General features: G+C 59.1%; 52 protein-coding genes (2 of these 52 only partly in view). 17 read left to right on the top strand and 35 right to left on the bottom strand.

The features are described from left to right. The 7 genes from ACFQY0_RS03940 to ACFQY0_RS03910 all read left to right on the top strand — a co-directional run. Positions 1-843, top strand: the 3' portion of a protein-coding gene (locus tag ACFQY0_RS03940) for a type II secretion system minor pseudopilin (protein WP_379709307.1). 78 nt of this gene lie to the left of the window's left edge; only the last 843 of its 921 coding nucleotides appear in the window; its start codon lies beyond the left edge, outside the window; the stop codon is at positions 841-843. Between the two features lie 104 nt (positions 844-947). After that, positions 948-2072 (top strand): hypothetical protein, encoded by a 1125-nt coding sequence (locus ACFQY0_RS03935; protein ID WP_379709305.1) that lies wholly within the window; start codon positions 948-950, stop codon positions 2070-2072. Between the two features lie 63 nt (positions 2073-2135). Further along, positions 2136-2675: a hypothetical protein gene (locus ACFQY0_RS03930; protein WP_379709302.1), complete on the top strand. Its 540-nt coding sequence runs from the start codon at positions 2136-2138 to the stop codon at positions 2673-2675. After that, the gene (locus ACFQY0_RS03925) at positions 2672-3193 is read left to right on the top strand and encodes a tudor domain-containing protein (RefSeq protein ID WP_379709300.1); all 522 of its coding nucleotides are present in this window, start codon (positions 2672-2674) and stop codon (positions 3191-3193) included. The genes ACFQY0_RS03930 and ACFQY0_RS03925 overlap by 4 nt, the downstream gene beginning before the upstream one ends. A 3-nt stretch (positions 3194-3196) precedes the next feature. Then, positions 3197-3640: a hypothetical protein gene (locus ACFQY0_RS03920; RefSeq protein ID WP_379709297.1), complete on the top strand. Its 444-nt coding sequence runs from the start codon at positions 3197-3199 to the stop codon at positions 3638-3640. 89 nt (positions 3641-3729) lie between these two features. Continuing rightward, positions 3730-6213 (top strand): secretin N-terminal domain-containing protein, encoded by a 2484-nt coding sequence (locus ACFQY0_RS03915; protein WP_379709295.1) that lies wholly within the window; start codon positions 3730-3732, stop codon positions 6211-6213. A gap of 124 nt (positions 6214-6337) precedes the next feature. After that, the gene (locus ACFQY0_RS03910; protein WP_379709293.1) at positions 6338-7729 is read left to right on the top strand and encodes a tetratricopeptide repeat protein; all 1392 of its coding nucleotides are present in this window, start codon (positions 6338-6340) and stop codon (positions 7727-7729) included. Positions 7730-7976: 247 nt separating this feature from the next. On the opposite strand, the gene ACFQY0_RS03905 is transcribed toward ACFQY0_RS03910, so the two are convergent. Further along, positions 7977-8471 (bottom strand): hypothetical protein, encoded by a 495-nt coding sequence (locus tag ACFQY0_RS03905; RefSeq protein WP_379709291.1) that lies wholly within the window; start codon positions 8469-8471, stop codon positions 7977-7979. A 173-nt stretch (positions 8472-8644) separates the two neighbouring features. Between ACFQY0_RS03905 and ACFQY0_RS03900 the strand changes: the two genes are divergently transcribed. From ACFQY0_RS03900 to ACFQY0_RS03890, 3 genes are read left to right on the top strand one after another with little or no spacing between them, the layout of a single operon-like run. Further along, complete coding sequence (locus ACFQY0_RS03900) at positions 8645-9118, top strand: PTS sugar transporter subunit IIA (RefSeq protein WP_379709289.1); 474 nt, start codon at positions 8645-8647, stop codon at positions 9116-9118. 9 nt (positions 9119-9127) lie between these two features. After that, a complete protein-coding gene (gene argS / locus ACFQY0_RS03895) occupies positions 9128-10873 on the top strand; it encodes an arginine--tRNA ligase (protein ID WP_379709287.1) in 1746 nt (581 codons plus the stop codon). A 5-nt stretch (positions 10874-10878) separates the two neighbouring features. Further along, positions 10879-12579, top strand: coding sequence for a putative manganese-dependent inorganic diphosphatase (locus ACFQY0_RS03890; protein ID WP_379709285.1), 1701 nt, complete (start codon positions 10879-10881; stop codon positions 12577-12579). Positions 12580-12612: 33 nt separating this feature from the next. On the opposite strand, the gene ACFQY0_RS03885 is transcribed toward ACFQY0_RS03890, so the two are convergent. The 9 genes from ACFQY0_RS03885 to ACFQY0_RS03845 form a co-directional block, all read right to left on the bottom strand. After that, complete coding sequence (locus ACFQY0_RS03885; protein WP_379709283.1) at positions 12613-15309, bottom strand: VWA domain-containing protein; 2697 nt, start codon at positions 15307-15309, stop codon at positions 12613-12615. 6 nt (positions 15310-15315) lie between these two features. Then, on the bottom strand, positions 15316-17145 hold the full coding sequence (locus tag ACFQY0_RS03880; RefSeq protein ID WP_379709281.1) for a BatA domain-containing protein: 1830 nt from the start codon (positions 17143-17145) through the stop codon (positions 15316-15318). A gap of 6 nt (positions 17146-17151) precedes the next feature. Next, entirely contained in the window at positions 17152-18033 is an 882-nt protein-coding gene (locus tag ACFQY0_RS03875) for a DUF58 domain-containing protein (protein WP_379709279.1), read from the bottom strand. After that, positions 18030-19514, bottom strand: coding sequence for a hypothetical protein (locus ACFQY0_RS03870; protein ID WP_379709277.1), 1485 nt, complete (start codon positions 19512-19514; stop codon positions 18030-18032). The genes ACFQY0_RS03875 and ACFQY0_RS03870 overlap by 4 nt, the downstream gene beginning before the upstream one ends. A gap of 160 nt (positions 19515-19674) precedes the next feature. After that, complete coding sequence (locus ACFQY0_RS03865) at positions 19675-20685, bottom strand: ABC transporter ATP-binding protein (protein WP_379709275.1); 1011 nt, start codon at positions 20683-20685, stop codon at positions 19675-19677. Between the two features lie 64 nt (positions 20686-20749). Beyond that, the gene (locus ACFQY0_RS03860; RefSeq protein WP_379709273.1) at positions 20750-20986 is read right to left on the bottom strand and encodes a four helix bundle protein; all 237 of its coding nucleotides are present in this window, start codon (positions 20984-20986) and stop codon (positions 20750-20752) included. Positions 20987-21013: 27 nt separating this feature from the next. Further along, positions 21014-22780 (bottom strand): hypothetical protein, encoded by a 1767-nt coding sequence (locus ACFQY0_RS03855; RefSeq protein WP_379709271.1) that lies wholly within the window; start codon positions 22778-22780, stop codon positions 21014-21016. 13 nt (positions 22781-22793) lie between these two features. Then, positions 22794-23804: an AAA family ATPase gene (locus tag ACFQY0_RS03850; protein WP_379709269.1), complete on the bottom strand. Its 1011-nt coding sequence runs from the start codon at positions 23802-23804 to the stop codon at positions 22794-22796. 135 nt (positions 23805-23939) lie between these two features. Beyond that, positions 23940-24926, bottom strand: coding sequence for a hypothetical protein (locus ACFQY0_RS03845; RefSeq protein WP_379709267.1), 987 nt, complete (start codon positions 24924-24926; stop codon positions 23940-23942). A 171-nt stretch (positions 24927-25097) separates the two neighbouring features. On the opposite strand from ACFQY0_RS03845, the gene ACFQY0_RS03840 reads away from it, so the two are divergent. Together ACFQY0_RS03840 and ACFQY0_RS03835 are read left to right on the top strand one after the other, a co-directional pair. Further along, positions 25098-25802, top strand: coding sequence for an outer membrane lipoprotein-sorting protein (locus tag ACFQY0_RS03840; RefSeq protein WP_379709265.1), 705 nt, complete (start codon positions 25098-25100; stop codon positions 25800-25802). 321 nt (positions 25803-26123) lie between these two features. Next, a complete protein-coding gene (locus ACFQY0_RS03835) occupies positions 26124-26309 on the top strand; it encodes a hypothetical protein (protein WP_379709263.1) in 186 nt (61 codons plus the stop codon). On the opposite strand, the gene tnpB is transcribed toward ACFQY0_RS03835, so the two are convergent. The 16 genes from tnpB to ACFQY0_RS03755 all read right to left on the bottom strand — a co-directional run bounded on the left by tnpB (position 26297) and on the right by ACFQY0_RS03755 (position 42351). Further along, the gene (tnpB, locus tag ACFQY0_RS03830) at positions 26297-26734 is read right to left on the bottom strand and encodes an IS66 family insertion sequence element accessory protein TnpB (protein WP_379709409.1); all 438 of its coding nucleotides are present in this window, start codon (positions 26732-26734) and stop codon (positions 26297-26299) included. The two genes, ACFQY0_RS03835 and tnpB, sit on opposite strands and share 13 nt — an antisense overlap. Positions 26735-27650: 916 nt before the next feature. Further along, positions 27651-27965, bottom strand: a complete 315-nt coding sequence (locus ACFQY0_RS03825) for a transposase (protein ID WP_379709261.1) — start codon at positions 27963-27965, stop codon at positions 27651-27653. 63 nt (positions 27966-28028) lie between these two features. Continuing rightward, complete coding sequence (locus ACFQY0_RS03820) at positions 28029-28652, bottom strand: YqaA family protein (protein ID WP_379709258.1); 624 nt, start codon at positions 28650-28652, stop codon at positions 28029-28031. A gap of 193 nt (positions 28653-28845) precedes the next feature. Continuing rightward, positions 28846-29337, bottom strand: a complete 492-nt coding sequence (locus ACFQY0_RS03815) for a hypothetical protein (protein WP_379709256.1) — start codon at positions 29335-29337, stop codon at positions 28846-28848. Positions 29338-29388: 51 nt separating this feature from the next. Next, a complete protein-coding gene (locus ACFQY0_RS03810) occupies positions 29389-30387 on the bottom strand; it encodes an NAD(P)H-dependent glycerol-3-phosphate dehydrogenase (RefSeq protein ID WP_379709254.1) in 999 nt (332 codons plus the stop codon). A 45-nt stretch (positions 30388-30432) separates the two neighbouring features. Then, a complete protein-coding gene (gene plsY, locus ACFQY0_RS03805; RefSeq protein ID WP_379709252.1) occupies positions 30433-31188 on the bottom strand; it encodes a glycerol-3-phosphate 1-O-acyltransferase PlsY in 756 nt (251 codons plus the stop codon). Between the two features lie 51 nt (positions 31189-31239). Then, the gene (locus ACFQY0_RS03800) at positions 31240-31905 is read right to left on the bottom strand and encodes a peptidylprolyl isomerase (protein ID WP_379709250.1); all 666 of its coding nucleotides are present in this window, start codon (positions 31903-31905) and stop codon (positions 31240-31242) included. A gap of 16 nt (positions 31906-31921) precedes the next feature. Beyond that, the gene (locus ACFQY0_RS03795) at positions 31922-32428 is read right to left on the bottom strand and encodes a peptidylprolyl isomerase (protein ID WP_379709406.1); all 507 of its coding nucleotides are present in this window, start codon (positions 32426-32428) and stop codon (positions 31922-31924) included. Positions 32429-32521: 93 nt separating this feature from the next. Then, positions 32522-34948, bottom strand: coding sequence for a BatD family protein (locus ACFQY0_RS03790; RefSeq protein WP_379709248.1), 2427 nt, complete (start codon positions 34946-34948; stop codon positions 32522-32524). A gap of 5 nt (positions 34949-34953) precedes the next feature. Continuing rightward, complete coding sequence (locus tag ACFQY0_RS03785; RefSeq protein WP_379709246.1) at positions 34954-36972, bottom strand: VWA domain-containing protein; 2019 nt, start codon at positions 36970-36972, stop codon at positions 34954-34956. Then, positions 36969-37970, bottom strand: coding sequence for a VWA domain-containing protein (locus ACFQY0_RS03780; RefSeq protein ID WP_379709244.1), 1002 nt, complete (start codon positions 37968-37970; stop codon positions 36969-36971). Before ACFQY0_RS03780 ends, ACFQY0_RS03785 begins: the two co-directional genes overlap by 4 nt. Continuing rightward, positions 37967-38479 carry a hypothetical protein gene (locus ACFQY0_RS03775; protein WP_379709242.1) on the bottom strand — a complete coding sequence of 171 codons (513 nt, stop codon included), beginning with the start codon at positions 38477-38479 and terminating at the stop codon, positions 37967-37969. Before ACFQY0_RS03775 ends, ACFQY0_RS03780 begins: the two co-directional genes overlap by 4 nt. 3 nt (positions 38480-38482) lie before the next feature. Then, a complete protein-coding gene (locus ACFQY0_RS03770; protein ID WP_379709240.1) occupies positions 38483-39382 on the bottom strand; it encodes a DUF58 domain-containing protein in 900 nt (299 codons plus the stop codon). Between the two features lie 104 nt (positions 39383-39486). Next, the gene (locus tag ACFQY0_RS03765) at positions 39487-40470 is read right to left on the bottom strand and encodes an AAA family ATPase (protein WP_379709238.1); all 984 of its coding nucleotides are present in this window, start codon (positions 40468-40470) and stop codon (positions 39487-39489) included. A gap of 132 nt (positions 40471-40602) precedes the next feature. Then, positions 40603-41112 (bottom strand): DUF5069 domain-containing protein, encoded by a 510-nt coding sequence (locus tag ACFQY0_RS03760; RefSeq protein WP_379709236.1) that lies wholly within the window; start codon positions 41110-41112, stop codon positions 40603-40605. 48 nt (positions 41113-41160) lie between these two features. Further along, positions 41161-42351, bottom strand: a complete 1191-nt coding sequence (locus ACFQY0_RS03755; RefSeq protein WP_379709234.1) for a KamA family radical SAM protein — start codon at positions 42349-42351, stop codon at positions 41161-41163. A 132-nt stretch (positions 42352-42483) separates the two neighbouring features. On the opposite strand from ACFQY0_RS03755, the gene ACFQY0_RS03750 reads away from it, so the two are divergent. Beyond that, complete coding sequence (locus ACFQY0_RS03750; RefSeq protein ID WP_379709232.1) at positions 42484-43062, top strand: superoxide dismutase family protein; 579 nt, start codon at positions 42484-42486, stop codon at positions 43060-43062. A 2-nt stretch (positions 43063-43064) separates the two neighbouring features. Here the strand turns inward: ACFQY0_RS03750 and ACFQY0_RS03745 are convergent, their stop codons facing one another. From ACFQY0_RS03745 to ACFQY0_RS03735, 3 genes are all read right to left on the bottom strand, one after another. After that, on the bottom strand, positions 43065-44291 hold the full coding sequence (locus ACFQY0_RS03745) for a type II toxin-antitoxin system HipA family toxin (protein ID WP_379709230.1): 1227 nt from the start codon (positions 44289-44291) through the stop codon (positions 43065-43067). After that, entirely contained in the window at positions 44288-44605 is a 318-nt protein-coding gene (locus tag ACFQY0_RS03740; protein ID WP_379709228.1) for a helix-turn-helix domain-containing protein, read from the bottom strand. Before ACFQY0_RS03740 ends, ACFQY0_RS03745 begins: the two co-directional genes overlap by 4 nt. Before the next feature lie 64 nt (positions 44606-44669). Next, complete coding sequence (locus ACFQY0_RS03735) at positions 44670-46040, bottom strand: replication-associated recombination protein A (protein ID WP_379709226.1); 1371 nt, start codon at positions 46038-46040, stop codon at positions 44670-44672. A gap of 92 nt (positions 46041-46132) precedes the next feature. Here ACFQY0_RS03735 and can point away from each other — a divergent pair, with 92 nt between their 5' ends. From can to ACFQY0_RS03715, 4 genes are read left to right on the top strand one after another with little or no spacing between them, the layout of a single operon-like run. Continuing rightward, positions 46133-46732, top strand: coding sequence for a carbonate dehydratase (can, locus tag ACFQY0_RS03730; protein ID WP_379709224.1), 600 nt, complete (start codon positions 46133-46135; stop codon positions 46730-46732). A gap of 25 nt (positions 46733-46757) precedes the next feature. Further along, on the top strand, positions 46758-46964 hold the full coding sequence (locus ACFQY0_RS03725; protein WP_379709222.1) for a hypothetical protein: 207 nt from the start codon (positions 46758-46760) through the stop codon (positions 46962-46964). A gap of 44 nt (positions 46965-47008) precedes the next feature. Continuing rightward, positions 47009-48670, top strand: a complete 1662-nt coding sequence (locus ACFQY0_RS03720) for a GspE/PulE family protein (RefSeq protein WP_379709220.1) — start codon at positions 47009-47011, stop codon at positions 48668-48670. A 20-nt stretch (positions 48671-48690) separates the two neighbouring features. Then, positions 48691-50001, top strand: coding sequence for a type II secretion system F family protein (locus ACFQY0_RS03715; RefSeq protein ID WP_379709218.1), 1311 nt, complete (start codon positions 48691-48693; stop codon positions 49999-50001). Between the two features lie 118 nt (positions 50002-50119). Here the strand turns inward: ACFQY0_RS03715 and ACFQY0_RS03710 are convergent, their stop codons facing one another. The 6 genes from ACFQY0_RS03710 to ACFQY0_RS03685 form a co-directional block, all read right to left on the bottom strand. After that, positions 50120-50767, bottom strand: a complete 648-nt coding sequence (locus ACFQY0_RS03710) for an HAD family hydrolase (RefSeq protein WP_379709216.1) — start codon at positions 50765-50767, stop codon at positions 50120-50122. Between the two features lie 152 nt (positions 50768-50919). After that, the gene (locus ACFQY0_RS03705) at positions 50920-53022 is read right to left on the bottom strand and encodes a protein-disulfide reductase DsbD family protein (protein ID WP_379709214.1); all 2103 of its coding nucleotides are present in this window, start codon (positions 53020-53022) and stop codon (positions 50920-50922) included. Between the two features lie 62 nt (positions 53023-53084). Further along, positions 53085-54122 carry a quinone-dependent dihydroorotate dehydrogenase gene (locus ACFQY0_RS03700; protein WP_379709212.1) on the bottom strand — a complete coding sequence of 346 codons (1038 nt, stop codon included), beginning with the start codon at positions 54120-54122 and terminating at the stop codon, positions 53085-53087. A gap of 189 nt (positions 54123-54311) precedes the next feature. Continuing rightward, positions 54312-55388, bottom strand: coding sequence for a radical SAM family heme chaperone HemW (hemW, locus tag ACFQY0_RS03695; protein WP_379709210.1), 1077 nt, complete (start codon positions 55386-55388; stop codon positions 54312-54314). Positions 55389-55390: 2 nt separating this feature from the next. Beyond that, positions 55391-56164: a hypothetical protein gene (locus tag ACFQY0_RS03690; protein WP_379709208.1), complete on the bottom strand. Its 774-nt coding sequence runs from the start codon at positions 56162-56164 to the stop codon at positions 55391-55393. Continuing rightward, on the bottom strand, positions 56154-57671 hold the 3' portion of the coding sequence (locus ACFQY0_RS03685; RefSeq protein ID WP_379709206.1) for a S8 family peptidase. Its footprint extends 75 nt past the window's final position; 1518 of the gene's 1593 nt are visible here — the last part of the coding sequence; its start codon lies off the right edge, out of view — the gene reads right to left on this strand; it ends in the stop codon at positions 56154-56156. The genes ACFQY0_RS03690 and ACFQY0_RS03685 overlap by 11 nt, the downstream gene beginning before the upstream one ends.

Below are 57671 nucleotides of genomic sequence, written 5' to 3'. Positions count from 1 at the left end.
GCGCTCAAGGTTGTGGCTTTCGACCTCGATGTCGCGTCGGCAAAAATCAATGGCTTCCGCGCCCAGCAATTGGCTGAGATGGGGATCGCGCTTGGTGCCAATCCCTCGATCGAGCGTGGAGATCCGATTCTCAGTCAGTGGTCCGAAGAAAACTACGAGGGCTTCGATGTGAAACTGGTTTCCGAAGCGGGGAAATTCAACATCAACGTGCTTGTGGCCAATGAAGACAAGAACCTGCTCAAGAGCATGTTCATTGATTGGGGACTCGATATTGATCAATCGGCGGCGGTGGCGGATGCCCTGGCCGACTGGGTGGATCCGGATGATGAAGAGTCGCTCAATGGTGCCGAGGTGGCCAGCTACGAAGAGGCGGGTCGCATCAATCAGCCGTTCAACCGGCCCTTCTACAACCTCGAGGAGATGCGTCTCGTGCGGGGGATGGATTTGGTCGAAGCCTATCGCCCGGACTGGCGGAACTGGTTTACGATTTGGAGTGCCGGTGGACTGGATGTGAACGAAGCGAGTGCGGAATTGATTGCCGTGGCGGCGGAAATTCACCCTGAAGCAGCGACGATCATTCCTGAGACGGTGAGGGGTCCCGACGGCATTCGCGACACCGATGATGACACGCCCTTTAGCTCGTTGCAGGAAGCACTTGCACTTCTCGGCGTAGACTCCAATCTGCGCCCCGATATCGCGGCCCGCTTTACGATAAATGATACCACAACTCGAATTGAAAGCGTCGGCAGAGCCACTGGCTCCCGACGTAAGATCACGCTTGTGGTACGAAACCGGACCGGACAGCCGGCAATCCTTGAACGAACTGAGGAGGTAATCCCTTGAGTAAGCAGCCAGAAATATCATTACTAGTCCCCGGTCCTGCCGGATGGGAGTTGTGGAAGCATAACCCGGATGGCGGGTTTGAGAGGCTTTCCGAGGGTGGGCCGATGAAAGTCGGAGAAATGGGAGATTTGCCGAACGGCCATCTCGCGATGCTCTTTCCGGTCAAGGCGATCCACACGCTGCCATTCAAGGCACCGAGCACCGATCCCGCCTTGTTTGAGGACCTGTCGGTGATGCATGCCGAGCGACTGGGCATCCGCCCGGACCCGATGGCGGGCCAGCTGAGCGACCACTTCGTGGTCAGCGAAGGTGAGGAGTCCACGGTGCTGCTGCATGCGGTGCTGAAGAGCCCGGGCGATGGCGAACTGCCGCTTCGGACTCCCAAGGACTTTGATCTTTCAGCGCGGGCGTTTCAGGCGGAGGGAGATGCCGTAACCGCCTGGAAAGAACTCGGTCGATGGGTCTTCGCGATTCATTCCGGTGGGAAGCTTCTTTACGCGCAGGCAACGTCATTCGACGGCAAAGTGCCGGATAACAACTTCCTGCGGGAAATCCATCTGGCGCTCGGTCAGTTGGGGCTTCAAGGACTGAAGGTGACTCCTCAGCACGTCCATGTCTGGCCGCCTGAGGGAGAACTGGGCGACGCCGGATCATTGGCGGACGGGCTTGGAGTCCGAGCCGTGGTGGAAGCTCGACCGGATCCGGTGATCCCCGTGCCAGAGAGCCGCCTGCTGCCGGCCGACGTTCGTGCCGCGCGCCGTGAGCGCCAGCAAAGAAACCGCATCTATGCGGGGGTGGCCGCCGTGGCGCTGCTCTATCTTGGCGCGGTAGTCTGGGTATTCCTGGGTTTGTGGCAGGATATCCAAAAGCGCGATCGGCTCGCCAAGAGCGCCGATTCGGTCAAGGACATTGCCAGCGAGTATCAGACGCAGATGGCCAAATGGGACGAACTTGAACCGGTGGTTTCCGCGGCCCAGAGCCCGCTGGAAATCATGCTGAACATCGCAAACTCGATTCCCCCCAACAGCGGCGTGCGTCTGACGATTGCTGATATCGGACCTGATGGCGTGAAGCTGACGGGGGCGGCACCGCAGTCCGCTCCAGTCAATGCATTCTCCCTGGCACTGAAGAGGACGGCCGACCTCACTTGGTTGAACTGGGAGAACGAAGCTCCCAGGAAGACGGCAAAAGGCTGGGAGTTCCGCTTCACTGGCACTCCTCAGAGATAGCAGCCCTGGTGATTTAACCGACAAGTCCAAGCGTGACTGGCATTTATTGATCAAACCCACTCCATGAGTTCCCGAGAAAAAAAGCTCCTGATCTTCTTCCTCACTGCGATTTTCGCCGTGGTGAACATGTTCGGGTTTCAGTGGCTGCAGAAAAAGCGGCTCAGCGTCCAGCAGGAGATTGTCGCCCAAGAAAGCATTTTGAACGCTGCTGATACGGCGGAATCCTCAAAGGAGATCTTCATTCAGGAGATCGATTGGCTGGAAGACAACACCCCAGATCCCAAGGAAGGGGAGTTGGTCCCCTCGCAGCTCGAGAACCTGGTGACGACCGAGGCGACCCGCGCGGGCCTCACCGTGGTGCGCCCGAAGATTCTCGATAACGACGAGAGCGGACTCTACTACAACCGGGCCCGCTTCGAGATCGCCGTGAGCGGCAACGAAGCCGCGCTCTACCGTTGGCTGGTCCGGCTTCACAGCCCGAGAGATTTTCGCGCGATCACCGCTCTTCGACTCAGCCCTAACCGGGAGGATGACACGCTGATCGACGCCAATGTGCAGGTCGAACAGTGGTTCGTCCCCGCCATCGCAGAACTATCGGAATGAAAATTTTTACCCTCATCTCACTTTGGCTTGGAGCTGCCTCGATCCTGTCGGCGGGCGCGCCCACTCAGCCGACTCTTACCCGTTATTCGAAGTTGTGGATCAACTCGGTTTTCACGACCAAGCCGGACCCCGTTACCATCGAAGCCCAGAATCCCCTTGAGGACTATGCTCTCGGCGGGATTTCGAAGCTCGAGGATGGCTACTATGCCATCCTGTTGAACAAGAAAAAGCCGGAAGACAAGGTGGTCATTTACCCCGGCCAGAAGAACGAGTTCGAAGTGCTCGATGTCAAATGGCCGTCAGGATCATGGCGCGATGCGGTGGTGACCGTGAGGTCCGGATCGACGACTGGAACCGTCGAGTTCGATGACAAGCTGCTGACGGTGAAGCCGACTCAGGTCGCCACTCCCAAAGGTCCGAGCAAGTCCGCACCGAAGCCCACCGTCAACGGAGCCAAGCCGACAAGCTCCTCCTCGAATCGGACGCCTCGTCCACGCGTCGTGGTCCCGAAAAAATAGATCATGACTCGGGTGTTTCTTATTCTCTGCTCAGTGGTGACTGGCGCCGGCGCCGAGCTTTCGAGCTCGGAAGTTCCGGCCAGGCGTTATCAGGAGCTCTGGGAGAATTCGCCTTTCACGTCACCGCGTGAAGTCGCGGCTCCTCCGCGGAATGATTTCGACAAGTTCGCCCTGGGAGGCGTTTCGATGGTCGATAAGGGCTACTTCGTGGTCCTGATCGACAAGCAGAACGCCATGAAGCGCATCGTCCTCAAGCCCGGGGAGCCATCCGAACTTCAAGTGCTGCGAGTCAATTGGTCGAATCAGGATTGGAGAAAAACCGCCGTCGTCATCAGTGACGGAGAGTTTTCCTCATCCATCGGATTCGACTCATCATCCTTCAAACTCTCAAAAAATCCTGAGCACGGCGGAGCGCTTCGTTCTCGAGCTGTCCGGAGATCCAAATGAATCGACTTTCCAAAACCATGTTTCGGACACCAAAAACTCACCGCAACCTTTCTACCGTCCGCCCGATTTCTCTCAAGCGACCCGCGTCCATGTATCGACATCTTTTCACCATCCTTGCCAGCACTGCAGTTCTCACTGCTCAGGAGCCACAGAGAATTCCGATCACTCCACCGTCACCGGACGCTCCCGCGCCGATTGAGAGTGTGGTCCCGGGTGCCAATGCCGAAGCGGCTCCGAATGCCGCCAATCTCCAGGTGCCCAATCCTGCCCTGAGTGCCGTGGCCTTGCCTGACCCGAATCAGGTGATTCGTGAAAACATCATCTATCCCAAGTTGACGGGGGATGAGCTGGCGGATCTCTATTTCAAGTATACGGGACGCCGGGTGACAGTCAGCGTGGAAGCGTCGACCGCTGAAATTCGCTTCATCCAACAGGCGCCGTTGACCTATGGTCTGGCAGCCCAGTTGCTCAAGAAGGCTGCCCTCCTTCAGGGCTTCATTTTTGTGCCGGACGTCAATCTGGCAAATCATGACGTTCTGGTGCTGGCAACGTCCGGTTCCAACCACCTGGGGCAGGGACCCGAGGTGATCATCGATCCAGCGGACCTTCCGGAGGACGACCGGGTGGTCTCATTCGTGATGAATCTCCAGCACATCAAACCGGATGAAATCGTTCGGACCTTCACGACCATTGTGGGGCAGCTGGGTGCTTATGGCGCCATCACGCCGGTTCCGAATGCGGGTTCGGTCGTGATCACGGAAAAGACGTCGCTGATCCGCCGCCTGATCCAGCTCAAGGAGGAAATCGACGTCACCGGGCAGGTGGCAACTCGATTCATCGAGGTGCAGTTCGCCGATGTTGAAGAGTTGGCGGAGACCTTGAATGAGGTCCTCGGCACCCAGCAGCAAAGCCAGCGCTCGGCCGGCTTGCAACGGGTCGGCAACAATGCCAATCCAGCACCTAACGCCGCAGGCTTGCCCGGCTCCGCCCCGGCAACGGCAACGGGAACGGGTGGGGGAAATGCGGCCGAAGACGTGCCGATCCAAATCGTTCCGGACACCCGGACGAACCGAATTTTTGTCATGGGCCGTCCCGTTGACATCGTCTTTATCGAAGGTCTGGTGGCGGAGTTTGATACCCGCACGGATGCCCGGAACTACCTGCGTCGCAAGCTGAGCTTTATTCCCGTGGCGGAATTCCTCGATGTGGCGGAGCCCGCGCTCTTGAGGGCCTTCTCGGGAACCGGTGACGGGACTTCGGGCGCTGGTGGTGGTCGATCGACCGGTGCCAACTTCGGTGGGAATACGGGTTCGACACGGAATTCAGGGGGCAATACCCGGACCAACAACACCAGCTTTGGCAACAACAGCAGCACTGGTGGCGGCGCTGGCTTCGGGAGCGCGAGCAGCGGTGTGGGAGTCTCGCTGGGTGACCCTCAGGTCAACAGTGCGCCAGAAGCTCGCTTGGTCGGACGGACCTTGCTGGTTGCTGACAACATCACCAACTCGCTGGTGGTCCAGGGACCTCCGGCCAGTGTTGAAATCATCACCAACCTTCTCGACCAGATCGACGTGAAAGCCGATCAGGTCATGATCTCGGCGGTCTTCGGTCAGCTGGCACTCGGCAATGATTTCGCGTTTGGCGTGGATTATCTCAGGACGCTTGATTCGAGCGACAATGGAGCGACGGCGGGTCGTGGCGGTAGCGGAGGATTCCCGGTGCTCCCGATCGACGGCACGGCCTTCGATCCGGGTAGTTTGGCGTCGGCCGCCGGTCTGGGTCTTTATGGACGCATCGGCGACAACTTCAACGTGCTGGTGACGGCTCTGCAGGCCGACAGCAATTTCAAGGTGCTTTCCAGACCGACGATTTTCACGGCGAACAACCAGAAGGGCACCATCTCTGCAGGTCAGAGAATTGCGGTCCCGACTTCGAGCAACAACTTCGGTGTGGGCAATGGTGGCATCAGCACCAACATTGAGTATCAGGATGTGCTTCTGAGCCTTGAGGTGATTCCACTGGTGAATTCCGATGATGAGGTGACCCTCCAGATTGCTTTGCTCAATGACGAGGTGATCGGCAGTCAGTTCATCGAAGGTGTTGGTGAAATTCCGACGATTGGTCGGCGAGAGGTCCTGACAACAGTGACGATTCCAAACGGGGCGACGATCGCTCTTGGGGGGCTGATCACCAGCAAGACGACGAATTCCGTCTCCGGGATTCCTCTGCTCAGTGATATCCCGGGACTAGGCAAGCTTTTCTCAACGACCTCAACTGAGGACGAGCGTGCTGAACTGATGATCTTCATTCAGCCAAAGATCGTGAAGAGTGCTGCCAGCCTTTATGACGCACAGACGGATTTCGACAGCCGATATGATGTTGCTCAGGAAGCTCACGAGTTCTCCAACGGACCGGCCCTCCTTCCCGATGCAGGTGCTGTGAGCCAACAAGTGATTGATGGCGAAGGTGGTGGCTACAATGAGCCCATCCCCGCGGTGATCGAAGAGGATTCGCGGAAGAGCACCCGGAGATTCGTCGGCGGTCGCCCAGGATCGACCTTCCGAGGCCGCTGAAGCACGCAGTTGATTTCAAGCGGTCGCAGCGGGAGCTTGCCAAGTGGCAAGCTCCAACGCACTTTTTGGCAGTCGCCTCCTGCTCTGTGGCAGGAGGTCCCTAAAACCTAGATTTTCGATTACCATGCCCGAGATTACCGAAGCGGAACTTGCCCCAAACGTCAAAGCCCTGTGGCTGAAAGCTCTGACCGCGGCCCAGACCAAAAACCACGGTTACGCGATCAAGCTGATTCAATCTGTGCTCAAGGATGCCCCTGGCTTTCTTGATGGACGCAAGGTGCTGAGAAAGTGCGCGGGGAACCTGACGGGTGGTCCCAAGAAGAAGTCCAAGATTTTCGGCATGAAGACCGGTGGCGGTCTGGGAACCATGAAGCTTGCCGGCCAGGTGAAAAAGGATCCAGCAGGTGCTCTCGCCGCCATCGAGGCCGAGCTTGAGAAGGACCCCTACAGCCCCGAGCTCAATGACGTGCTTTTCGATGCCTTCATCGCCCTCGATATGAAGGCGAGTGCAGCGTTTGCTCTGGAAACCGTCCGCCAGAGCCATCCTGAAGAGATCAAGCTGATGCACAAGCTGGCTGAGTTCTACCTCGCAGAAGAGGAGAGCATGAAGGCTGCCGAGGTTTATCAGGACATCATCAAAGTCGATCACACCGACTCCGCCGCGATTAAGGGCGAGAAGGACGCGACGGCGCGCGCCTCGATGCAGAAGCAAAAGTGGGGTGAAAATGCGAGCATGAAGGACATGCTGGCCGACAGTGCTGCGAGTGAGGAGATGGAGAAGGCATCCCGCACCGGTTTGACGCGCGAACAGCTCGAAGAGCGCCGCGATCAACTTGCCGCGAAGTATGCCGAGGACCAGAACAACCTCGGCGTGGTGAAGGATCTCGCCGCCATTTTTGAACGTCTCGAAGACTGGCAAAGCGCCCAGGCTTACTACGACTGGGGATTCCAGCTCAGTGCGGGAGACGTTGCCCTGCGCTCGAAGGCCGAAAAGATGGGTGATAAGGTGAAGGAAAGCGCCATGAAGGAACTGGAAGCCAGAGCGGCAGCCAATCCTGATGACCCGGAAGTCAAGGCGATGCTCGAAGAACAACGCAAGGCGAACATCGCGTCTGCAGTCGAGGACGCCAATCGCCGGGTCGAGCAGAATCCGACCGATCCCGTTCTTCGCTACGAGCTTGGCAAGGCGCTCTTCGATGCGGGGGATTTCAGCGGCGCGATTCCGCACCTCCAGCAGGCCAAGCGGAACCCACACATTCAATCCAAGGTGCTGCTCCTTCTCGGCCGGACTTTCAAGGCGAAGAACATGCTCGATATGGGCGTGAAGCAGCTGGAAGCCGCACTCGAAGACCTCGTGGCGATGGACACCGTCAAGAAGGAGATCCTCTACGAGAAAGGTCTCATGCATGACGAGATGGGAGCCAAGGACGATGCCATTTCCTGCTTCAAGGAGATCTACGAAGTCGACTACGGCTACCGCGACGTCGCCCAGCGCGTGGAGGCCTCCTACGGTTGATCCTCAAAGCCTGATGGAACTTATTCTGGCAGATCGAAGTCCGACTTCGATCTGCTTTTTGTGCCTGGACGCCTGTCGCCCAGCGGGAGGCAGGTCAATAAGGGGCCTTCCTTCCTTACGCCTCGATTCGCTTGAGGGCGGGGTGGGGTGGGGAAGGGCCTGAGAATGACCGGTTACTCCGCCAGCCAGCAGTGGTTCCCAGAATCGCAGCGCCTCGAGACCAGAGCGGGGGAGGAAAGGGAAACCCTCAAGGGTAGAGGGTGATTCTCAGCGGATCGTAGCGATCGCTTTCCTTGAAGAGCCATCCCGGGTTGCGGTCCACGACCTCATAACCGGTGAGCATGAATTCAGGAAGAATCTGGTTGCTGTTGGGATCGTATGCCGAGTTCCCGGTGTAGTACCCCTGGATCTTGTATTCGTAGTTCTGGTCGAATCCGTATCGTTGGCCCTGAGCTCCGCTTTCGGGAAGGCGATCCGGGGTCTTCTTCTTATCCTCACGGAAGATGACGAGTTTTGCGCGGCTCCATGGCTGGCGCGGCTTCCTCAAATAGCCCCAGAAGCGCGTCTTCTTCACGTAATAACGTCGACCATAGAAAAAGTCTCCTGTCGGCTCCGAGGCGATCTTCGCCTTTCGCTCGGCAGTGGTCGGTCCGCCCATGGTTCCTCCGCCAATCGGTCCACCACACTGGCAGAGAAGAACGGTCACAAGGGAGAGAATGATGAGGCGACTGGGAGCTTGCATGAGGTGCGGGCAAGGTAGGAAGGAGGGCGGGGGCGCGGCAAGCGCCAATCGATGCGACATGGCGGCGACTTGTTCGTTTCTTACCCATTGAAAACTCGCTTGCAAATAGGGGGAGGCACGGCTAACCACTCCGCCCCTCCCGGCTTTTATGGCCTTCGGGGGTGCACGACTGCATGAAACTGGCATCACTTCTTTCGCCCGATCAAATCGTTCTCGACATGCGTTCCGAGGAACACATGCCTGCGATTTTTGAGCTGGTGGAGCATTTGATCGAGACCGGGAAATTGCCCGAAACTCTGCGCGAAGAAGTGGTCGCTTCCCTGAAAGCCCGCGAAGAGCAGGTCAGCACCGGCATTGGTTACGGGGTGGCCATCCCCCACGCGTTTTCTGAGAACCTTGAAAGCGTCGCTGCCATCTTCGGGCGCTCCGTGAAGGGGATTGACTTCGAGGCGCTGGACAATTCCCCGGTGCATTTCGTGGTGCTTTTCATCGTTCCCAAGAAGGACTACCACCTTCATCTCCAGACACTCGCGGCGATCGCGAAGATGTTTACCAATTGCGAGATCCGTCGACAGCTCAGCGAAGCGGAATGCCGGACGGCGATTCTGGACATCCTGGCTGGCAAGGCTTCACGGAACGTCGCCTGACTTTCCGACATGAGTCTTCTACAGGATATCGAAAATCGTTTGGCTGCCGCGCTTGAGTCGGTGGTCGGAGAAAAGCTTGCCGCACCGGTGGTGCCAGCTGCCGACTTGCGTTTCGGCGACTATCAAAGCAACGCTGCCATGGCGCTCGCCAAGCAGCGCAAGACGAACCCCCGCGCTTTGGCCGAGCAGATCATTGCGGCGATGGATATGGATGGGATCGGTTCGGCTGAAATCGCCGGTCCGGGTTTCATCAACTTCCGCATCGATGCAAGCACCTTCGCTTCCCGCGCCGCCGCGCAGCTTGCCGACGAACGTCTCGGGGTGCCGCTTGCTGCGGAGAGGAAGACCATCGTCATTGATTTCTCGGCGCCGAATGTCGCGAAGCCGATGCATGTCGGTCACATTCGCTCGACCATCCTTGGCGACTCGCTGGCGCGGATTGCCCGCTTCCTTGGCCACCATGTCATCACCGACAACCACATCGGAGACTGGGGCACGCAGTTCGGGATGATCCTCCACGGCTGGAAGACCATTCTCGATGAAGACAAGCTGGAGGGCGATCCGATCCCCGAGTTGGTCCGCGTGTATCGTGAGATCAATGCCGCGGCGAAGGACGATCCGGCGGTGATGGAAACCTGCAAGGCAGAGCTCGTGAAACTGCAGGCGGGCGATGAGGAGAACCTCAAAATCTGGTCTCGTTGCGTGGAGCTTTCGAAGATGGGGCTTCAGAAAATCTATGATCGCCTCGATGTGACCTTCGATCACTGGCTTGGTGAGAGCTTTTACAACGACCGTCTTGCGGGACTCGTCGATGAGTTCATTGAAAAGGACCTGGGACGAATCAGCGATGGGGCGGTTTGTGTTTTCTCGGGCGGCGAACTGCCCGACGACAAGGATCCGTTTCGGATTCATCGGGAAGAAGGTTGGACCGACAACCCGGCGATCATCCGGAAGGCCGATGGAGGTTTCCTTTATGCGACGACCGACTTCGCGACCGTGGAGTACCGGATCGATGAGTGGAAAGCCGACGAGATCTGGTATGTCGTCGGTGCCCCGCAGCAGATGCACTTCCGTCAGATCTTCGATGCCAGCAAGCGCTGGGGCAAGGATGCGGGATTCCAGCACATCGCCTTCGGTTCGATCCTCGGTGAGGACCGCAAGTTGATGAAGACGCGCTCCGGCGACAACGTTCAGCTCGTCGATGTGCTCGATGAAGCGGTCGAGCGGGCCGCTGCGGCGATTGCCGGAAAGAACCCTGACCTGCCGGCTGATGAGGCCAAAGAAATTGCGGAGATTGTTGGTCTCGGCTCGGTGAAGTTCGCGGAACTCTCGCAGAACCGGATGACGGATTACGTTTTCTCCTGGGATCGGATGCTGGCCCTGCAAGGCGACACCGCGCCCTACCTCCAGTACAGCCACGTGCGGATTCGTTCGATCTTCCGGAAACTCGATGAGCCATTTGATTCGGCGGGGGTGGAGCTGACGCTGGACTCGGAGGCGGAAGTCCATCTGGCCCGACTCCTGATTCGCTACGCCGAAACGGTTCCCGCGATTCTCGATGAGCACCGTCCGAACCTCTTGGCAAACTATCTGCTGGAGTTGGCTCGTGCATTCCACTCGTTCTTCGAAGCCTGTCCGGTTCTGAAATCCGACGGTCCTCTTCGTTCCAGTCGACTCGCGCTTTGCGAGCTGACTTCCAAGGTGCTTGCTCACGGTTTGGGGCTGTTGGGAATCCGCTGCCCCGAAAGAATGTAATTTTCATGACCACCGAATCTCCCCGCCGTCGAGACCTTCCATTCTATGTGATAGGTCATAAGAATCCGGACACCGATGCCATTTGCTCGGCCATTGGAAATGCGGCTCTTCTCCGACTGAGAGGCCATCCCGATGCGGTCGCCGCACGCTGCGGAGAGACACCGGCTCGGACCGCGTGGGTTCTGGAAAAGGCAGGGGTGCCCGAACCGGAGTTGGTCATAGACGTGCGCGCGACAGCCGGAATGATCTGTCGCCGCGACGTTGTACAGGTTTGTGAAGGTGACACCTTCCTTGCCGCCTACCGCAGAATGCTCGCCAGTGGCGTCCGCTGCGTCCCGGTGGTCAGCAGTGACGGCGACACCCAGGGGATGCTCCGCTACCTCGACTTGCTGGAATTGCTTGTTCCGGGCGATGGAAGTGGCCTGGCTGTTAGAACGATCCATGTTTCGATCGGGAAGATTGCGACAACCCTTCAAGCCGACAGCGTCGGCGCCGATCTTCCGGACAACGAGGACGACGAAGATCTGATCATGCTGGTGGGCGCTTCATCGCAGAACACCGTGGATCGCCGACTGAAGTCCGCCGCCAAGGAGGGCAATGTGGGACGCTACCTCGTGGTCTGTGGTGATCGCCCGGTGGTGCATCACTATGCGATCGAAAATGGCGCCCGGGCCTTGCTCGTCACCGGTGGCAACGGCGTGGAGCCCGAGATGCGTCGACTGGCGAAAGAGCGGGGTGTGATCATTCTGCTCTGCACTCAGGACACGGCCAGCAGCACCACGCTGATTCGCTGCTCGCGCACGGTGAAGCACGTGATGGATACGGATTTCCAATGCGTGTCGCAGAATGAACCCGTCTCGCGACTCAGGAAATCCCTGGCGCACCTTGAACAGGATCTCTTTCCCGTTGTCGATCCCGTCGACCAGAAGATGATCGGGGTGATCTCGAAGTCAGACCTGGTCGACCCCCCGAAGATCCGCATCGCCCTGGTCGATCACAACGAATACGCGCAGGCGGTCCAGGGAATCGAAGAAGCGCACATTCTTGAAGTCATCGATCACCACCGACTGGCGGGCGATCTGGTCTCTCGCGAGCCGATTCGGTTCCTCAATGAACCGGTGGGTTCGACGTCGACGCTCGTGGCGCGAAAGTTTGCCCACCGCGATCTGGTGCCGGAGCCGGGAATCGCGCTCTGCCTCTGTGCGGGAATTATCTCCGACACCCTCTGCCTGAGTTCGCCAACGACCACCAGCCTCGATCGAGAGATGCTCGAGTGGCTCAGCGGGGTTGCCGGTATCGATCCCGAAAAGTTCAAATCCGACTTCTTCGCGGTGGGCTCCTTGCTGACCAATGGCACCGTCGACGAGATTCTCAACGCCGACCGGAAGGAATTCGATGACGAAGGGGTTCGGGTGACTATTGCTCAGGTTGAAGAACTTGGGCTCCATTCCTTTGACGGCCGGAGGGAAGAACTTCAAGCGGGCCTCGAGGCGCTGGCTCAGGAGAACGGCTACGAGCTGGCAGTGCTGGCCGTGACCGACATCGCGAAGCATCACAGTCTTGTCATGGCCGCCGGCAACCCCCGGATGATCAGCGGACTGCCATTTCAGAAGGTCAATGGCTCGCACTTCGAGGCACCCGGAGTGGTCAGCCGGAAGAAGCAGATTTTCCCTGCGGTCTGCAAGGCGATCCGAACCTTGAGCTAGCAGATTGACCCCGCCGCCGAACACCGCGGAGCGCTACTTCCGATCCTTGGCGCGCTGATATCGCGATCGTCGCTCCGTGTCCTCTTTCGGCGTGGAAATGGGGGCTTCTTCTTCTTTCTTAACGACTGGCGTGGCTTGAGCTCGGGGCGCTTTGACGCGTTTGACTTTGGGAGTCTTGGCCTGGCGCCCGAAGCGCGGAATGCCGGGGAGAGGGAGCTTCCAGCCGGTTCGGGTCATCAAGGCATCGGCGATCACCAGTCCGAGAATGGCAATGACAAGCCAGATCCTGAGAGTGACTTCGTGCTCGAAAGGCGGCCGTTTCCAAGCATCCGCGAGATCGAGGAGTTCACGGCCTCCGGTCTGAGCTGCGACGCTGCGGAGTTCGCCCAGGCGCTCCGGTTCGAAGGCCCACTCGATCGAAGAGCCGATGGTGATGGGGCCGAAGGGCAGGGCGTGGGGGCCAACCTGGATAACCCCACGAATCACGGCGCCCTCATCGAGATCCCGACTCACGGAAAAGTGGCCGGGCTGGATCCGCTTCCACGGGACGTCGTAGGGAGTGCTGCCGGCTTCGCTTTCGAGGAGGCGGAGCCGCGGCGGGCTCGTGCTCAGGGAGTCGCCCCACATTTCCGGATCGTAGAGGAGGTCGAGGGTCAGACGCGTGCCATCGAGTTTGTGACGCAGGCCGATGCCCGGAGGAAGATCGAGCCCCATCAGCCAACGGGTCATCGTTTGGACAAAGTCCGCATAACCGGCCCACTCGCGGGCGGGATCAGAGAACTCACCACCGAGTGGGAAGGAAACGGCGGCGGTGCGACCGAGGCCGCGTCGGGCGTGGGCGACCAGCGGGGCGACATATTCGTCGGTGGTGACCAGCGAGGTCGTGGCATCCTCGCGGGCGTAGGAAAGATTGTAGCCGCCGGCTTGCGGGAGCCATTCGAGCATCTTCGGCGAAACCTCGGCCCAGCGCCCGGTCGGTTGAGCTCCGACTGGTTCCTCGACGAATGCTGAGCGGGCGATGGTGACGGTTTCCTGAGCGAAGATCATCGGGATGTCGACCGGGCGATCGGTGAAGAAAATCCGGCCATCGCCCAGCATCGCGATTTCTTCCAGCAGCTTCGCGTCCGAGTCGGCCTTGGTGCCGAGGCCGATGACGGAGACCGTCGCGCCTTCCTTTTTCATTTCTGCCAGCAAGCGCTTGTAATCGCCGGGTTCCTCGGAGTCGCGGGCGTCGGAAAAGAGAATGATGTGCCGGGTGCCCACATCGACATCCTTGAGTTGGTCCCATGCGGCTTTAAGTCCTTCATAAACGAAGATCCCGCCCCCCTGGGATTGGATCTTCATGACCCGATCGATGATCTTCTTCTTGTCGTTCTTGATCTGGGTCATCTCGACGATTTCGTGCGGCGCGCTGTCGACTGCGAGCACGGCGACGCGGTCCATCTGACCGAGCAGGTTGATCGCCTCGGCGGACCCGCTGTTGGCGAGATCCATCTTGGTGACATTTTTCCCTCCGGCATTGACGTTGACCGACATCGAGCCCGAGCGGTCGAGAACGATGGCGAGGGCCACGGCAAGCTTGCGGTGCTCGGTTTTCAGCTCCATTGAGATCGGCAGGAGCGGATCGATCGACGACTGGAAATAGCCGCCGGATCCAAAGGAGTGCTTGCCTCCCACCATCAGGAAACCGCCGGCCTGCTCACGAACGAAAAAGTCGAGGGCATCGAGGAAGTCCTGCGGAACCTCGTGGGCCGGGACATTGTTGAAGATGACGGCTTTCGCCCCCGAGAGACGCCCGGCCTGGAGGGCTTGGGATTCGGTTTCGACGTCGACGGTGAAGTCGAGTGACGAGAGAACCTTGGCAACGGGATCATCGACGTAATTCGTGACTAACAGCACGCGCGGCCCGCCCGCGATTTCGATCCAGCGCGTCGCACGGTTGTTGCCGGGGTGGGCGTCGACCTCGGGGATCACTTCGGCTTCGTATTTGAATGATCCGCCAATAGGGATGCGGTCGGTGAACTCGGCGCGTCCCACTCCATTGATGAGCTCGACGGTCGTTTCAGTGAGCTTCTGCCCGCCACGACGAACCACCAACGGAACCTCGCCATCGAGGGAGCCGCGGACGGTTACCGAGAAAAGGTAGGGTTCGCCCGCCTGAACACGCTCCGGAAGCTCAATGTGGGAAACACGGAAGTCGTCGAGGGTTTCATCGCGGATCAAGCGAAAATCGATCGGGATCCCACGCGCTTCGAGCTGAGCCGCGGCTTCTGTTAGAGGCTCGGTGGAAAAGCCATCGCTGAAGAGCAGCACTCGTGCGGGCCTGCCTTCTTCCGCGAGTGCTGCCACATGGGCGAGCGCCAGGCCGGTTCGGGTCAGCTTGCGGGATCCCGTGAAGGTCGCCCCGTCCTTGCCGTGTTCGACGATCTCGGCAGCGTAGTCGTGGACGATCAGGCGATCACGGCGGGATGGCCTCGATCTCTCGAGGAGCCGCTGCCATTCGGGCAGTCCCTGATCGACGAGGTCCTCGGTCGAGTCCGAGCGATCGAGCAGCACCCACAGATCAAGCGAGTCCTCGCGAAGCACCAGTCGCGGGTCCGCCAAGGTGACGGCAGCGAGGACGATCAGCAGGAATCGCAGTGGCGAGAAAAGCTGCAAGTCCTTCCAAAACCAAGCGATGAAAAGTGCGGCCGGAATCAGGAGAAACCACTCTGGAGCGTGAAAGGTCATGGATGACTAGGGAGCGTGTGCTTGAGGGGTTAACGCAGCGCCGCGCTCCTTGCTGAAACGCCAGGAGACGATCAACGCTGCGATGAGAAGAAGCACCCAGGCACGCCACCAGTGATCCTCGACCGTGTGACGTTCCACCGCTTCGGCGGTACTGGTATCGAGGGTGTCCAGGCTTGCACAGTGGGTGAAATCGGCTTCGCGGGTATCGCCAAAATGAAGCGAGGCATCGAGCAACTCGGTCTCTCCCTGGGTGACCTTGAGGAAGCCGGGTTCAAGCGGGGCGGGGAAGCGGAGCAGAGGAGTGGCAGGATAGTCCATTTGTCCGATGGCCTTCCCCGAGACATCGAACTGAGCTGCTGTGATCACCGCTGCCGGAATATCTCCAGTGTCTGTTAGAGCGGCGAGTTGTATCGGTTGACCGGTCTCGAGGTTCTCGCTGAAGCCGGAAATCTTCGAGTCACGAATGCTTTCGATGAAACGATGGAGACAAACGATGAATGCCGGTTGACTGGCGGCATTGGATAGCCGGAGATCGAAATTGAAGCAGAGTTGGAGCTTTACGGGCTCGCCGGGTCCAGCTGCCAGCTGGCGGAGGAAGATCAGCGGTCGCGCGTCCTGCCAGAGAAGCACGTCGTCGCTCGCAAGCCGTTCAAGCTGGATCGTCTCGCGGACCAGCAGGGCCTGCCAGTTCAGTCCGTTTACCAGCGGATGCTCTTCCGCGACGATGCCTCCTTTGAGGTAGGAACCGGCCGAGGTGGAATCCTGAACGAAGACCACCGCATTTCCATCAGGAAGCATGGGGTCGAGGGCGTCGTAGGCGATCAGTGAGAGATCGGCGGTGGCGGCATCGTTGCTCGGCGTGATGGCATCCAGTGAGCTGATCATGCGGTCCGAGAGCTTCGAAAACTCGGGAGTGGTCGCTGCATGGAGACTCAGCGCCTTCGGTCTCGGTGCGACCATTGGGAAAACATCGTCGAGAGCGAACTTGTCTTCGGAGAGGACGAGGCGGGCCCGTTCCGTCTGGTCAGGATAGGCCGCCTGCAGCGAAATCAGTGAGCCTGGATCGATGTCGAACGATTGGGGTTCGCTCGATGTCCCATCCGGAAATTCAAGCCGCCAACTGCGCGTCGCCTTCTGCTGCGAGTAGTTTCTAACAATGGCGCTCCAGACCAGCGCGCCTTCCTTGTTTTCAAAATTCAGCCCGGTGATGCCGACATTCTCGATCTTTTCACCCAGCGAGACCAGCTGCGCATCAAAGGGCAGGGCATCCGGCGGTGTGTCGGTGAAATAAACGACGATGCCCTCGCGAGCGACAATCGATCGGGCGAGACGGATGGCCTGCGATGGATCGGTGAGGCCGTCGCGGGGGCTCCAGGCATCGAAGGCCAGTGCAAGTTCCTCGATGGATGAGCCGGTGTAGATGCGTTCCCTGCCGGGGGCGCTTTGGAGAACGGTGAGTTCGAGGGCGGAGGCAGGACCTTGAAGGTCGGGAAGGGCCTCGATGAGACGTTCCTTGACTTGATCCTTGATGACCGACATCGAGGCAGAGGAGTCGAGGACAATGGCAACCCGTTGGGTGCTGCGGGCTTTCTGATAGCGGGGCTCTGCCAGCAGCCAGGTGAGAAGCAGCACGGCGAGCAACTGCATCCACAGCGGAACGGAGTTCATCAAGCGGTCGAAGCGTCTGCCGCTCGCGGATTCGCGCTGGGTCTTTTCGAGAAGGAAGAGCGTCGTGATTGGCAGGACAACGGCTTGCCGTTGGAGAAAGTGAATCGCCAGCACAGCAGGAATGCCGAGCAGTGCCCAGAGACCGAGAGGGTTAGCGAGGGTGATCATGGCGACTTAGTTCGCGATTTCGAGGGCACCCAAGGGCAGGGCCTCCGCGAAAAGTGAAGATTCGAGGTCCGCATCGCATTCGACCCGGGCGAGCGCGCTTTGATGCCGGTTGGCCGCGTTCTTCCAGAGCGCGAAATGGTTGACGTAGGCTTCCTTGTAACGGCGGAGCGTCGAGGGTTCGATACGGTGTTGGTGGCGGGTGCTCTTTTCGGCTTCGACGAATTCGTAGTTTCCCGTCCATTCGGGAGTCGCCTCAGATTTGAGAAAGGGGGCGAGAATGATCGGGGCGCCTTGGCGTGCGGATAGCAGACGGAGAATCGGTGTGGGATCACCGGCAAAAAGAAGATCGGAAACGAAGACACGAATCGCATTCTGGCGAAACTGAATGCGCGAGACGTCGGGAGGGGCGGCCGCGTCGGCGACGGGCATGGCGCGGATGTCATCGAGCCAGCGGTGCACGCCGATGACATCGCTCGGCACGGGTCGAATGACATCCCCGCGCACGAGATGCACGCTGGTGGCCGCGCCGGAACGTCGCGCCGACTCGACGGCGAAGTAGAACAACTCGGCACTGCGTTTGGCCTTGATCGGGTCGAACCACATCGACTCGGAAGCATCGAGCACCACGTCAACGACCGGGCGGACTTCCTCCCGGTAGAGTTTCATCGTGTAGGTGCCGGTGCGTGCGTAAGCCTGCCAGTTGATATGTCGGGGATCATCGCCGGGGACGTAGGTCCGGTGGTCCTGAAAGTCGAGCGATGAGCCGACGCCTGCTCCGGCAAACTCGCCGGCTTGTCCTTTCCAGACCTTTGAACGCAGCGGCAGACGCAGGCGGCCGGCGGCGGCCAGGGCTCTGGAGTGACAGTGACTGAGTTCTTCGCGGGTCATGTCTTGAGGTGTTCGAGATATTCCATCTCCACATCACGAATCGAGCGGAGCCGGATGACGGCATTGATGAGAAGGACGATTCCGTAGAAAAGCGAGATTCCAAGGGCGACCTGAAAAATGGACTTGGGGTCAAAAGTCCGTGGCATTTCGATCATGCTGAAGAAATTCATCGGAATCCAACAGAAGAACCACAGGAAGCCACGTTGTTCGTCGGAAAGTGCGTCGGCGATGTAATGAAGCACCAATGTTAGAACGAACTGCGACACGAGGATCAGCAGGTAGAAGGTGAAGCGATTGGCGATCTTCTTGTCGAAAAAGGACATGATGGCCGCAGGCATCAGAAGGGAGCCTAGCATGCCGGTGAGTCTCGTCAGGTCATCAAGAGTCAGAGAGGTGTCGCCACCAAACACGAGAATTCCTGAAGAGAATGCGATGAGCAGGGCACTGAACATCACGCCGCTGGGCCAGCCCGGATAGAGGAAACGCCCGGCGATGATCCCCGCAGTGCCTTTTTTGAGAAACGGAGCGCAAACAGGCGGGAGGAGGTTGATGGGCTCAGTTAGCGCCATTACGAGGGCCGGGATGGCGAGAATCATCACCAGCGCCAGCAGATAGTAAACTCCAGGTTGGGTGAAGAGCGAGATGATGAGGATGAGGCTCAACAGGACCAGGCAGGCCAAACGCTTGGGGGAACTGTGATTTTCCGCGACAGGGGCAATCTGGGAAGCTCCGATGCCGAGCGCGGTCCAGCCGATGTAGCAGCCTGAAAAAACGAATGCCAGGACGCTCATGAAATCCTTAGGACTCTGCATCGAACAGGTTTCGACAAGCTCGTCGAAGTTGCCGTCGAAGCAGAAACCAGGGATCGCGACCACGCCGATCGCTCCAAAGATGAGCGGCAACAAGCCACGGATGATGACGGACGGCAGGCAGGAGACGCCAATCACGACGGCGGTCGCGAAGGCAGATGTTAGAAAAACGAGCAGGAGCAGGATCAGTTCGCCGAAGAGGTTCATGTCGCCAAACCAGTAGCGGAGAATCAGATAGGGAATGACGGCGGCCAGCAGCAGGGCAGACTGCGCGACGAGTGAGATCCACTTTCCGAGAACGATCTTCCAGGCGCTCAGGCGCGTCAGCACCATCAGCTCAATGGTGTTTTCCTGGACCTCGCGATGCAGAGCACCGATGGCTCGGGCCGGCTGGATCACCAGCACGGCAAGTGCGAAGAACATGAAGATGATGCCCGATATATTGTGTCCGGCATCCTGAGGGGAACTCGCGGCACCCAGCGAGGAGAGGAGCACCAGTCCGAGCAGCCCTTGAAGGGTAAGGAAGACGATGACGAAGGTCTTTGCCCGGAGCCCCTGACGCAGTTCCTTGACGAGCATCGGCGAGGGCTTGTCCGAGAAATCGGCAAGCTTGTCGGCGAGCAACGCGCGTGCTTTGTCGGGAACGGCGGGGGTGGCTGGAGCTTCGGACATGAAACTTTTAGGGGCGGTGGCAGAGTGGGTCTTTGAACATCGACACCACTTTGGGGCGGGTTTGGCAGGTTTGAGCGGTGGTTGGTTTTAAAAACTGGGAGCGACCAGGTGGCTCGCAAAGCGGTGTCGCCGCTCCGCTTTGCCACCGCAGTCCAATGTGTTAGTTTGCTGGCGGGCTGAAGCTTGGTTCGGGTGGGAGTTGTTCTACGGGTTGCGCGGATTCGCCCCGGTCGATGCGACCGAGCATGTCGATGAAGGCGTCTTCGAGATTTCGCTGCTCCTTGTGGAAGTCCACAACCTGCAAGCCGTCCTTCACCATTCTGGCGAGCGTTTCGGCGGCTTTCTCCGGAGCGTTGGTATCGATGCGAATGCGGCCACCCTTCTTTCGGGATTCGAGAAACTCGACGTGCGGGTTGATCACGCACCAGTCTGAGACGGCTTGGGGGTCTCCCACCACTTGCACGTCGTAAAGAACACCCCCGGCGGCATCCGTTCCCTGTTTCAAGGACTCCGAATCCCCGTGGTGAACAATGCGCCCGTTGTTCACGAAAAGCAGCGAGTCACACATCTCGCCGAGCTCGGAAAGAATGTGAGATGAGATGAAAATGGTCTTTCCCTCCTGGGCGAGCACCCGAATCAGGTGCTTCAGTTCGACGCGGGCCTTCGGATCGAGACCTGCGGCGGGCTCGTCCATGATCAGGACCTGCGGGTCATGCAGCAGCGACCGGCCCAAACAGAGCCGCTGGGTCATGCCTTTCGAGAGCTTGTTAGAGAAACGCTCAGCGAGCGGAATGAGGTCGGTGAATTCCATCACCTCCTGGACACGCGTACGCCGCTCCTTGCCGTGGTATCCGAACGCGCGGGCGTAGAAATCGAGGTACTCGAGCACGGTCATGTGCTCGTAGTTCCCGAAGTGATCGGGCATCCAGCCGATCAGGCGACGGATTTCTTCCGGATGGTGGACCACGTTGATACCGCAGATTTCGGCGACACCCATCGTCGGATAGTCGAGCGAGGCGAGGATGCGCATCGTGGTCGTTTTGCCAGCACCATTCGCACCGACGAATCCGCAAACCGATCCGTGCGGTATCTCAAACGAAATTCCGTTCACCGCCTTCAGTTGCCCGAAGTATCGGTAGAGATTGTGAACTCTGATAGCTGCGTCTGACATTTGAACTCTAAGACTTAACTTCTAAACCCCAAATTGAAGGCGTAGGGAATCGGGGGGCGAATCATCAATTCAAGGTTTGCTGCTTGTTATCGATGATGGATGAAAGGATGCGGACGATCTGCTTGCTCTCGCCGAGCAAGATGTCGAGTCGATGGGAAGCGGATTGATTAAGGTCGTTGCAGTTTGCGAGGAGGCTCAGCCAGAAACCGGACTCACGGGCTTCCCTTTTTGAAATTCGATAGCGGTAGAGGGAGTCGTCGGGACTGATTCCTTCATCACCGTTCCGCTCGTTGTTCATCATTGAATTCTAGAGTTTGAATTTTGAAGTTTAGCGGAGCACGGGTCCGGTGAGGATGGTGTGGGTGCGGCTCCAGTCGATCGAATCAATGGTCTCGACGGCGGGAGCTTCAGTGGCGATGGCCACGTAGTGGTCGGGACGCGTCGACGCCAAATTGAGGGTCCGGCGGTTGCGCTCGCCAAACCTGGTGGACTGGTCACCGATGGCGTTCTTGAATTCGCGTTCGCTGATCGGGGTGCAAGTGACCTTGTTGCCGGGCTTCAGGTCACTGGCCAGCCAATATCCATTGCTACGGTCGGTGTAGTAGATCGATTCGATGGGGAAATCGAAGGTGGAGAGGAGAATCGGGGTGCCTCCACTGCTTTTGATTTCAATGCGTCCACGTGTCGGAATCACGGAGCGGATCAGTTGACCTTGTTCGGAGCGACTTTGGAACCAGTCGCCGGTGACGGCGAGTTTGCCATCATCGAAATTGGCGGTGTAGCGCATGCCGCCACCTTCGTTGGACCGATTGAGGCGTGCCCAGGCGCTGTCTGAAATCGGGACCGGCGTGATGGCGGCGGCTTCATCAAGGCTGAAGGAAGCTCCGAGCAGCACGCCGGTGCGGCTGATTTGTTCCTGGATAACGTAGGCATTGTTTTCACCGGAGTCGGGTCTGACTTCGATGAGGGCGATCCTTTCGCCGCGCCCGCCGGTTCCGTCCTTGAGGAGGATGAGAAGAATCAGCAGGGCGCTGGTGGCGAGCGAGATGATCGGGGTGGTGATGAATAGTTTGTGACGCATCCCCGACTTGGCAAAGACAAACAGATTCACGGGCCCAACAAGGATGCCGAAGCCGATCAGGACGACGATGAAGATTCCGTAGGCAAACTTCTGCGCACCGAAGCTCCCGTGCAGTGGCCATGCTCCGGAGTAGTCATTGCGAATGCTCTTGTTCTGCGGAGGGATCGTCGGGGCCTTGAGGAAGTGATTGACGAGCTTTGGCGCATCAAGGGCAAGTGTGGCCCGGATGGATTCGAGTCGGATGGTCCCGTAGCCGAAGCTGTCGCCATCCGAGTCGATCCCGAGTGAGGCATAGTTCGATGAACTGTTGAGGCGGTAAATCACCAACTCGCCACCGAGTCGACACCACTGGAGGATGGCATTGCGGGCCCCGGCGCCGAGCTTGTTCCAATCGTCATCGGTCATCAGGAAGGCATCGTACCCGCTGTAGGCGCGCCAGTCTTCGGGCATGCGAAGTGGGTCGAAGCGCCCCGCGAATGTCGGGCGACTGGATCCGGAATGTCGTCGATTGAGCTCGGCGTCGAGGATCGATGCGTTCGGCGTATGGAGCTTCTCGCTCATCATCACAGCCGCCGCCTCGTCGCCGAAGTTGGAGTGAAGGTTTCCTTCGTTTCGTCCGAAACTGCCGCCAATGACGAGCTCGACCGTCGATCCGGAGCTCAGCCTCCCATCACCCAGAACGGTCGTCAGAGGGACAAGAAGGTCGTGAGTGCTGACGGATTCCTCGGCAACCGGAAAGGAGAACTCGGAGGTCACCCGGCTGTCGTCGTCCTGGGGGCCGCTTGTAGAAGAAGTATTGACGGTGATCTGCCCGCCGGACTTCTGCTGGTTGACGGCCGTGATGCGGACGGGCAGGTAGCCTGTCGGAGCTGCGATGGAAAACAGGGCATCGACCTTGATCTCGGTCTTGTCCGTCGGGTGGGTGGGCCGAGGGTTGACACTACAAAGCGGTTCCTGGGCGATCAGGGGGAGCGTGAAAAACGCGATGATCAGGGGCAGGTAGCAGCGGTGCATGACGGGGTTGCGTTCAGGCGTTGGAGTTCATTGTCTTGGGAGTGCTGCCCGACTGGAAGGGAACCTCTTCAAGCAGAGCCCGGACGATATCGTTGTTGTTCAAGCCTTCGACGCGGGCATTGTATTCGAGGACGATGCGGTGGCGGAGAACCGAAGGAGCCACGAATTTGACGTCTTCAAACGATGCGTTGGTGCGCTCGTTCATGAGGGCCCGGGCTTTGGCGGCGGAAGCGAGGGAGAGCGCCGCACGCGGGCTGGCTCCATAACGGATGCCGCGAGCGGCAGCCGATTGGCCGGGATGGGTGGCGTCGACGACTCGCGCGATGTAGTTGGCGACGACATCGGGAAGATAGATGCGCCGAACGAGGTTGAGAACCTCGTCGAGTTGCTCGGCGCCCATGATGGCCTCGACTTCGGGTTCGGCACCGAGTTCGCGGTGACCGACAATGCGCTGCAGGGTCTCGACGTTGTTGCGGGTGACCTCGAGTTTGAAGAGAAAGCGGTCGAGCTGGGCTTCGGGAAGCGGGTAGGTCCCTTCGAGTTCGATGGGGTTTTGGGTGGCGAGGACGAAGAAAGGTCTCGGCAGCTCGTGGCTTTCACCGAGCACGGTGACACGACGTTCCTGCATGGCTTCGAGGAGTGCCGACTGAGTCTTGGGCGAGGCGCGGTTGATTTCGTCGGCGAGCACGATGTTGGTGAACAGGGGGCCTGGCTGGAAGACGAAGGAACGTCGTCCCTCGATCTCCTGCAACACGGGGTTGCCGGTGATGTCGCCGGGAAGCAGGTCGGGGGTGAACTGCACGCGTTTGGTGCCGAGCCGGAGGGTTTTCGATAGGCCTTTGACCAACTCGGTTTTCCCCAGACCCGGGAGGCCTTCGAGGAGGATGTGACCTCGGGCCAAGACGCCCGTCAGAACAAGCTCGATGAGCTCCTCCTGACCGAAAAGGACCTGATTCAGGGCGGCGCTGAGTGAGCGGACGTGCTTTCCCGCGGTGGCGATTTCGGTTTCAGAAGCAAATTCCATGTCCTTGTTCTAACGGAGAATAGAACAGGAGTATTGGAAGTTAGCGTGAAGATGCGATGAAAAAGCCTGTCCGTTATTGGAATAGCCGGAATCGGGCAGGGGATGTGCCGAAGGCCTCATGCTGGCCCGCCTCCATCAATCCGCGAGGGGCTCGGCGCGACCTTTCTCGATGCAGGAAGCGAGCCACTCGATCAGCTTCGTGGTCTCGCTGCTGTCGCGGCGCAAAGTGTCGAGTAGGGACCAGTCAATGTGCTGACGATAACGCGGTGCGGCGATCCGATTGAAATCGATCCGCTCCATCAGGGCCTCCGTTTCCTTGGGGTGGGCATTGAGGATATTGGCAGCGCGCGGAAGGTCATCAAGCACCTCGATACTGAGCCCGTAGGAGATCACCCCGACGCCAAAGGTGGCATTCAGCGCGCGGAGGCCGTCGGCCAGCGCGCCGTCTTCAATGGGTGCCGCATAGATGAGCTCGCCACCCTGGGTCCACATCGAGCCGGAGAGCGCTTGGAAAAAGTCCTCGCGGTAGCTGTGGAGGGTCGACTGGATGCGTAGCCGCGCACCACTGAGGCGGAAAGGTGGCAGACCGAGTCGCTGCTTCATCGCGAGCATTTTGGAATCGAGCGACATGCCTTCGTCGGGGTCATCGCCCGTCTGCCAATCGACCACGGCGACCTCGGGGTATTTCCAGAGATTTCCGAGTGGGGAGCCCGCGGAAAATGCTTCGCGAAACTCGAAAGGAAACCTTCCATTGAGTTCGTTGAAACGACGAACGATGGCGCGGAATTTTTTGACTCGCTCGAGGGCATGGTCGACAGCTCCGCGATCGGAGTTGAGGTCATCGAGACGACCCTGGCTCAAGGAAAGAAGTTCCTGGGCACCTGATAGAGCGGGGACTGGTGCCGAGCGCCGGTAATATCCCTGACCCTTTTCGACCTTGGCGATCGGCGAAGCCGGATCGCAGGACATGATGGAAAAGTGATAGCGAAGTGAGGCGTCCGAGTAGTTTCCTGTGAGCTGCAGACGGACCAGGCGGATGAGTTCGGTCCCCTTGATGGCCTCCGCAGGGTTGTTGGGGAGGAGGGACGGAAGGATGTCCGATAGCTGGGTGCGGAGACTCATAAGGGCAGGAAAGAAGGCAGCAAAAGGCTTGAAGAGCATCAAATTGCGCCCTCGATTTGCGAGCAAGCCCCAATCCGGAAATTTTGGAAAAAGACGGTGATTGGGAATAACTTTTTGAATGCGACAAGCCGCTTGCGCGTCGGATCGACCACGATGACACTCTCCGCACACATGAAACGATTGATCCTTTCCCTCATCGCCATGGGCATCTGCCTGTCCGGAGCCACCGCCCAGGATGCCTCCCAGATTATCGAACGCGCTCGGATCGCAGCGACTCTTCAAAACAACGACCTGCAGGGCAAGTTGGAGAAGCGGGGCGGGGACAAGGCGGACGTCATGCTCTTTCTCAAAGGAAAGAACATCCAGTTCCAGTACTCGGTCAAAGGGAGAGCGTGGGAGATCTTCCACATGCGGCTTGGCCGGGATCAGTACGATCTCTTCTCGATCGACAATGGGAAAACGAGCCAGTTTCCCGACAGCAAGTTGTCAGATCCGGTCGCAGGCACGGATCTGAGTTTTGAGGATCTCTCGCTGAGGTTCTTTTACTGGCCCAATCCGAAGTTGGAAGGATCCGAGAGCGTGAAGGGCGAGGACTGCTGGAAGATCCGCCTCAACAACCCGTCGAAAGCCGGTGCTTATGGCGTGGTCTACGTCTGGGTGCACAAGAAGTTCGGCGCCTTCATGAAGATCCGCGGACACGATCGGACCGGCGAATTGAGGAAGGAATTCCTCGTGGATGACATCATGCGTCTGCCGGATGGAAGCTACACCCTGCAGAAAATGAAGGTGGCGAGCATGAGCGGAGGCCGCACGACCGGCCTCAGCTACCTGTTTTTTGACAAGCCGAAGAAGACGGCTCCGGCTGGGCTGAGGTGAGTCGTTCATTGAAAAAATCCCCGAGTAATTTCGTTGAGAAGTCAGACTCTTGGTCAAAAGGGTGAAGGCAGCGGGACTGACGTGGAGACGTTCGCTGACTTCCTCGCCAATGAGGCGGTAGGCGTCAGGATCGTCGAGGACTTCGGGCGATACGATGATTCGCTCTCGAGTTGGCAGTCCTTTGAGTGATTCGGCCAGCTTGCTGGTGCGTTTGGCGCGTGGTGCTTTGGCTTGAGTTTCAGCCGCCGGTCCTTGGTCTAGGGGATCGGCGGCGTCGGGCTTTTTTGCCTCGCTCTCCAGAAAGGTCATGAGCAGCTGGTCGTGACTGAGCTGTTCGCTTTTGGTGCCGTAAAGGCGTTTGAGCAGGGCGGCGACGAGGTCCTTCTGCTGCTGGAGTTCGGCACGAAGGGCGGCGTTGTCTTCGAGCAGCTTCTTGTTCTGCTCGATGAGTTGGGCTGCTTGTTCATCGGTCATCGTTGCGGCTCTGAACTACGTCAGGCATCGTAGCTCTTTTTTGGAAATAACGGGGATCCATACCAGGGTCTGCGTCGTCCGTCACGCAGGTCGATGCCATCGGTGAGCACGGCGAGAGCGGTGGGTCTTAGGATGAGCTTTTCACGGCCCTCCTCGATGTCTTCGGGCCGGCTGAAGGTTCCCCGCTCGAGTCGTTTTGCCACGCACCAGTACCCTGTCTTATCAAAGTAGAGAATCTTGATGAGGTTGCGTCGTTTGTTGGTGAAGAGGAAGGCGGCTCCGCTGGCGGGGTCGATGCCGATGGTGTGACGCGCGATTTCGGAGAGTCCGTTGAAGCTTTTGCGCATGTCGCAGGGCTTGAGCGCGACGTAGACTTTGAGGTTGCCGTTGAAGTCGCCTGTAACGCGTCCGGCCGATACGCTCCGTTTTGATGATAGTGGAAGTAGCGGAGGTTTCAGACGAAGATGTCATAGATCGCCAGTCTATGGCACTTATGCCCCGCTTGAATAGAGATGTTCTGTTGGGCGCTTACGCCCCCGAAGCGAGAATTGTCTTTCAAAACGTCGCTCACCCGTCCCGGCAAGTCATTGACTCTCAGGACTGAATTGAATCCGCAAGAGCAGTAAAAGCCGCGCTCACCCAAGCACCTCGGCCAGTTCAACAACAGATAGCATCGGGGCTATCGCCCGAAGCTATCTTTGAGGTTCGGCATCAATCGTTTCACCTGGGACGTTTCTCTGTATCTGGGCACTATTGAACAATCTCTGGCGGTCGCGAAGGTCGGGCAATCTGCCGATACTCGTCCAAATGAAGGCGACGCACCAAACCAACAGGAGAATGTTGAGCCCCAGAATCCGAGCATCCTTCCTGTGCCTTGCTGCATGCATCACCAATGCTACAACCAGAACAGTGCTTGCAATAATCCAGAACCTTGCCTGTGAGTATACCTGACCATTCAGGATCACAATGTTGCTGCCAAGTAGGGTGACAATGGCTACAGCTGGAACAAGCAATTTCATAGCCGAACGTCGATGGTGAGGCGATCCCGGTAACCGAACCAGAAAGACTACGGACATCCAAGCAGCTTTCGAAGCTGGCGGCAAGAACTCAACACAGCCGCTGATAGGGGTCTGAGATGCAACGGATTTTTGGACCGTTTGTTGTTAAGTTTTGGGAGGTGAAATCGGCCTCGGATTGGGCCGGGGTTCGGTAGTCGAGGGCTGAGTGTTTTCGGTGAGTATTGTAGTTGCCCTCGATGTAGGCAAAGAGCCAAGTATTGGCATCATGCTCGTTGATGAAACCTGCTACGCGGCATTCCAAGCGCCTCACAGATTGGTCGGACACCATGACCGGTGGTGCGGCGAATGTCGTCGATCACGGCTCGGAGTTGGGCCGGGGTTTGGTTCCGAGGATGACCGCGGCCTCTTTTAAAATGTCATTCTCCTGACGCAGGCGGGCAAGCTCCCGGCGCATCGCGCGCAGATCGTCCGCTTCGTCCCGCTCGCCTACGGCTCGCGGTCCTTCGCTCCCGACCTGCGCGCGCTCGGCTGCTCTGCGCCATGCGTAGAGGAGATTCGAACTGATGCAGAGCTCTTCAGCGAGTTCCGGGACTGGGCGGCCGGCTTCAAGCAGCTCGACTGCCTGGGCCTTGAATTCGGCGGTGTAGCGCTTTCGCGACTTCTGACTCATGGGCATGGACTCTAGATGTTGTTGGTCCAGAATTCCAGCACACCTCAGGGGGCTAGGTTGGACTCAGTGGAGGAACTTGATCGCGACAAAGCCTCCAATGAGCAGCACACCACCGATCAGGAAGCACCATTCGAGGTTCTTCTCGATGAAGGGGCGGACCGTTGGCCCGCAGATGCGGATGATGGCGGCGACCACGAAGAAGCGGAATCCGCGGCCGACGATTGAGGCGACGATCAGCATCGGCAGACTGTAGTGAAACATGCCCGAAGCGATGGTGAAGACTTTGTAGGGGATCGGCGTGATGGCGGCCAAGAGAATGCCATAGAAGCCGTACTCCGCATACCAGTCCTGGATCTTCAATTGCGTGTGTCCGCTTGGATCGAAGAGCGTGAGGAGTGGCTTGGCGACCGAATCCGCGAGCCCCCAACCGATCGTCCACCCGAGAATGCCTCCGAGGACCGAGCCCGCAGTGCAAACAAGTGCATACTTCGCCCACTTTTCGCGCGCGCCGAAGCACAGCGCTAGGAGAAGGACGTCGGGCGGAATGGGAAAGAAAGACGACTCGACGAAGGCAATGAGGAACAGAGCCCAGGTGCCGCCGGGCCGGTCTGCCCAGGAAATGGTCCAGTTGTAGAGTCGCCGGATCGCGCCGGGCTTCACTTCAGTCTCAGGCAGGGCTTCGTTCACGGCCGGGATTAAGCGTGGCGCTTACGAGGAGGGCAAGGCGGAGAATGGGAAAATGGAAAATCGGGTTGGCGACTCTTCAGGAGCCTCCCGTCACCTGAGGCAATTCGTGGTAGGGGACAAGTTGAGCCCTGGGATGGAGCACCGGTGGAAAGTTCGTCGCGTCGTGAAAGTCGCCTTGGGATGGTGAACTCAATCAGGAGTCAGGCTGGTCGCCCGATGGCTCAAACTCCCTTGGATCGTAGTGTTCCATGGTTAGCGGATATCCCGCGAGGTCCTCGGGGCGCAAATACACCGTCATGAGGTAGCAAACGTAATTTCTCGTCGAAGGGTCCACTCGCGAAAGGATGCGGTGGAGATCGGTGTCTTCATGCGCCAATACGAGAACGACGGTATCAGAGATCCACCTTTCTCCCGGCTCTCCCTCAATGTCGCGATCCTCACTGTTGAGGAATCTAACGAATGACTCCTCATCACTCCTGTAGGCATGGTAGAAGTTGTGATAGCTTGAGTCCGGAGAATTTGATTCCGGCTTGAGATCGAAAAGGTTTCGAATGTACACGTCCCTGCCAATGCCCATGATTCCACCGGAATCAGGAGGGTAATACCTGGCAATCCGATCTGGAAGAGTGTGCTGAGACGTCGCACAGCTGGAGAGCATCAACGCTGCGAGAAGGTACGTTCTCATGGGGATTGATCCCGCAGGTATTCGGTCCAATCGGAGATTTGCTGCCAGATCCTACTCGTTCTCCGGCCGCGGATCGCGGTTGAGGAGTTGGCTCAGGGCCCAGGCCGCCGGCATGTCTTCGTAGAGGATGGCATGCACGGCATCGATGATCGGGGTGCGCACCCCGGCATCTCGGGCTGCTTCGTAGATCGAAAGGGTGTTGGGGACTCCTTCGGCGACCATGCCGAGTGCGTTGACCGCTTCCTCGAGGCTTTTGCCTTGTCCAAGAGCGAGACCAACGCGGTGGTTCCTGGAGTGGGCGGAGAAGCAGGTGGCAATGAGATCACCGACTCCGGAAAGTCCCGCAAAGGTTTCGACGCGACCGCCAAGACGGACGCCGAGCCGGGTCATCTCTGCAAGCGCGCGAGTGACGAGGGCGGAGATGGCGTTGTCGCCGAGGTTCAGGCCCGAGGCGATGCCGGCAGCGATGGCATAGACATTCTTGATGGCGCCGCCGAGTTCGATCCCGGGAAGATCGTCGCTGGTGTAACTGCGGAAATGCGGAGCGGTGAACACCTCCTGGAGCTGGCAGGCGATGGATTCGTTGGTGCAGCCAATGACGGCGCAGGTCGCCAGATCGCGGGCGATTTCCTCGGCGTGGTTGGGTCCGGAAAGAACGGCGACGGGGTTGTTAGGAAAAACTTCCTTGAGGATCACGCTCATGCGGTCGCCGGTGCCTCGTTCGATGCCCTTGGCGCAGGAGACCAGCACGGTTTCCTCCGGGACTCCGGCTTCGGCGAGGTCGGTCGCTGCCTGGCGGGTCACCGACGTCGGCACGCAGAAGAGGATCAGCGGGTGGAGGGAGGCGTGATTCATGCCGATTTCGGCGCGCACGCTTTCGGGGAGATCAATGTCGCTGATATAGCGGGGATTCCGGTGCGCGAGGTTGATCGAGTCGACGGTCACGGGATCTCGACCGATCATCACGACATCGGAAATCCGGGAGCCGATGAGCGAGGCGAGCGCGGTTCCAAAGGAACCGGTTCCAAGGATGGCAGCGCTGGAGAACATGGGCTTTAAGGTAAGGGGAACGCCGGGGTGCAGAGGTCGATGGGTCTAGCTGGCTTTGGGATCAGAGTGCACCTTTTTGCGCTTCCGCTCAAAGCGATTCTCGGTTCCGGCTCGGAGCCGCTCGATGTTACTGCGATGCTTCCAGATCGCGAGCACGGCGATGATGATGGTGAAAACAAACAGGGGCTTGTTCCAGGTGCCCGCTTCCCAAAGGGTAGGCTGGGTCTTGTCGTTATTGATGTGGTGAAAGCGCGCCCCGATGTGGGTGAGAATGGGCAATGCGGCGGCGGCGACGATGCTGGCGAGTGCGACGTATCGAGTCGTCAGGAAGGTCAGCAACCAGACAAAAATCAGCAGGATGATGGCAAAGGGCATCAAGGCGATCAGCACACCTGCCGAGGTGGCAATGCCCTTGCCTCCCTTGAATCCAACCCACGGGGAAAAGTTGTGACCAATGATGGCGCAAAAAGCGGTCAATACGTGAACGAGTTGTCCGGTGAGCTGTTGTTCGCGAGGAAGATGGAGAGCAAAGTCTTGAAGGAAGCCAAGCATCGGCATCACCGTTTTATTCTCAATCTGGACCAGATTGAGCGCCAGCACGACGGGCAGATAGCCTTTGAGGGCATCGAGGATCAGGCAGGTGATGCCGTATTTCTTGCCGACGACACGGAGCACATTGGTGGCACCAATGTTGCCCGAACCATGGGCGCGGATGTCGATGCCTTTGAGCTTGGCGATGATCAGGCCAAAGGGGATCGATCCAAGCAAGAAGGCGATAAGCGGGCTAATCCAGAGCTGCATTCGGCGACTGGATTAGGCGAAAAATGTGACGCTGTCACCTGCGGATGGTGCCTATTTGGAACTCCGCCGAGCCGAGAGTATCGTAACGGCTTCCAAGGGCACATCTGCAACCCTCTGGATTTCAAGCTCACCTGTTGCCGGATGATAAAGCGAAAGGGGCCTAATGCCGGTTTCCGCCATGCCGATTTGATCAGCTATTTCCATGCCGGAGACGACTTTGCCGAAAACCGCGTATCCATGACCGTCGGGCTGCGGAAAATTGAGGGAGCGATTGTCGGCCAAGTTGATGAAGAAGGCGGCGGTGGCCGAATCGGGTCGGGCATTTCGTGCCATGGCGACGGTGCCACGATCGTTCTGGAGACCATTGCGGGACTCATTTTCGATCGGAGCCTGAGGCAATTTCTCGACCGCCGAAGTGCCTTCCAAATGAATCCTTCCGGCTTCGACAAGGTAGCCATCGATCGCACGGTGGAAGATCGTTGAATCGTAGTGCCCGGAATCGACGTAGCTCAGAAAATTCGCGACGGATACCGGAGCCTTCCCGGGGTCGAGTTCAATGACGATTTCACCGAGCTCGGTTGTAAGATGGACTTGATGATTCCCAGAAGTCGTTACGCTCAGATCCTCCTCGAGAGACTGCGCCGTCTCCTGGCCGGTCTCCGTTGTACAAGAAACCGCCGCCCAGATGAGGGCGGCGACGGGAAGGTGGCGAAGCATGGATGCAGAAAGACGCTTACTTCTTGGCGTCGAGAATCTTGTTCCACTCGTCGAGCTGCTTCTTTTCCTTGGCGAAGAGCGCATCGGTGGAATCAAGGATCTCGATGGACTTGATCTTGTCCTTCATCGCGATCTTGTCGACCACGTCCTGGCCCTTGGTAACCTCACCGAAGACCGTGTGCTTGCCGTCGAGGTGGGGAGTCGGACCGTGGGTGATGAAGAACTGCGATCCGTTGGTGCCCGGACCTGCATTGGCCATCGAGAAGATGCCTGCTTTGTTGTGTTTGAGATCGGCGACGAATTCGTCTCCAAACTTGTAGCCCGGGCCGCCCCGGCCGGTAGCGGTCGGGTCACCACCCTGAATCATGAAATTGGGAATCACGCGGTGGAAGGTCACCCCGTCATAGTATCCGCGCTTGGCGAGGTTCAGGAAATTCGCACAGGTTTTGGGTGTCTTCGAAGCAAAGAGGGTGGCTTCGATGTCTCCCTTTTCGGTGACCATCTTGATGCGGATGTCCTTCACGGCTGCTTCCTCTTCCTCGGCGAGGGCAAGGGGGGCGATCAGTGTTAGTGCGATTGCTAGTAGTTTCTTCATGGTTGGTTTGTGGGTTGAAAATCAGGCGCTGGCTCCGTCATCGGTGGACTCCCGGAGCTTGGGAACGGCGGGTGGGGATTGAGGGATCACGAGTTCGATTTCCCCCGTGGGAACCCAACCGCGCGTTTGATTGGAGAAGGCCACGTAGGTCCAATTTCCCGTCCGGGTCAGAACCTGGCACAGCGAGCCGGCCGGGGCGTCGATGACGATCGGAGCATTGCGTGAGGCATCCGTGCGGACCGTCGCCTTGTCGGTGACGATTACAGCTTGCTCGGCCACCGGCGCGAAGCGGGCGTCGTCTGGGAAGTAGTACCAACCACAGAAGCCAGCCAGAGCCATGATCGGGGCGATGATGAGCCCCGAGATCGCTGCGATGCGCCATCGGGCACCGCGATGGGTGGCGGGAAAGATCAGCATCGAGAGGACGATGATCCAAAGACCGGCCCAGACCAGGCTCTTCCACGTATCGAGCGAGATGCTGGCGATGACGTGCTGGTAGTCGGGCCGTTTGACAATGATGGAGCCAAACTTGCGTTCGAAGAAGCGGAGGTTCTGACGGGCTTCCGGGTGGGTCGGATCGCGCTCCAAGGCGCGCCGCCAGTAGAGTGCCGCCTCCCCTGAGGCTCCGAGGCGATAGGAGGCATTGCCGATATTGTAGAGCGTGTCGGCCGACAGCCTTTCATAGGGTCCAGTCTCGAGCCAGAGGCGTGCGGCTTCCGCGTAGCGGCCGCTTTCGTAGGCATCCTGAGCGGAGTCGCCTGATTCAGCTGCGTGAAGGTCCCCAGCGCCGAACATCGAGATGATGGCGATCAGTGGGAGAGCCAGCTTCCTCAATTGTTTGAGGATGCGCTGGCGTTCGGAGCGGGGCACGGCTTCGTCCTGCACATCCTTTTTGAAGCAACTCTGATCCCTCTTGGCGAGGATCTCCTGGGGGAGGGCATCGTCGGAGGAACCGAGCCAACGTTCGACGAAATGACCGGCGGCCCGATAGAATCCCCGAAGATCGCTGGGGGCTTTCTCCAGTGTTTTGAGATCGCGGAGGCGAGCGAGTTCGTCGGGATCCTTGCGCAGTTGCGGGGCGATCCGCGATTTGAAAATCAGTGCCAGCAGGAAGAGGGCGATTGCAGCCGGGACGACTTGCCACGCCCACGATGGCAATCCTCTCCCGGATGGAAGTAGCGAGGAACCTGCCGAGCTGATGCTGAGGATGTCCGTCATGTTCTCAACCGGAATCGGAAGAGCCGGAGGTGCCGAAGAACCCAGGCTGGCGGGACCGGTCGCGGGAGTGACCGTGAGAGGGATGGCATTGCTCAACAAGGTGGCATAGGTCTCCTGATCGGGGTCGAAGTAAACAAGCCGGAAGGGGGGCACCTGGCTGTGCGGACGCAGCGGACGCATGAACTGCCGGAAGACGGTATAGCCGGTGCTGGCGCGCCGGTCATCGCGCTGCTGAGGGCTGGCAGGGTAGAGCTTCCAACCTTCTTCATCGATGGGCCGGGGAACATTCAGGGTGTCGAGATTTCCCTCACCACGGACGAGGATATTGACGTTGATCGGGTCACCTTCGCGCACCTCGTTGTCATCGGTGGAGACCGCAAGCTCGAAGCGTCCGATGGCATCTTCAAAGCCCTCGGGGGCTCCCGGCGGTAGCGCGCGGGCATTGATGTCGAGTGGCGGGATTTCGAGGGTGACGGCCTCGTAGACCCCCTGCGCGCCGAACTGCCCGAAAGTCGTCTGAACGGTGATCAAACGGAGGGTGGCTGGTCCCAGCTGGACCGGTCCGACACGCGTCGGCGCGAGAGTGCTCGGGTAGCTGACCGCGTAGTAATTGCGACCCAGAAGTTTGGCCCGACCGAGTGATGGCCGTGGCTCGAATCGCCACGCGGCAACTCCGTCGCGCTTGAACTCGGGGATGCCCCAATCCTCGACCCGTTGCTCGTTGGGAATGTAGATCTTGAGCTCGGTTGGGATGACCTCGTTGAGGAAAGGTTCGCTATCAATGGTGTGAAAGGCTGCCGCATAACGAAGCACTTCATTGCCGATCTTGGTGGTGCTCCACTCGATATCGGTCTCACGCGAGACGCGAAGCTGGATGGGTTCGCTGCGCAAGGTTTCTCCGACGAGATCGAGGGTCGCCGCAGGAATCGTGTAGTCGCCGGGTTGGTAGGTGCTGACGGTGTAGCGGAAAACATACTCGCGGCGACGTCCGAGACCGATGCGTGGCTCGGCGCCGAAACCGATGGGCGAGATGTTCAAACCATTGACTGGAGCGAGCACTAGTGCCCCTCCGGCGTCAGGGGCATCACTCAAGACATACTCGAGCAGGGTCTGCTCGCCTTCGATGATGAACCGGCTACCGATCTCGCCGCGCAGCGAGGCTGCCTGAGTGAGTGTTGCGGCAAGCCACAGAAGGGCGGTCCAAAAGAATGTTGGGATGTTAAATCGCATGATGTTTACCAATCCTTATCAGGTCTCCTAAAGCGAAGCCGACCGGGCGAAAGAGCGCCCTTTTGAAGGTCAGCGTTTTCATTGAGAATCCGTCGTGCGGCTTCTTCGGGCGTTTCGCCGGGTTTGGGTTCCTTTTTCCCGCCCTCACCATCGCTTTCGGAAGGTTCGCCGTCCTTGTCGCCACCGTCATTTTTCTCTTCGCCTTCCTCCTCGCCCTCGCCTTCGCCTTCTTCCTCGCCGCCCTCGCCTTCACCTTCTTCTTCACCTGAGCCGCCTTCGCCTGGATTTTGCTCGCCTGGTTCCTCTCCCTCTCCGGAGCCAGGCATCGGAACCGCCTGGATGCTCTGGGCGTTCTCCTCCACCTTTTCCAGGATCTCCCGGAGCTTTCGCAGGTGGATGACGGTCAGTTCGCGATTGTGCGCGGCAGGCTCGAAGGCGACGGTGGAATCGTAGTGGCGTACGGCGTCGATCCAGTCTGTTAGAAGCTGGTTGAAATGCTCCGAGCCTTCACTCTGGCTTTCTTCCGGGGTCTCTTCCTTCATCCACTCATCGAGTCGATTCTTCACCATCTCTTCAAAGGCGGCGAGATCACCTTCCGAGGGGCGCTCGTCGTTGGTGCGATCGAGCAAGGCATCGGACAGCCGATCAAAGACATCCGCCTCCTCACTCTCTTCCGGTGGCGGCCCGGGATCCGGATAGGCGGAGCCTTTCGAGAGCCGGGCCCAGCCGATTTCGAACAGGGTATTGCCCATGCCGTGGTGGGCAGCATTCCGCAGTTGGCTGTCGTCAGCTCGCAGTGCTTCGCTGAAGGCCTTCCTCGCCGTCGCGAGGTCACCGATCCTGTAAGCGGCATTTCCTTGAGCGAGTCGGTAGCCGAAGGCTTTTTCCTGATCGGGCTCCATCTCGGCCAGCGCACCAAATCGATCCCGCGCTTCTTCGTAATGTTCGGCTGCGTAAGCGGCGCGGGCATCATCGACATCGCCAGCCTGAAGCGGGCGGGGGAGGAAGCAGAGAAGTGCGATCGCCGTACCGACCCCACGCCACCTCGTCGCGGCCACGGCCGCACCGATCAGCAGCAGGATTGCCGGAAGGACAAACCACTGGAAGTATTCCACGGTGACGACCTTCTCGCGGCCGGCAATGCGGACCTTGTCGAGATCGGAAACGGCAGCCTGAACCATGGCCGGAATATCAGCCCCGGACGAGGCAATGGCAAATCTTCCTCCAGTAACTTCCGAAACCCGCTTCAACGGGGCGGTCTCAAGCCGGCTGATGACTTCCTTTCCTTCCCGGTCGCGGAATCGTCCGTCAGCAAACTCATCGTCAGGAACAAAATCCCCCTGTTCCGTGCCGAAGCCGATCGTGATCACTTCGATTCCTGCCGAGCGGGCGTCCTGAGCGATTTCGGAAATCTTGCCTTCGTGCTCCTCCCCGTCACTCATGAGAATGAGCGCATTCTGGCGAGTCCCCGTTTTCTTAAGCGTCTCAATGGCAAGCTTCAGCCCTTCCTTGAGATTGCTTCCTCCGGCTGGAATCCAATCGATGTCGAGTTGGTTGATCGTCTCGCGAATCGCCGAGTGGTCGGGAGTCAGCGGAGCAAATAGGTAGGCGGACCCGGCAAAACCGACGACCCCGATGCGGTCGTTGGGCAGCGCATCGAGCAGCTCGTAAGCTGCGGCTTTCGCCTGGGTCAAACGATCGGGCCGGAGGTCCGCGACCTTCATGCTGCGGGAAAGGTCGATGGCGAAAAGAATGTTGCGCCCGAGGATGGTCTCGGTGGTGGTCTCACGACGGCTCTGAGGCCGTGACAGCGCGATGATCAGAAGAGCCGAGGCCAGCAACATGCACACGAAGGCGATCCAGCGGGGGATCGGGCTGGACCGCTTGAGCAGCCTCGGTCGCAGGCGCTCCGAGACGAAGGCCCCCCATTGCTTCTTGCGAAGCCGGGCTGTTAGAACCGCTCCGGTAGCAATGATCGGCAGCAGAATCAGCATCAGCAGCCATGCAGGTTCAGCGAGCGTCATGGGGCGGGTGGAGGGTTGAGGGCCAGCAGGACGGCACCAAGCAGGGCGAAGGCGGCCGCAGCTCCGGCAAACCATTTGAAGAGCTCCTGATCGGTGGTCGTTGTTAGAGAGTTGGCTTCCGATTTCTCAAGCCGGTCGATCGTTTTGAAGGTCCCCTGAAGTTGGGCGACGTTCTGAGACCAGTAGTGCTCGGCACCGGTGATTTCAGCAATCTTCTTGAGTGTCGGAAGATCGAATTCCTGACGGGGGAAGCGCTGGATGCCACGCGACACGCGGCCCTCCATGGTGCCGATGGCCACCGTGTAGATCTTGATCCCGAGTTGCTTTGAAAGCTCCGCGGCTTCGACCGGCGACAGCTTGCCGGAGTTCGAAGCACCGTCGGTGATCAGAACGATGATCTTGCTCTTCGCATCCCGTGCATTGAGCTTGTCGGCCGAAGCCGCAATGGCCGAGCCAATGGCGGTTCCCTGTTCCTGAAGGATTTCGAGTTCAACTTCATCGAGCTTTCCTAACAGCCAGTCGTGATCGAGGGTGATCGGCCCGGAAATGTAGGGCTGGCCGGAGTAAAGCACCAATCCGATGCGATCGTCCGGACGGCCAACGATGAAGTCGTGCACCACCGCCTTGGCCGCATCGAGTCGGCGAAGCGGGCGGCCTTCGGGTGTGAAGAAGTCGTCGATGCTCATCGACAGGGAGACGTCGAGTGCCACGACGATATCGATCCCGCTCGCCGTCTTGGCCTGCAGCTCGGTGCGCCACACCGGGCGGGCCATGGCGAGAATCGCGGGGATGAGGGCGAGAAGCATCAGGGGCAGGCCGAGCGAAAAGGCGGTGCGGCGCACCTTGGCTCCGAGACTGACGAGGACCGACAGCGATGAAAAGGCGATGGCGGCCTCCGCTCCACGTCCACGCCGGAGGAGGAGGAGGAGAACGCAGGGCACGAAGAGAAGCAGCCAGGCCGGCTTCGCGAATCGGAGATGTTCGAAGATCTCACTCATGCCGGAAGGTTCTCATGAAGCTGGGTTAAAAGGCTGCGGCCCTCGCTTGCGATCACGCCAGGATCTCCCGCTGGGGACTTGCCGTATTTCATTTTCGCAAGGCGGTTGAAGGTATTGGAGACTTCTTCTTTCAACTCGGCCGGGAAGCTATTGAGCGCTTCGTGACGAGCGAGGAATTCTTCGTGGGTTTCATAAAGCGAAGGGTCGCTGGCCACCGTCGCGAGATAGCGACGGATCGCCTCCGAACAGGTGGTGGCCGCGGCTTGCACGGCGGTCTGCTGCGCGGCGAGGTCGATTTTCTCCATGGCCAGTTGGAGCGCCTGATCGTGGATCAGCTGCAGGTTTGGCGCTTCGGAAGACTGGCCCTTTCTGAACATGGCACGGAGCCAAACCGCTAGGAGAAGCACCCCAAGCGCCACTAGGACCCAAGCCCACCACGGCCACCCCGATGAGTGGACGAAGGGCTCGGCGGGAACGAGGTCCTGAAGTTGAAGGCTTTCGGAATCCATGGGTCAGCGAACGCGCTTTTTGGCGCGACGTTTGAGCATGCGGTGGAGGTCACCGAGCCGGTCACGGTCGGTGGAAAGCTGGGCGATGTCGATGCCGTGCTTGCGGCAGATCTTGGCGACGCCGTCGTGCTGACGGCGCATCAATTTCTCGTAACCCATCCGCAGATTCGGGTTGTTGGTGTTGACGAGGACTTCCCAGCCGGTTTCGGGATCTGTTAGAACGACGCGACCGGCTCTTGGAAGCTTTTCCTCAAGCGGGTCGATGATCTGAAGGGCGAGCGTCTCGTGCTTGCGGGCAAGCTTGCCCAGCGGCTTGTCGATCGGGTCGGCAAAGAAGTCCGAAATCATGAAGACCACGGCGCGGCGGCGCAAGGTCTGGACGAGATGATCGCAGGCGGCCTTGATCGAAGTGCCGGGATTTGCGGGGCGTGCGATGAGGATTTCCCGAACAATCCGCAGCAGATGGCGGGTTCCCTTGGCAGGGGGAACGAAGAGGATGGGTTCGTTGGCAAAGAGCAGCAGGCCGACCTTGTCGCCATTTCCGATCGCGCTGAAACCCAGAATGGCAGCGGCTTCGGCGGCGGCTTCGCGTTTGCTGAAGTGGATGCTGCCGAAATCGGCCGAACCTGAAACGTCGACGGCAAGCACCATCGAGAGTTCGCGTTCCTCACGGAATTTCCGGATGAACGGAGTATTCATGCGCGCCGTCACGTTCCAGTCGATGAAGCGGATTTCGTCGCCGTGCTGGTATTCGCGGAAATCGTCGAAGTCGAGACCCTGACCACGGAACGAAGATTGGTATTCACCGGAGAAGGATTCGCGCACCAGGCGGCGGGCCTTGAGCTCGAGTTTGCGGACTCGGGCCATGACCTCTTCGATTTCCTTGTCGGTGGGATCGCTCATGGGGTGTTAGACGGGGGACTTTAAGGCAGAAGACCGAGGGCCTGGTCGGACAAAAGCGCGGAGCATTCCAGTCTTCTGTCCGGGGTCTTCCGGTCGAATGTCTTTCAGGGAACCGGGACTTTCGAAAGGATGCGATCGAGGATCTGATCGGTGGTGGTATCCTCGGCTTCGGCCTCGTAGCTGAGCAGAATCCGGTGACGGAGAACGTCGTGGGCCATGTCCTTCACGTCCTGTGGCGTGACGAAGGACCGACCATTGATGAAGGCGTGGGCGCGGGCTGTTAGAGCGAGGTTGATCGTGCCACGCGGTGAGGCGCCGGCACGGATCAGATGGCGCAGGCTGCCATCGACCTTGGCGGGCTGGCGGGTCGCGCGGATGAGCTCGACGATGTACTCGCGCACGGCTGGATCGATGTAGATCTCGTTGACCAAAAGTCGTGAGGCCGCGACCTGTTCCGGGGTGGCGGCGGCCTGGGTTTGATAAACCGGTTCGGAATTCGCCATGCGGTCGAGGACGGTGAGTTCTTCTGCTTTCGAAGGGTATCCAACGCTGACCTTGAGCAGGAACCGGTCGAGCTGGGCCTCAGGAAGTTGGTAGGTTCCCTCCTGATCGATTGGGTTCTGGGTGGCGAGCACGAGGAAGGGCTCGGGCAACTTGTAGGTTTTGTCTCCGAGTGTGACTTGCCTTTCCTGCATCGCTTCGAGCAAGGCGGATTGCACTTTGGCGGGAGCGCGGTTGATTTCGTCGGCGAGGATCAGGTTGTTGAAAATCGGTCCGAGCTTTGGCGCGAAGCTGGCTTCCTGGGGGTTGTAGACCATGGTGCCGAGCAGGTCGGCGGGAAGCAGGTCCGGTGTGAACTGGAAGCGAGCGAAGGAGGCGGCGAGCGAGCCTGAGAGGGCTTTGACCGCGAGGGTCTTGGCCAATCCGGGAACCCCTTCGAGAAGCACGTGGCCATTGCAAAGAATGCCGACGATGAGACGATCGACGAGGAGTTCCTGGCCGACGAGAACGCGACCCATTTCGGTTTTAACGGCGCCGATCCATCCGCTTGAGGCGGCGATGCGATCCTGAAGTTCTTCGTTACTCATGGTGATACTTGAATGAGGATTGCCACGCTTTGGCCATTCGACCAGCGGGAATCCTAGCAGCTTTCGGGGAAAAGCGTGATTGAGGGGTGGAGATGTCTCGGAAACTGCGGCATCGACCACCCCTTGGACAGGTCAGAGACTCTTCAACCAATCGACGATCTTCGAATCATCGTCGCCGGCGGCCCAGACACGACGAAGAAAGTCAGCAGGCGGAATGTCTCCGTGTTCGCGGAGGAATTTGCGATCCCCCCCGCAGCTGAACATGACGTCGGGGTCCAGTTCGCCCCTCAGTTTGCCGCGAGCCTTCGCAAGGATCCGGGGAAGGTACCGGAAGCCATCAAGTTCCGCGCTCTTTGGAGGAAGGGATTCCTGGTCAACGGTGGGCTCGGAAACCTGAGCCTCCATCACCACCTGAAAGTAGTCGCGGCGGACCGAGGCAACGAGCAGGGCGGTCGATGCCGAAGGGACGCCTTCTTCGCAGTAGTCTTCGACAAAGTCGAAAAACTCGCGGCTGCGGTAGCCGATCGAGCCGAGCAGGGCGCTGTCCTCCTGGTCGTAGTAGCCGGTAAAATCCTTGTCGCCGTTCTGATAGCGTTTCACACAGCGGGCGAAGAGTTCGAGAAATTGGTCGTTCCAGGTCATGATCGGAGATGTCGGTTAGAAGGGTCGCTGAAGGAAGCCCGCTATCGCTCAGGAACAGCAGGAAGACTGTTCTTTCAAGGCGGCCAGGGCGGCTGCCGGGGCGGGGGTGGGTTCGGGATACTCGAAGGTCTCGCCTTCGTAATTTCGCAGCACCACGCGTTCGTGATCGCGCTGCACGATGTAGTCCGGGTTAAGCGGGATTTTGCCGCCGCCGCCCGGGCCATCGATGACGAACTGCGGAACCGCGTAGCCGGTCGTGTGACCGCGCAGGCCTTCGATGACTTCGAGTCCAGCCGAAACCGAGGTGCGGAGGTGCGAGGATCCGGTGATCAAGTCGCACTGATAGAGATAGTAGGGACGGGCACGGCACATCAGCAGTTTGTGCACGAGGGCCTTCTGAACTTCGACCGAGTCATTCACGTCCTTGAGTAGCACGCTCTGGTTTCCAAGGGGAATGCCGGCGTCGGCAAGACGTCCGAGCGCATCGCGCACTTCGCTGGTGAGTTCCTTCGGGTGATTCGAGTGAATCGAGATGAAAAGTGGATGGTACTTGTTCAGCATCGTGCAGAGCTCGGGCGTGATGCGCTGGGGAAGGAAGATCGGGATGCGCGACCCGATGCGGATGAACTGAATGTGCGGGATCGCGCGCAGCCGACTGATGATTTTTTCCAACTTCGCATCGGAAAGCAGCAGGGGGTCTCCACCGGAGAGCAGTACGTCGCGCACCTGCGGAGTTTTTTCGAGGTATTCGAAAGCGGCTTCCCATTGGGTTTCGAGGCGCTGCTCGCCGACGCCTGAGACCACCCGCGAACGGGTGCAGTAGCGGCAGTAGGAGGCGCAACGATCCGTGACGAGAAAGAGCACGCGGTCCGGATAGCGATGTACCAGTCCGGGAACGGGCATGTGCGAATCTTCGCCACAGGGATCGGCCATTTCTTCGGGGGCCGTCCAGGCTTCCTCAAGACGCGGGATGACCTGGCGGCGAATCGGACAATTCGGGTCGTCGGGATCGATCAGATTGAAGAAGTGCGGAGTGATCGACATCGCCAGCTTGTTGCCGGCAAGAAGGACACCCGCGCGTTCCTCACTGGTGAGATTCAAGCGGCTTTCCAGATCGGCGAGGTTGGATACGCGGTTCTTGAGCTGCCATTTGTAGTCGTTCCACTGGGAAGCGGTGGCTTCTGGCCAGTGGCCGGGGGCGTGGCTGCGAAAGTTGGTGTCGGAGTTCGAATCGACCATTGGGATGCAGCGAACCTAGGGGACGAACGCGCTCTGTCAAACGACTGCTTTGTTCCGCCGAAAGGATTGAAAGGATTGACTTGCAGAAGTCCAAAATCATCGGAGCTTGAAGGGCATTTTCTTATGAAACCTATGAAAACCACTGCAATTATCTCCTCCTTCGCCCTAATGCTCTCATATTCAAGCGTTTGTCTCGCGGAGAGTCACGCCGGAGGCCACGGCCACGCAAGTCATGAAGCCGCGGCTCCAGCCCTTACCAAGCTCGTCTGCAACATGCAGGCCACCGACGGAAACAAGGTGACGGGGACGGTGACTTTCTCCCAGTTAGATGACGGCAAGGTCAAGATTGTGGCCGAAATCAGTGGGCTGACGGCCAATGGCAAGCATGCGATCCATATTCATGAATTCGGTGACATCAGCGCGGCCGATGGCACCGCAACCGGTGGCCACTACAACCCCGAAGGACATGATCACGGCCTTCCCGATTCGAAAATGCGTCACGCCGGGGATTTTGGAAATCTCGAGGCAGATGCGGATGGAAAGGCGAAGTTCGAACTCACCGTGGACAACCTGACGCTCAACGGGGCTAAGAATCCCATCCTCGGTCGCGGCATGATCATTCATGCTGGTCCGGACGATGGCGGTCAGCCGACCGGCAACGCCGGCGATCGGATCGCTCAGGGAGTCATCGGAGTGGCGAAGACCGAGTGATCCTACCACTCGCTCGCCGGAAAGTCCCGGGCGAGAAGCGCGGCGTGAGTCTCTGGGATTCTCGCCGCGTCCGCGAACTCCGGCCACCGACGGATCGCTGTTAGAACCTGGTCGATGCTGTCGTCGACACGGCGGATGCCCTGGTCCTTTGCGAGGGCTGTTAGGTCGCTTCGTGTGACGCTTGCGAAGCGGCCCATCACGGATGCGCTTCTCAGGTTGGTGGCAAGAGGGTGGGTGGCAAAGGTAATGTCGTAAGCGGGCGAGGGCCGCCACTCGCCCTGCGAGTTCATCAGGAAGGCGTGGTTGCGGCCATGATCGTCGTCATTGCCAGCTGCGACATTGAAAACCGCGCGTCGAAAGACCTCCTCCACGGCATTTTCATTCAGGCAAAGCGTGCGTGTCAGGTTCATGAGGTCACCATATTCCAAGCCCTCTCCGGGCCGGGAATGCGTGAGGCCCGAATAGCTGTGGAAGTGGATCTTTTCACCGGCATCCCGATCAAATCGGCGGCAGACGAAGTGAACGCTTCCCCCTTGGTCTGTTAGAAGGCGCGTCTCGACGATGTCGATTCCGGCAGCAGCCGCCATCAGGGCAAATGCGTGTTCTTCTCGAGTCGTATGGACTTCGCGGTCGAGCTGGAATTTGATCAGCCATGGAGTCGATCCCGAAGGAGGATTGCCGCCGCCGGGCCAGACGGTCTTGAAATCCTCGGAAAGGTGGATGAGGGCTTTGGGCTGGGCTCCGCCTGCCGTAATTCCGGAGCGGATGAGAAGCGGAAGGGTGCGTTCCGATTCGCCTTCGATGATGCCGCGAGCCGCATCGGCGAGTGCGCCCACTTCGATGGCGAGTTGTGAGCGGAAGTCATCAGGGGCTTCATCAGGTTCGTAGCCAATCGCGCCGATTCCGTAGTCGCCCTGGGCGGCGAGTTTTTGAAGAACTCCCACTCGGTTCCAGCGGATCCCTTTTTCCTCGAAGAATTTCTTGAGCAATTGCTGGCCCCACCAATCGGGAAGCGAATCGTCGAAAAGCCCAAACAGGGGGCTGAATTGTGGGGTGGGGGTGGGGAGCGAGGTTTCGGTGGATGAGGGCAAATAGAAAGGCGACAGCTCAAGACCAAGGTCGCGCCACTCCGGATGGAACTGGAAGTAGATCCGGTGATCCGGGGCTTCGAACAACTCGCCGATGACAGGGCGTTCGGGGTGACCAAGGTAGCGAGCAGTGAGTTTCACAAGTTAGGACGGAAAGAGGCCTTGGAACGAGTGGCACGTTCGACGGCGTCGTGGGATTGGTAGGCCGGAGGCCCTGAGAAGAGATTCTTCAACTCGTCATCCAGATTGAGAATCACCGCGATCTTGGCGAGACGCTGAAGCGAGCCTTTGCCTTCACGTTCCAGCAATTTTAGAGTTGAGAGACTGACGCCAGAGCGCTCGGCAAGCTCCGCCTGAGTCCAACCACGAGCCATCCGGTGGGTGCGAATTCGCCCCCCAATCTCCCGCATGATATGGACGGGATTACGGAGTGAAAAGGGTGGTATTTTGTCCATTTGGTGGAAAATAGCCCGATTTAGCTAAAATACAAGCTATTTGAGACTGCCCTCGTCACCGTGTTCAGGATCTCTTGGAAGGTGGATTTGGCGGGCCCGCCAAATGTCGCCAATGCTCGAGGCGTTCCTTGATTCGCTTTTCCAATCCGTGGTCGGTGGGGGTGTAGTAGCGTCGACCGTCCGGAAGGTAGGCCTGGGGGACGTAGCCGCCTTCGTAGTCGTGAGAATAGAGATATTTGAGTTTCTCGTCGTCGGTGCCACTGGCGGAGGCGAGCTTCTTGCGGGTTCCGGTGCGGAGGTGTTCGGGAACCGCCAGGGTTCGTCCGCTTTCCACATCCTTCATGGCGGCTCCGAGCGCGGCGTAGGCGCTGTTGGATTTGGGAGCTGTGGCGAGGTAGACCGTGGCGTGGGCGAGCGGGATGCGGCCTTCAGGCATGCCCACGAATTCAAAGGCCTGCTGCGCATCCATGGCGACCCGCAAGGCACCGGAGTCGGCGAGTCCGATGTCTTCACTGGCGGAAATGACGAGTCGTCGGGCGATGAAGCGCGGGTCTTCCCCGGCGGTCAGCATCTTGGCCAACCAGTAGAGCGCGGCATCGGGATCGGAGCCGCGGATCGACTTGATGAAGGCGGAAATCGTGTCGTAGTGGGCGTCGCCATCGGCATCATAAACGATCGCCTTGCGCTGAATGGACTCCTCCGCGACATCTAGTGTTAGATGGATCGCTCCATCGTCTGCTGGCTCGGTGGTGAGGATGGCGAGTTCGAGGGCGGTCAGAGCCCGCCGCACATCGCCATCGGACATTTCCGCAAGATGGCGGAGAGCCTCGGGAGCGGCTTCGATCTTGAGGTGGCCGAATCCTCTTTCGGAATCCCTGAGGGCGAGTTCCAGAACCGGGATAAGGTCCTCCGTCGCGACGCTCTCGAGCTGGAAAATCTGCGAGCGCGAAACCAGCGGCGAATTGACGTAGAAGTACGGGTTATGGGTCGTGGCGCCGATGAAGCGCACCGTGCCTCGTTCGATATGGGGCAGCAGGACGTCTTGCTGGGCTTTGTTGAATCGGTGGATCTCGTCGATGAAGAGGACGGTGCTTTGATTCCGCAAATCCCGCATGGTCCGGGCTTGCTCAATCTTGGCCCGGATTTCGGCGACGTTGGATTCGACGCCGTTGAGCGACTCAAAGCGCGAACCCGTCGAGCGGGCGATGACCGAGGCCAGAGTCGTCTTTCCCGTGCCGGGTGGACCGTAAAAGATCAGCGAGGTGAAGCGGTCGGATTCGATCGCACGGCGGAGCAGTTTGTCCTCGGCGAGGATGTGCTGCTGGCCGGCGATCTCCCCGATGTTTCGAGGGCGCATCCGTGCCGCCAGCGGTTCATCGGCAGAGGGTTCGCGAGGGCGCTCGGGGGCGGGGTCGCTGGCGAAGAGGTCGGACACGCGGCAAGTAGCGCTGCGGGAGGACCCCGGAGCAAGTCGGAATCCATCGAGAGATGGTGGACAAATCGCGAATCGTGGGGATGATTGGGGCCGTGGAAAGTCTCGAAAATCTCTTGGAGAACAATCGCGTCTGGGCTGCCAACATGCTTGGTCAGGATCCCGACTTCTTCGCACGCCTGGTGAATCAACAAACACCGGAGTATTTATGGATCGGTTGCTCGGATAGTCGGGTCCCTGCAAACCAGATCACCGGCCTCGCACCGGGCGAGGTCTTTGTTCACCGAAACGTGGCCAATGTCGTTGTGCAGACGGATATGAACCTTCTCTCGGTGCTCCAGTTCGCCGTGGACGTGCTCAAAGTGAAGCACGTGATCGTCTGCGGTCACTACGGCTGCGGCGGCGTGAAGGCGGCCTTGGAAGGGCAGCGTTTTGGAGTCATCGACAACTGGCTGCGCCACATCCGCAACATCGCGCGCCGGCGTCATGACGAGCTCGAAGGACTGGATCCCCTGAAGGCGGTGGATCGCCTGTGCGAACTGAATGTTTTGGCGAACGCCGACAACATCGCGCGCACGACGATTCTCGAGTATGCTTGGGAACGGGGCCAGAGCATCGATGTGCATAGCTGGATCTACAGCCTGGATAGCGGTCGCATCTCCGTTCTCGGCGATCCGATCAGTGGGCCTTTGTGATCCTTGAGGAGCATTGAAGCCAGTGATGAAGAGTTTTCACCCCAATACGGGGTGGAAATTCGAGCAATGGGGCGGCTCGGCTGCTAAACCCGGCCAAAAACTGCTGCCATCTTCCCCGGCTCTTGACGTTGCAAGTTGTCTGGAAAACCAAGAAACCTCCGTCATCTTCTCTTTTTCGAGAGACAATGTTGCAGGGGCGGCGGTTTTACGGGAGAACACGCCAGCCGAATGACCGAACTTTTGATCGATCCCGCACGAAGGAGCGGATGCCAAGAAATGGAGAAACTCGAGGAGGTGCTGGAAAGTGCAGCCCTTCGTCAACGTTCTCCGATTGATGACCTGCTCGATGCAGGCGTCGTCGATGAGGAACCATACATGAGGGAATTGGCCTCAGAGCTTGGACTGGATTGGATCGACTCCATTCCGGTTCCCGAAGCACCGCTGCCCATCCGGGAAGCCTGTGGTCCCCGGATTGCCCTCAGGCACCGCCTTTTGCCGATCGAGATTCTGGGGGATGAGGAAAATCCGCGACTTCGTTTGGCCACCTTCGACCCCTTCAATCTCGTGGCCCGGCAGGCCGTTGCCCAGGAAATCGAAATGCCGGTCGAGTGGTGCATGGCATCCCGCCGCCGGATTCACGAAGCGCTCCGCCGGCTCTACGGGGTTGGTGCCGATACGTTCGAGCAGATTCTTGAAGGTCGTGACATGGACTTTTCGAACATCGAGTCGTCCGATGAGGCCAATGTCATTGATGCGGATGACGACGAAGAGGCGAGCGTGGTGAAATTCGTGAACCAGATCATCCGCGAGTCGCTGGACCAGAAGGCGACGGATATTCACGTCGAACCTCTTTCCGACAACCTGCGGATCCGCTACCGGATTGATGGCCAGCTGGTCGAAGTCACTGTGCCTGAGAACATCAAGGCGCTGCAGAGTTCGGTGATCGCTCGTTTGAAGATCATGTCGCGGCTCGACATCGCCGAACGTCGCCTGCCTCAGGACGGCCGTATCAACCTTCAGTTCGAAGGGCAGACGATCGACGTGCGTGTTGCCACGGTGCCGACCGTTGAGGGGGAAAGTGTTTCGCTTCGTCTTCTCAACCAGCAGAAGTTCAATGTCGACAAGCTCGGGATGGAGGATTTCGTCCGCGACAAGATCCGCAGCCTGCTCCACTTGCCGAACGGAATCATCCTGATCACCGGACCCACGGGTTCGGGTAAATCAACCAGCCTTTACTCTTTCCTCAGTGAGATCAACCGCCCGGACCAGCGGATCGTGACGATTGAAGATCCGGTGGAAAACAAGCTGCCGGGCGTGATGCAGATTGCGGTGAAGTCGGACATCGGTCTGACCTTTGCGACCGGTCTGCGTTCGATCCTGCGGGCCGACCCGAACACGGTGATGATCGGGGAAATTCGAGACCTGGAGACTGCGGAGATTGCGATCCGAGCCTCACTAACAGGTCACCTGGTGTTCTCGACGCTTCACACGAACGATGCGCTTGGTGGCATCAGTCGATTGATCGACATGGGGGTCGAGCCCTTCCTGGTATCGGCTGCGGTGCGGGCGTTCCTTGGTCAGCGACTGGTCCGTCGACTTTGCGACAACTGCAAGGTGCCGCGCGAGGTCAGCGATGAGGATCGTCGTGATCTGCTGATCCCGATGAATCTTGAAGGGCAGGCGTACAATGCCGTGGGTTGCGACCGATGTCGGAACACCGGCTTCTCGGGACGACTCGCGATTTACGAAGTTGCGGTGATTGGCAATCAGATGCAGGAAATGATCGCCCATGGCGCCAACTCCAAGGAAATCCGCGCGCGGGCCGTTCAGGATGGATTCGTTCCGATGCGTGGCTACGGTTGGTACAAGGTGATGCAGGGCCTGACGACCATCGAGGAAGTGATCTCGGTGACGGCGACGGATGCTGGTGGTGCCTGATATTCAATAGATTTAAGACCATGCCGGTTTTTGCTTACAAAGCTTTGAGTTCCACGGGGTCGGTGCAAACCGGTCAGATTGATGCCGGGGATCGTGGAGAAGCGCTTCGATTGCTCGATCGTCGCGGCTTGCAACCTGTTAGTCTGAAACAGGCGACAGGTGTCGTTTCCGCAAAACGGGAGAAGACGGAGGGAAAGCCTGCGGCGAAGCCGGGGCTGAGGTCTCCTGCCAAACCCGCCAAGCCTACCGAAAAATCGGGTGACGATCTGGCGGAGGGCGGTCAGATGAAATTGAAGCGCGCCGAGGTCGTGCTTTTCACGGAAGAACTGGCCGACATGTTAGGAGCCGGGCTTCAGTTGGAACCCGCGCTCAAGGCGATGGAGGGACGACAAGAACTCGGTTCCCTGAAGAATGTTGCCCAAGGAATTCGAAACCACGTGCGCGACGGGATGAACTTCTCGCTCGCCTTGCGGAAGGTCAGTCCGAGCTTCGGTCCCTTGTACTGCTCGCTTGCTGCAGCTGGTGAGGCATCAGGTGCGCTGGATACGATCCTCAAACGCCAGGCCCACTATCTCAACACGCTCTCCGAGCTTCAGTCGCGTCTGATTCTCGCGATGATCTATCCCGCCTTCCTGGTTTTTGCGGGGCTCGGCGTCACGGTGGTCTTCGTCACGATCCTGATTCCCCAGCTCACTCAGCTGATCGAGTCCGCACCTGGCGGAAAGCTTCCCGGTCCGATTCAGTTGCTGGTGTCGGCAAGCGATCACCTGGGTGCCTACTGGTATGTCTACGTCATTCTCTTGATCGCAGGCGGTTTGTTTTTCAAGGCATGGAAGGATAACGAAGCCAACCGTCCGACATGGGACCGTATTAAGCTGACTTTGCCTCTTGCGGGCCCGGTGATCTCGAGCCGCTTCTATGTCCAGTTTCTCGAAACGATGGCAAACCTCGTGGGCAATGGTCTCACATTACTCCGCGCCCTGGAACTCTCTCGCGATGCGACACAGAACCTTTCGCTGCGTTCTTCCTTGAATGAAGTGATCGATCAAGTGGGCGACGGTCGAGCCTTGTCCAAGGCGATGGTCAGGACGGGCAACTTTCCACCACTGCTGATCGACATGGTTTCGGTGGGTGAACAGACGGGCAAGATCGACCTCTCGTTGCGGCGGGCTGCGGAGCGCTACGACAAGGAACTGAACAAGGACCTGAATCGGATCATGGCGCTCATCATGCCGACGATTCTGATCGTCATGGCCCTTTTGATCGGCACGATGGCTTATCTGATGATCAACGCGATCTTCCAGACCATCTCGAACCTGAATGGCCGATAAGGTCGCATCCTGAGGAAATCCCGCAGGGGTCACTGAGTCGCTGTGTCGCTCAAGCTCTGCTCGGGCGAACGCTCATTTCCGCAAGCGGAAGGTGCTCACGGACAAGGATCAAGCGGATCTAACAAATGAGGTGATTGAGGATCTCGTGGGTGGCATGGAGTAGCGGTGCGCCGGTGGCGCGCAGCTCCTCAATGGGGCGATATCCCCAGCTTACGAGAATGGGTTGCATCCTTGCGTTAGTCGCCGTCTCAAGGTCGACGAGCGAGTCACCGATAAAGGTGATCCCTGTGGAAGGAAGATCGAAGATGTTGGCGATCTCAAGGGCTCCCGACGGGTCCGGCTTGGGCTGCGTGCCTTCTCGATGGCCGAGAACCACGTCAAAGGTTCCAGCGGTAAACAGGGAATCGACGATGTCAGCAGTGAAGGGATGGGGCTTGTTGGAAAGCACCGCCAGCGGCATGTGGTGCGCTTTGAGCTGGGCCAGAAGCTCGGTGATGCCGGGGAAAAGCTCGGTGCCTCGAAGCCAGGTGCGGTCGTAGTCGTCCATGAAGGCCCGGTTGACGGCATCGGCTTCCGAATCCGGAAAGCTTGCCGGCACTCCGCGACGGCAAAGCATCCACGAACCATTGCCGATGAATGAGCGGACGGCATCAAGATCGTGGCCTGCGTGACCTCGCGTAGCGAGGGCGCGATTGAGGGATGCGGCAATGCCCGGGAGGGAGTCGACGAGAGTCCCATCGAGGTCAAAAATGGCGGCTTGAATCACAGGGCGTGGATAGGACGAGACGCCGGACATTGCCATGCGTTTCTCTCGGAACCGCGAATCCGTATTCGCAAGTCGGGTGGTCGGTTAGAGACGCGATGCTGAGGACATTGCATCCTTCGAAAGGAAAGTCGCAAAGTAGGATCACACCGCTTTTACGACTTGGGGAGCTCCTTCTCGATCAGCTCCTTCATGTAGTCGGCGGACAGCAATTCGGGGGTGATGATCGGGTCTTTCCCCGGAACGTAGAGCACATTCACAGGGATCGCGCTGCGCCCGAGCTTTTGAAGCGCAGCTTCGATCGCCGGATCCGGGCTGGTCTTGTCGGCTTTGAGCGTGACGATTCCGCGCTCCTCCATCAGTTTCACGACCTCTTCCGGGTAGGCCCGCTTTTTGTTCAGCTGGCAGGTCGCGCACCACTGGGCGGTGAAATCCACAAAGACAGGCGTCTCTTCATCCAGCAGTTCGCTGACTTGTTCGTCGCTCCACACCTGCCAGTCGAGGCTTTTACCAGTCGGTGGCTTGCAGGCGAGGAATCCACCGATGGCGAAAACGAGCGTCAGGACTTTCGCGATGTTGCGGGCTTTGGTGCTTTTGACCGGGGTGTGCCAGCGACCGAAGATCCAGGCAGCGATGGCGATCATGCTGAGACCGATGACGACATTGAGCATGTTCTCGAGTTTGATCTGCCCGACATACACCCAGAGCAGGAATCCGGCGGTGGCGAAAAGCAGGAAGGACATCGCTTGCTTGAAGGACTCCATCCATGGACCAGGACGCGGCAGTTTCTCAAGGAGCTTGGGAAAGATCGAAAGAATCAGGTAGGGGAGCGAGAGCCCGAGCGCCATGAAGGTGAAGGCCGTGAAGAACTGAAACGCAGGCAAGGAAACCGCGATGCCGATTGCCGCACCCAGGAAAGGCGCCGAGCAGGGAGTGGCGACGATCGTCGCGAGCACGCCGGAGAAAAACGATCCACCGAGGCCGTTCTTCGACTGGAGCTTGCCGCCCACGCCGGTGGCCGATGCTCCGATTTCAAAAACACCATACATGCTGAGACCCATCACGAACATCAGCAGCATCAGCGAAAGTACGAGCCACGGTTTCTGGAGCTGGTAGCCCCATCCGACTTCCTCGCCCGAGCCACCGGCCGAACGCAGGGCGAAGAGGATGCCGCTCAGAATCCAGAAGGAAATCAGCACGCCGACGGTGAAGGCGATGCCGTGAAGAATGATCTTCTTGCGATCCTCGCCAGCCTGCTGGACGAAGCCCATGATCTTCAGCCCGATCACCGGGAAAACGCAGGGCATCAGGTTGAGAATCAGTCCACCTAACAGCATCCCTCCAAGAACCGGCAGGAATTTGGCAAAGGAAAGCGGGGGAGCGGGCGGACTGCTGAAAGTCGTCTCAGGTACCAACAGCGACTGACTGCCGCTGGCGCTTTTGACGACGAGGATGCCACTGAACGAGGGTTCCATCGGGACGAGCTCGCCATCGCCGAAAGGCACCAGACCTTGAGTCAGCGGGAGCGTGAGTTCGCCATCGACAAGCTCGACAGGCGTCAGCGACACCGGGTGCAGGAAAGGCTGGTCGGGAATGAACTCGAGCTCGACCGGAGCGCTGAGCTCTTCAGGCGCGTCGACGATGAGCTTCATCGTGGACGCCTCGCGCGTCGCTGCATACTCCCAGGAATCAGCTGGCTTGGGAAGGGCCGCGCGTGCTTTGGCAAAGAGATCCTGGTGAGCCGCATCCGGGCTGCCGTCGCCCACCGGGAGCTGGAGCTTCAGGGTGGCTTCGGAGTTCTCACATCGGCCCGGTTTGCAAAACTGCCAGGTGGCGAACACTTCCAGGTCGACCTCCGACCCGGCGCTGATGGCATCGGACGGCGTGATCTCGACCAGCAGGGTGATGCTGTGTTCGTAGGCGAGGTTGGTGGCAAAGTCGCCCTTGTGGATTTCAGGGACCGGCCACTGGATCGGCCCGGCAGTGAATCCCTCGGGAAGCTTCCACTCCAGTGACGGTGGGAGTTCGACGCCGCCTGAGTTCTTATAATAAGTGTGCCAGCCTTCAGGGTGCGGCAGTGTCAGGGCGACGGTGAAGGGCTCGCCGGGAACGATCGATGACAGCTCCGAAACGAGGCTGGCGCTCTCTTTTCCCTCTGTTGTGGCTTCAGGGCCGAAGCCGCCAAATGGATCCTCTTGAGACGATGCCGGGCTGTGGGCTAGGAGAAAGGTAAGGAGAAAAAGAAGAAGCGGTCGCATGGCGTTATGGCTTATTAGAGCGGAAAGGGCGGTTCATCATCCCAAAAAGAATCCTGAACCCGTCAAATGGCCTCGCGGCTTAGTCTGCGCGCCACTTCCCGAACCAGATCCGGACCTTGATAAATGAAGGCTGAGTAGATCTGCACCAAGGAAGCGCCCGCGCGGATTTTGGCGACGGCATCATCAGGCGATGAGATCCCACCCACGCCAATGATCGGCAGCGCACCCTTCAGCTCAGAGGCAAAGGAGGCGATGACCTCGGTGCTGCGCTCGGTGAGCGGTCGACCGGAGAGCCCACCCGCTTCGCTATGTTTCGGATTCGCTTCGACGCCGTCGCGAGTGATCGTGGTATTTGTCGCGATCAATCCATCGAGCCCACCGTCCCGGAACACGCGGGCAAGTCCGGCAATATGGGGTGGATCGAGATCCGGCGCGACCTTGAAGAGCAGCGGCACACGTCGACCATGCTCGCTTTCGAGTTTCTGCTGCTCCTTCTTCAAAAGCTCCAGAAGTTTTGCGCAAGCATCCTCGCCCTGCAGGTCACGCAGTCCGGGAGTATTTGGTGAGGAAAGGTTCACCGCGATGTAGTCCGCCACCGGGAAGGCTTCGCGGAGGCAGATCAGGTAGTCGTCCGCAGCGTTCTCGTTCGGTGTGTCCTTGTTCTTGCCGATGTTGAAACCGACGACTCCCGCGAATGACTTGGAGGCGCGCACATTGGCGACGCCCGCCTTGATGCCTGGATTGTTGAAACCCATGCGGTTGATGATCGCTTCCTGCTCGACGAGACGGAAAAGCCGCGGCTTCGGGTTTCCTGCCTGAGGACGGGGGGTGATCGTGCCGATTTCCACGAATCCAAATCCCAGCCGTCCCAGCGCATCGATCGTGTTTCCCTCCTTGTCGAGACCTGCCGCGAGTCCGACTCGGTTCGGGAACTTCAGCCCCATCACCTCCACGGGATCGATGAAGTCGTCCTCGGGGTAGAGCAGCGAAAGCGCTCCCGATGCTTCACCCATCCGCAGGCCGCGCAGGCTCAGGTGGTGGGCATTCTCAGCATCGAGTTTGAAAAGCAGCGAGCGGGCGAATTCATAAGCATCGGACACGGGGAGAGGGGAAACTTTAAAGCTCAAACTTTAAACTCCAAAAATCCAAAGCTTGGCGAAATCGAGAAGCGCCGAGGGAAGCGAATGCATTCCTCGATCGAAACTCATTGGGTCGCGTGAGCCGTGGCGGAGCGGCTTTCTGAGCAGGTGTCTGGAGAGGCGAGCGGCCGCCGAGGTTGTCTGCTCTCCTCACGCCAACTCGGCGGCGATCGGATCGACGAGGGCGGAGCCGTGGCGGGTGAGGGCGAGACGGTCGGCTTTGACGACAGCGAGGCCGGCTTCGATGAGGCGGGGGAGCTCGGCTTCATTGAGAAGGCTGAGTGGGACGCCTTCTTCGGTGCGCAGCAGCAGGGCGATGCGCTCCAGCCGAAGTTGATCGGGGGTAAGCGACTCGGTCTCGATGGTGGCGTGGCCAACCTGTTCGATCATCCGGATGTAGCGGTCGGTGTCGGCGACGTTGCTCGTGCGGATGGCGTTGATGGTGGAAACGGCGGAGGGCCCGAGGCCGAGGTAGTCTTCGCCCTTCCAGTAGCCACGGTTGTGGGTGGATCGATGTCCCGGGCGGGCGTAGTTCGAGGTTTCGTAGTGCTCGTAACCCGCGGCTGTTAGAAGCTCGTCGGCGAGCATGAACTGTTCGGCATCGCGGTCTTCATCGGTATCGAGATCGCCGCGTTTGAGGCTCTCGAAAAAGGCAGTGTCCTCTTCGTAGGTAAGATTGTAGGCGGAGATGTGGTCCGGCTCGAGCGCGATGGCGGTTTCAAGGGTGCGTCGCCAGTCGGTTAGGGAGAGACCCGGGATGGAGAACATCAGGTCGATGTTCACCGATGGCATGCCGGCGGCGCGCAGGGTGCGCACGGCCTCGGCGGCTTCTTCGGGAGAATGCTCGCGACCGAGGGTTTCGAGAACGTGGGGGGCGAAGGATTGGATGCCCAACGAAATCCGCTGGATGCCGAGTTCCCGGAAGAGTGAGGCTTTGGCGAGATCGAAGGTCGCGGGGTTGGCTTCGAGGGTGAGGTCTTCAAGGGCCTCGAAGTCGATCAGGCGCGCCAGGCCGTCGAGCATTTTCCGCAGGTGCGCGGGCGAGAGCATCGATGGCGTGCCCCCGCCGAAGTAGAGTGACCTTGGCGACTCGGCGAGACGGTTCCGCGTTTCTGTTAGAAGGCTGTCGATGAAGCGACCGATCGGGGTTTTTCCCGGGGTGTGCTTGTAGAACGAGCAGTAGGGGCAGACGCGGTGGCAGAAGGGAATGTGAATGTAACCGAGCATCTTTACCAGCGACCCATGACTCCCACGGGAACGACAAAACTTTTCTCGCCGCTCTTGACGAACTTGCGACCGATATCGGCGGATGGGACGAAGACCTCCAGACACGAGCTGCTTTGCCCGTCGGCGCTTAGGATGGGCTGGGTGGGAACCCGGAAACTGCCTTCGTGTTTTTTTCCCTGCCAGGGATCGAAGTAGGTGAAGCTGAAGGAAGTAGCCTTGCGGTCGATCTTTTCCGGCACGCGGACGACGGTAACGAAATGCCCTTGAAGAGATTGCCACTGGCCTTGACGGAAGACGTAGCGCTTGAGGCTGAGAACCGGCGGAAACCCACGCTTCAGGGAGTCGCGCATTCGATCGTGAGTGCGATCGATGAGTTTGACGGGAGTCTCGCGCTTCTTGCAAAAAAGCGACTCGGAGCGAGGCGAGGGGAGTCCTTTCAAGGCTGCGAGTTCAGCAGCGACTTGTTCGAGGTCCTCGGCGTTGATGCCGTGGCGAGTCCAGCGTTTGCGACCCTTGAGGCTTTGGGAGGCCTGCATCCCGTGGGCCTTGATGATGTAGAGGAGCTTGGAGCGATCGGAACTGCCCGGGATGATTTTCGAAACCTGCTGCCAGGACTCGTCGCCACAGCGAATGGACGTGAGCAAGGCGGCGGGTCCGCAGGCATTGCCCGAAACCACCAGTTGATTGACCGGGCCGGCGACGGCATTCGGTGCCCAGCGATCGTCCGCACTGAGGACGGAGATCAGGATGAGAAATAGGAAAACTTTACGGAGCATCAGCGGGAATATGGACGTCGACCCGCCGGTTGTTTGACGGATTCAGGTCAGTCCCGCCACTCGAAAGCGACACGCTGGAGTCAATTCGGATTTCCTGCCCCTGCTGGCTGGTGCTGTTGAGCGGGATGTCAAAGGTCTGACTCTTGCCTGCGGGCAGCGTGGCGACGTTCAGGGTCACAACTCCCGAGGGAGTCGTGACTTGCACGGGAGCGTTGACCAAAGTCGTGTTGCCCCGGTTCTGCACGGTGACCTGGAGCACGCTGCCATTGGTTCCCTGAGTAACGAAATTCGAGGCGATCGCGGCGTCGGTGGCCGTCGGGTCGTCCAAGCGGTTGATACGCCCGATGTCGAGGTAGCCGGCACCGAGTGCGGCATCATAGCCGGGAGCTCCGGCATCATTCGCGTTCTGAACGAGCATGTTGATCGCCTGCTGGGCACTGACGTTCTGGGTCTGCATGACGTAGGCGATAGCCGAGGAAACGACGGGGGCGCTCGATGAAGTGCCAGTGAAGAGCACGCCTTGATCTCCGGGAGAAGCGGCGAACACGCTCAATCCGGGGGCACTGATTGTGACATTGCCCGAGTTGGAGAAATTGAGGTGGTTGCCATTGGCGTCCACTGCACCGACCGCAATGACGCCCTCATAGGCGGCGGGGTAGGAAATCCGGCTGGCACCGTCGTTTCCTGCCGAGGCGACGATGATCGCACCTGCCGCCTGGGCGTATTCGATGGCGGATCGAAGAATCGAACTGTCTCCCGAGGAGCCCATCGAGATATTGATGATGTTGACCCCCGCGTCGGCTGCCGCGATGACTCCTTGAGCGAGCGTAAAGCTGTCCGAGGTGCCGTTGTCATTCGCGACGCGGACGGAAAGCAGCGAGGCTCCAGGCGAGAGCCCGAGCTGGCTGGCGATGAGTGAGGCGACAGCCGTGCCGTGGCCATTGAGGTCGGCGAGGTTGGCGGGAAGATCGATGAGGTTGATCCGTCGGATGTTGTCGGAGAAGACCGAGCTTTCGCCGATCCCGGTGTCCAGCACCGCCACGCTGACGCCGGCTCCGGCCCCTTCGTTGCTGCCCTCCAATCCCAGCCACTGGAGGAGCGAGCGACCGAATCCGAGCGCACCTTCGTCGACCGCCCCGACATCCGGCACCGTCACAGGAAAGATGTAGCCGCTTTCCTCCGAGCCATCGAGAAGACTGGCAAGTCCATCGGAGTCCGTGAATCCGATCCTCAGGGCGTTGAGGGCATCGATCGATGCGAGTACGGAAATTCCGCTGCCTTCGAGGCTCTTGAGAAATTGCTCCATCGCATTTCGATCAGAGAATCTTAACCAACGTTGACCCTGAATGGCACCCGCCTCAATGGCATCGAGATCGAATGCCGCCTTGCCGGTGGGCAATGATTGGCGCTTAGGAATCCGCGAGTGTTCGTGGCTCGCTTGCTTTTGAGCCGGGCGTTCCCGCTGCGCGATTTCCTGCTCGGACTCACCCGTCTGGGAAGCCGACTG

It is taken from the genome of Haloferula chungangensis (assembly GCF_042664875.1).
GTDB classification, from domain to species: domain Bacteria; phylum Verrucomicrobiota; class Verrucomicrobiia; order Verrucomicrobiales; family Akkermansiaceae; genus Haloferula; species Haloferula chungangensis.
This window is presented reverse-complemented; position numbering and strand designations above follow the sequence as displayed.

What these genes read in the sequence shown, in the direction of transcription:
- ACFQY0_RS03920 (WP_379709297.1), top strand. Translation starts at nt 3,197, where the DNA reads ATGACTCGGGTGTTTCTTATTCTCTGCTCAGTGGTGACTGGCGCCGGC.
- hemW (WP_379709210.1), bottom strand. Translation starts at nt 55,388, where the DNA reads ATGCTCGGTTACATTCACATTCCCTTCTGCCACCGCGTCTGCCCCTAC.
- ACFQY0_RS03755 (WP_379709234.1), bottom strand. Translation starts at nt 42,351, where the DNA reads ATGGTCGATTCGAACTCCGACACCAACTTTCGCAGCCACGCCCCCGGC.
- ACFQY0_RS03815 (WP_379709256.1), bottom strand. Translation starts at nt 29,337, where the DNA reads ATGAGAACGTACCTTCTCGCAGCGTTGATGCTCTCCAGCTGTGCGACG.
- ACFQY0_RS03705 (WP_379709214.1), bottom strand. Translation starts at nt 53,022, where the DNA reads ATGCGACCGCTTCTTCTTTTTCTCCTTACCTTTCTCCTAGCCCACAGC.
- ACFQY0_RS03690 (WP_379709208.1), bottom strand. Translation starts at nt 56,164, where the DNA reads ATGCTCCGTAAAGTTTTCCTATTTCTCATCCTGATCTCCGTCCTCAGT.
- plsY (WP_379709252.1), bottom strand. Translation starts at nt 31,188, where the DNA reads ATGCAGCTCTGGATTAGCCCGCTTATCGCCTTCTTGCTTGGATCGATC.
- ACFQY0_RS03845 (WP_379709267.1), bottom strand. Translation starts at nt 24,926, where the DNA reads ATGAGTCTCCGCACCCAGCTATCGGACATCCTTCCGTCCCTCCTCCCC.
- ACFQY0_RS03740 (WP_379709228.1), bottom strand. Translation starts at nt 44,605, where the DNA reads ATGGACAAAATACCACCCTTTTCACTCCGTAATCCCGTCCATATCATG.
- ACFQY0_RS03715 (WP_379709218.1), top strand. Translation starts at nt 48,691, where the DNA reads ATGCCGGTTTTTGCTTACAAAGCTTTGAGTTCCACGGGGTCGGTGCAA.
- ACFQY0_RS03825 (WP_379709261.1), bottom strand. Translation starts at nt 27,965, where the DNA reads ATGAGTCAGAAGTCGCGAAAGCGCTACACCGCCGAATTCAAGGCCCAG.
- ACFQY0_RS03865 (WP_379709275.1), bottom strand. Translation starts at nt 20,685, where the DNA reads ATGTCAGACGCAGCTATCAGAGTTCACAATCTCTACCGATACTTCGGG.
- ACFQY0_RS03725 (WP_379709222.1), top strand. Translation starts at nt 46,758, where the DNA reads ATGAAGAGTTTTCACCCCAATACGGGGTGGAAATTCGAGCAATGGGGC.
- ACFQY0_RS03810 (WP_379709254.1), bottom strand. Translation starts at nt 30,387, where the DNA reads ATGTTCTCCAGCGCTGCCATCCTTGGAACCGGTTCCTTTGGAACCGCG.
- ACFQY0_RS03800 (WP_379709250.1), bottom strand. Translation starts at nt 31,905, where the DNA reads ATGCTTCGCCACCTTCCCGTCGCCGCCCTCATCTGGGCGGCGGTTTCT.
- ACFQY0_RS03910 (WP_379709293.1), top strand. Translation starts at nt 6,338, where the DNA reads ATGCCCGAGATTACCGAAGCGGAACTTGCCCCAAACGTCAAAGCCCTG.
- ACFQY0_RS03770 (WP_379709240.1), bottom strand. Translation starts at nt 39,382, where the DNA reads ATGAGCGATCCCACCGACAAGGAAATCGAAGAGGTCATGGCCCGAGTC.
- argS (WP_379709287.1), top strand. Translation starts at nt 9,128, where the DNA reads ATGAGTCTTCTACAGGATATCGAAAATCGTTTGGCTGCCGCGCTTGAG.
- ACFQY0_RS03775 (WP_379709242.1), bottom strand. Translation starts at nt 38,479, where the DNA reads ATGGATTCCGAAAGCCTTCAACTTCAGGACCTCGTTCCCGCCGAGCCC.
- ACFQY0_RS03860 (WP_379709273.1), bottom strand. Translation starts at nt 20,986, where the DNA reads ATGATGAACAACGAGCGGAACGGTGATGAAGGAATCAGTCCCGACGAC.
- ACFQY0_RS03885 (WP_379709283.1), bottom strand. Translation starts at nt 15,309, where the DNA reads ATGACCTTTCACGCTCCAGAGTGGTTTCTCCTGATTCCGGCCGCACTT.
- ACFQY0_RS03925 (WP_379709300.1), top strand. Translation starts at nt 2,672, where the DNA reads ATGAAAATTTTTACCCTCATCTCACTTTGGCTTGGAGCTGCCTCGATC.
- ACFQY0_RS03890 (WP_379709285.1), top strand. Translation starts at nt 10,879, where the DNA reads ATGACCACCGAATCTCCCCGCCGTCGAGACCTTCCATTCTATGTGATA.
- ACFQY0_RS03935 (WP_379709305.1), top strand. Translation starts at nt 948, where the DNA reads ATGAAAGTCGGAGAAATGGGAGATTTGCCGAACGGCCATCTCGCGATG.
- ACFQY0_RS03840 (WP_379709265.1), top strand. Translation starts at nt 25,098, where the DNA reads ATGAAACGATTGATCCTTTCCCTCATCGCCATGGGCATCTGCCTGTCC.
- ACFQY0_RS03785 (WP_379709246.1), bottom strand. Translation starts at nt 36,972, where the DNA reads ATGACGCTCGCTGAACCTGCATGGCTGCTGATGCTGATTCTGCTGCCG.
- ACFQY0_RS03915 (WP_379709295.1), top strand. Translation starts at nt 3,730, where the DNA reads ATGTATCGACATCTTTTCACCATCCTTGCCAGCACTGCAGTTCTCACT.
- ACFQY0_RS03855 (WP_379709271.1), bottom strand. Translation starts at nt 22,780, where the DNA reads ATGCACCGCTGCTACCTGCCCCTGATCATCGCGTTTTTCACGCTCCCC.
- ACFQY0_RS03720 (WP_379709220.1), top strand. Translation starts at nt 47,009, where the DNA reads ATGGAGAAACTCGAGGAGGTGCTGGAAAGTGCAGCCCTTCGTCAACGT.
- ACFQY0_RS03905 (WP_379709291.1), bottom strand. Translation starts at nt 8,471, where the DNA reads ATGCAAGCTCCCAGTCGCCTCATCATTCTCTCCCTTGTGACCGTTCTT.
- ACFQY0_RS03900 (WP_379709289.1), top strand. Translation starts at nt 8,645, where the DNA reads ATGAAACTGGCATCACTTCTTTCGCCCGATCAAATCGTTCTCGACATG.
- ACFQY0_RS03760 (WP_379709236.1), bottom strand. Translation starts at nt 41,112, where the DNA reads ATGACCTGGAACGACCAATTTCTCGAACTCTTCGCCCGCTGTGTGAAA.
- ACFQY0_RS03850 (WP_379709269.1), bottom strand. Translation starts at nt 23,804, where the DNA reads ATGGAATTTGCTTCTGAAACCGAAATCGCCACCGCGGGAAAGCACGTC.
- ACFQY0_RS03790 (WP_379709248.1), bottom strand. Translation starts at nt 34,948, where the DNA reads ATGCGATTTAACATCCCAACATTCTTTTGGACCGCCCTTCTGTGGCTT.
- ACFQY0_RS03930 (WP_379709302.1), top strand. Translation starts at nt 2,136, where the DNA reads ATGAGTTCCCGAGAAAAAAAGCTCCTGATCTTCTTCCTCACTGCGATT.
- ACFQY0_RS03880 (WP_379709281.1), bottom strand. Translation starts at nt 17,145, where the DNA reads ATGATCACCCTCGCTAACCCTCTCGGTCTCTGGGCACTGCTCGGCATT.
- ACFQY0_RS03750 (WP_379709232.1), top strand. Translation starts at nt 42,484, where the DNA reads ATGAAAACCACTGCAATTATCTCCTCCTTCGCCCTAATGCTCTCATAT.
- ACFQY0_RS03875 (WP_379709279.1), bottom strand. Translation starts at nt 18,033, where the DNA reads ATGACCCGCGAAGAACTCAGTCACTGTCACTCCAGAGCCCTGGCCGCC.
- ACFQY0_RS03780 (WP_379709244.1), bottom strand. Translation starts at nt 37,970, where the DNA reads ATGAGTGAGATCTTCGAACATCTCCGATTCGCGAAGCCGGCCTGGCTG.
- ACFQY0_RS03870 (WP_379709277.1), bottom strand. Translation starts at nt 19,514, where the DNA reads ATGTCCGAAGCTCCAGCCACCCCCGCCGTTCCCGACAAAGCACGCGCG.
- ACFQY0_RS03765 (WP_379709238.1), bottom strand. Translation starts at nt 40,470, where the DNA reads ATGAGTAACGAAGAACTTCAGGATCGCATCGCCGCCTCAAGCGGATGG.